Below are 54,621 nucleotides of genomic sequence, written 5' to 3' on the forward strand. Positions count from 1 at the left end.
ACGCCGACCCGCTCGACCTGGACGATCTCGCCCGCGCCGCCGGGGTCTCCAAGTACCACTTCCTGCGCGCGTTCGCCGCCGTGTACGGGCCGACGCCGGGGGCCTATCTGGCCGAGCGGCGGATCGAACGAGCCCAGGATCTGCTGCGGGCCACCAATCTGACCGTCACCGAGGTGTGCATGCTGGTCGGGTACGCGAGTCTGGGCTCGTTCAGCAGCAAGTTCCGTCAGCTCGTCGGGGCGACGCCGAGCGAGTATCAGGCCAGGTTCGCCGACGGCGCACCACACATTCCGGGCTGCTACGTCTTCATGCACGGGCTCTCCGACCGGGTCCGGCCCGACACCGCAATTTCGGAGAAGCCCGGCGGCACCGGTCCGTCCTAGCCTCGAGTCATGCCAACGATCACGAACGTTTCCCTGGTCACCGTGTATGTGACCGATCAGGACGCCGCCAAGCAGTGGTACATCGACAAGCTCGGATTCGTCGAGACCGCGGATGTGAGCATGGGCGACAACGGGTTCCGGTGGGTCACCGTCGCTCACCCGGACCACACCGAGCTCGAGGTCACGCTGATGGTGCCGGGACCGCCGCTGACCGACGACATGGCCGACGCGATCCGGCGATCCCTCGCCGACGGCACCCACGGCGCCCTCGGACTGCGCACCGCCGACTGTCAGAAGACCTTCGAGGAGCTCACCGCCAAGGGCGTCGAGTTCATCCAGCCGCCCGCCGCGCGCCCGTACGGCACCGAGGCCATCATTCGCGACAACTCCGGCAACTGGCTGGTGCTGGTCGAGCCGAGCGCGTGAGCGCGGTGCCGCCCGGCCCGGCGGGCGGCACCTTCCGACGGTCTACTTCGTGGCGAAGCGGTTCTCGATGAACTTGCGTTCGCTGTTGAGAACGCGCTGGTGCAGCTGCTCGGCCAGCGGTTCGATGGCGCCGCCGACCAGCGGCACCTTCACGGTGACGGTGCCGACGACTTCGATCTCACTGCCCTCGGCGGTCGGACGCAGTTCGTAGGTGCCCGACATCTCGGTGTTGATGCCGCCGGTCTGCCCGGTGAAGCTGCCCTTGGCGACCTCGCCCTGCAGCGGCTGCCAGTTGTCGGTCCGCGACAGCACCAGATCGCTCTTGAGCACCTTGCGTACCAGGCCGGGAACCTTGTCCCGACCGGGCTTTTCCGTCATATGAAGGCGAATCGAACCCGGCCCGTCGGGATGGGAGAGTTCGAGCGTCGCGGTCTCGGCGGCGGCGAATCGCTCCTGCCAGACCGCATCGTCGACGAGTGCCCGGTGAAGATCTTCGACCGGGACTGCGTAGGGCACGGTGAAGCTGAATTTTCGGGACATGGCGGCAACGGTACTGTGTGCCGGGTGTCGGAAGTGAGCCTGTCGGAGCGGCGGTCCAAGCGCCTGCGACGGGTACGGTCCTGCGTGCTCGGCGTGGCCACCGTGATCAGCGTGCTGATGGTGCTGCTCGTACTCGCGGCCTGGCGCAACGACTTCGAGATCGAGCAGCATCGCGGAACCACCTCCGGTGAGGTGCTCTCGGCGGGCAGGCTGCGGTCGGCGGTCATGTACGTGACGCCGGACAGCGTCACCCACAATCCGAAGGTCGGCATCCTGTATCCGACCAATCTGACGGCCGGGCAGCGCATCAATGTCGAGTACAGCACCCGCGACCCCGATCTGGTCCGGGTCGCCGGTCGGGACGCGCGGGTGGCGATCATCCCGGCGGCTTCGGTGATCGTGGTGGTCTGGGCGCTGGCGCTGCCCGTGCTGTGGCTGGTGCGGCGCAAGCAGCACGAGGCGTAACTTCGTCTGCTGTTCGTCCCGGCTTCACGTCGGCGTGGGGGTGTCGCGCCGTGTGGCGGTCACTCTGAGGTGGTGCGCGTAGCCATCGTGGCAGAGTCATTCCTGCCGAACATGAACGGCGTCGTCAACTCCGTGTTGCGGGTGTTGGACCACCTGGACCAGCACGGACACGACGCGATGATCGTGGCACCCGACACTCTGCGCGGCGTCGCGCCCGCACCCCGCTTCCACGGCCGCTTCCCGGTGCACCGGGTGCCTGCGATGATGGTGCCCAAGGTCAGCTCGCTGCCGGTGGGCCTGCCGCAGCCGGGGATCACCGCCGCGATCGCCGCCTTCGACCCCGACGTGGTGCATCTGGCCTCGCCGTTCCTGCTCGGCGCCGGCGGGCTGGCCGCGGCGACCCGGCTCGATCTGCCCTCGGTCGCGGTATATCAGACCGATGTCGCCGGTTTCGCCAAGAGTTACGGTCTCGGGCTCGCTGCCCGCGCGGCCTGGGCGTGGACGCGCCGGATCCACGAAGGCGCGACCCGCACGCTGGCGCCGTCCTCGGCGGCCGCCCAGGACCTGGCCGACCACGGCATCCCCCGGGTGCATCGCTGGGGACGCGGCGTCGACATCGACCGGTTCGACCCCGCCGCGCGCAGCGCCGACCTGCGGGCGAGCTGGCTGGGCGGCGAGGACCGGCTGGTGGTCGGCTTCGTGGGCAGGCTCGCCCCGGAAAAGCACGTCGAACGGCTCGCGGCGCTGGCGGGCGATCCGTCGATCCAGCTGGTCGTGGTGGGTGACGGACCGGAACGGGCGCGGCTGAGCCGGCTGCTGCCCGACGCCGTGTTCACCGGCGAGCTCGGCGGCAGCGACCTGGCCACGCACTACGCGAGCCTGGACGTGATGGTGCATCCGGGCGAGCACGAGACGTTCTGCCAGGGCGTGCAGGAGGCGCTGTCGTCCGGTGTGCCGGTGATCGGGCCGGACGCGGGTGGCCCGCGCGACCTGATCGCGCACTGCCGCAACGGCTACCTGCTGCCGGTCGACCGGTTCGCCGAGCTGCTGCCCAGCGCGGTATCGGCCCTGCGTGACCGGGGCCAGCGCGCCCGGTTCGCGGCGGCGGCCCGCAAGTCGGTGCTGCACCGCACCTGGCCCGCGATCTGCACCGAGTTGATGACCCACTACGCCGAGGTGACCGGGATGCGCGACCGATTGCCGCGCTCGGCATAGAGCGTTCGAGCGCGCGCCGGATAAGCTCGAATCGTGGCGACAACAGAGCAGCGGGAACCGATTCGAGCATCGCTGGACAAGCAACCCCACGAGGTCGCGTCGATGTTCGACGGTGTGGCCAAGCGCTACGACCTCACCAACACGGTCATCTCCGCGGGCCAGGATCGATACTGGCGGTGGGCGACGCGGCGCGCGCTCGGGCTGCGTCCGGGCGAGCGAGTGCTCGACCTCGCCGCGGGCACCGGCGTCTCGACCGTCGAGCTGGGCAAGTCCGGTGCCTGGTGCGTGGCCACCGACTTCTCCCAGGGCATGCTCGCCGCCGGCCGGTTCCGCCAGGTGCCGATGGTCGCCGGTGACGCGATGGCCCTGCCGTTCGCCGACAACTCGTTCGACGCGGTGACCATCTCCTTCGGCCTACGCAATGTCGCCGACATCGACCTGGCGCTACGCGAGATGCTGCGGGTGACCAAGCCGGGCGGCCGGGTGGTGGTGTGTGAGTTCTCCACGCCGGTGTTCGGGCCGTTCCGCACCGTCTACATGGAGTACCTGATGAAGGCGCTGCCGCGGGTGGCGCGCGCGGTCAGTTCCAACCCCGACGCCTACGTCTACCTGGCGGAGTCGATCCGGGCCTGGCCGAACCAGCGCAGGCTGGCCCGGCGGATCGCCGACGCCGGCTGGGACTCGGTGCAGTGGCGCGACCTCACCGGCGGTGTGGTGGCGCTGCACCGCGGCTACAAGCTGGGCTGAACCGCCCCGATCCCGGGGTGAGTCCCGTCACCCCGGGGCGGCGCGCGGCACGGGGCGCCGCACCGGAATGCGCCCTGATCAGGGCAGATATTCCTCACCGGACCTCACGGCGGAAATTCTGGCGTGTGAGGTCGATTGTCACCTGGACATAACGTTCGGTAAATCGAGCGCAACGACAGGTGCGGATGATCGAAGCCATGACACGGGAAGCTGACATCCGCGCCACGGACACTGTGCGTACACAGTGCTCGTACTGCGGCGTCGGCTGCGGCATCAGCGTCCAGACCAAGACTGATCAGTCAGGTGCGCGGTTGATCGCGAAGGTCAGCGGCGACAAGCTGCATCCGGCGAACGCGGGCAGGCTGTGCACCAAGGGCGCGACGCACGCGGAGATGATGGCCGCGCCCGGCCGGATGGACACCGCCTACCACCGCCCCGAACGCGGTCAGGTCCCCGTCCCGCTGCCGGTCGACGAGGCCGTCCACCAGACCGCCACCCGGCTGCGCGCCATCCTCGACGAACACGGGCCCGACGCGATCGCCCTCTACGTCTCCGGGCAGATGTCGCTCGAGGCCCAGTACCTGGCGACCAAGCTGGCCAAGGGCTACCTGCGGACCAAGCACATCGAGGCCAACTCCCGGCTGTGCATGGCCAGCGCGGGCACCGGCTACAAGCAGTCGCTCGGCGCCGACGGTCCACCCGGCTCCTACGACGACTTCGAGCACGCCGACCTGTTCTTGGTCTCCGGGGCGAACATGGCCGACTGCCACCCGATCCTCTACCTGCGGATGGCCGACCGGCTCAAGGCGGGCGCCAAGCTGATCGTGGTCGACCCGCGCCGCACCGACACCGCCGCGCGCGCCGACCTCTTCCTACAGATCGCGCCCGGCACCGACCTGGCGTTGCTCAACGGCCTGCTGCACCTGCTGGTCGCCGACGGCGCGATCGACACCGCGTTCATCGCCGAGCACACCGAGGGCTGGGACGCGATGCCCGAGTTCCTCGCCGATTACCCGCCCGCCCGGGTCGCCGAGCTCACCGGCCTGGCCGAGGCGGACATCCGCACCGCGGCGACGATGATCGCCGAGGCCGGCGAATGGATGTCGCTGTGGACGATGGGACTCAACCAGTCCACCCACGGCACCTGGAACACCAACGCGCTGGTGAACCTGCACCTGGCGACCGGCGCCATCTGCCGCCCCGGCAGCGGCCCGTTCTCGCTCACCGGTCAGCCCAACGCCATGGGCGGCCGCGAGATGGGCTACATGGGCCCCGGCCTGCCCGGCCAGCGCAGCCTGCTCTCCCCCGCCGACCGGACCTTCGTCGAGACCGCGTGGGGCCTGCCCGCCGACACCCTGCGCACCGAGGCGGGGCCCGGCACCATCGACATGTTCCGCGGTCTGGCCGACGGCGAGATCAAGGCCGCGTGGATCATCTGCACCAACCCCGTTGCCACCGTGGCCAATCGCAAGACCGTGATCGCGGGCCTGGAAGCGGCCGAGCTGGTCGTGGTGCAGGACGCTTACACCGAGACCGCCACCAACGCCTATGCCGACCTGCTGCTGCCCGCCACGCTGTGGGCCGAAGCCGATGCGGTGATGGTGAACTCGGAGCGCAATGTCACCCTGCTGCAGCAGTCGGTCGATCCGGTCGGCGACGCGCGACCGGACTGGCTGCTGATCGCCCAGGTCGCCACGGCCATGGGCTTCCCCGGCTTCGACTTCGCCTCGAGTGCCGAGGTTTTCGCCGAAATCCAGCAGTTCACCAACCCGGCCACCGGATACGACCTGAGCGGCATGAGCTACGACCGGCTGCGCGAAGGCCCGATGCAGTGGCCCTGCAACGACAGCACCAGCCCGCGCAACCCGATCCGCTACCGCAACGACGGCGTCCACCAGCCGCTGCATGTCGAATCCGACGGCACCACACCGCGACTGGCGTTCGCCACCCCGAGCAGGCGCGCGGTGTTCTTCCCCCGGCCGCACCTGCCCGCCGCCGAACTGCCCGACGACGATTACCCGTTCCTGCTCAACACCGGCCGGTTGCAGCATCAGTGGCACACGATGACCAAGACCGGCAAGGTCGCCAAGCTGACCAAGCTCAACGGCGCTCCCTTCGTCGAGGTGCATCCCGAAGACGCGCGGCGGCTGGACCTGAAGCCCGGCGACCAGCTCGAAATCGCCTCACGCCGTGGCCGTGCCGTGCTGCCGGTACAGATCAGTGATCGGGTTCGGCCCGGCGATTGCTTCGCTCCTTTCCACTGGAACGACGAACAGGGTGAATACCTGACGATCAACGCCGTCACCAACGACGCGGTGGACCCCGCCTCGCTGCAGCCGGAGTTCAAGGCCTGCGCGGTGGCGCTGCGCCGGGTCGGACCCGCCGCCGCGCCCGAGCAGGCGCCGGCCCAGCCCGCCCAGCTGCCCGCCCAGCCGAGCGCGCACCCGCTGGCCGGGATCCTCGGCCTGGACGCGGGCACCTCGCCGACCCTCAGCGAGACCGAACGCATCTATCTCGGCGGCTACCTCGCCGCACTGCAGTCGCTGCCGGTCTCCGGGCAGCCCGTGCTGCCGGCGAGCGCGCCGCTGTCGGCCCAGTCCCGGCTCTGGGTCGACGGCTTGCTGGCCGGGATGTACTCGCGCACCTCCGGCGCCACGGTCGAAGCTGCGGTCGCCGACGCTCCGGCCGCCGCCCCGGTGACGGTCCTGTGGGCCTCCCAGACCGGCAATGCCGAGGAACTCGCGGCCACCGTCGCCGCGCGCCTGTCCACCGCCGGATTCCAGCCGTCGTTGCTCGACATGGATTCCTGCGAGCTGTCGGCGCTCACCGGCGACATCCTCATCGTCACCAGCACCTTCGGCGACGGCGGCCCGCCCGACAACGGCGCCGACTTCTGGACCCGGCTCGAGGACAGCATCGTCCGGCTCAACGACGTCCGCTATGCGGTGTTCGCCCTCGGCGACTCCTCCTACGACGACTTCTGTGGCCACGGCCGCAAACTCGACCGCCTCTTCGCCGCGCGCGGCGCCAAGCCGCTGGTGCCCCGCGTCGACAGCGAACCCGACTTCGCCGACGCCGCCGACCAGTGGCTCGACGATGTCCTCGCCGCGCTCGGCGGGTCGGCCCCGGGCGAGGCCACCCCACCCGACGCACCGGGTATCGGCGACACCGATGCCCCTGTGCCACACCAGATGTCCGGCTCCTCGCTACCGCGGCCGTCCGGTCGCGGCGGCGCGATCGTGCTCGACCGCCCCCTCGCCCCTGCACCCACTCGCGTCCAGCGCACCGCCCCGGCGCCGTTCACCCGCCAGGCTCCGGTCCGCGCGACCCTGATGCGCAACGAAACACTCAGCGCGCCGGGCTCGTCGAAAGAGGTGCGCCGCTTCGGTTTCGACCTGCACGACCTCGACGCCAGCTATGAAGTCGGCGACTCGCTGGGCGTGCTCCCGGCCAACAGCCCCGAACTCGTCGAGGAGTGGCTCACCGCGACCGGCCTGGACGGTCGCCGTGTCATCGAGCTCGACGACCGCGAACTCACCCTCACCGAGGCCCTGCGCACCCACTACGACATCACCAAGGTGAGTCAGGATCTGCTCGGCTTCATCGCCGAACGCAATCCGCACCCCCAGCTGGCCAAGCTGCTGCGGCGCGACAACCGCAACGAACTCGCCAACTACCTCTGGGACCGTCAGGCCGCCGACGTGCTGCGTGATTTCCCGGTGCGCACCGACCTGGTCGACTGGCTCGGCGCCCTGAAAAAGCTGCAGCCGCGCCAGTATTCGATCTCCTCGAGCCCGCTGACCACCCCCGACGAAGTGCAGCTGACCGTCGGCGTCGTCCGCTACGGCGAACCTGCCGGCAACTCCACCCGGCGCGGTGGCGTGTGCTCGACCTTCCTGGCCGACCGGGCGGGTGCCGAGGTGCCGATCTTCCTGCAGCGCGCCCCGCACTTCCGTCCGCCGCTGGACCCCAACGCCCCGATGATCATGGTGGGCCCCGGCACCGGCATCGCTCCTTTCCGCGGTTTCCTGCACGAACGTCGGGCCCTGGGCGCGACCGGACGCAACTGGCTGTTCTTCGGCGATCAACACGCCGCCCAGAACTTCTACTACCGGACCGAGCTGGAGGACATGTTCCGCTCGGGCTTCCTCACCCGCCTGGACCTGGCCTTCTCCCGCGACCAGCGCGAGCGGGTCTACGTGCAGCACCGGATGATCGAGCACGGCGCCGAGCTGTGGTCGTGGCTGCGCGACGGCGGCCACTTCTACGTCTGCGGCGATGCCTCCCGGATGGCCAAGGACGTCGACGACACGCTGCTCCGGATCGCCCAGATCCACGGGAAGCTGGACGAGGCCGGTGCCCTGGCCTTCAAGAAGCAGCTGGTCGCCGAGAAGCGCTACGTCCGCGACGTGTACTGATCACACCGCCCGAATCGCCGGCGGGTTCAGCCGGGTGAAGTCGGGCAGCCGGTGATACGGGTAGTACGGGTACGGCGGTGTCGTGGCGCTCGCGGCGTCGAGAGCCGCCCGGTGCTCGGGCTCCAGCTGCCAGCCGACCGCGCCGAGGTTCTGGCGCAACTGCTCCTCGTTGCGGGCGCCGATCAGAACACTGGCGACGGTGGGCCGGGTGAGCAGCCAGTTGAGAGCGATCTGCGGGACACTGTGCCCGGTCTCGGCGGCGATGCGATCGAGGACATCGACGATGTCGTAGAGGTGTTCGTCGTCCACCGGCGGGCCCGCCTGCGCGGTCTCGTGCAGCCTGCTGCCCGCCGGTAGCGGCTGGCCACGGCGGACCTTGCCAGTAAGCCTGCCCCAGCCCAGCGGACTCCAGACGATCGCGCCGACGCCCTGGTCCGCGGCGAGCGGCAAGAGCTCCCACTCGTAGTCGCGACCGACGAGCGAGTAGTACACCTGGTGCGCGACAGGCTTTTCCAGGCCGAGCGCCTCGGCGGTGGACAGCGTCTTCATCAGCTCCCAGCCGGCGAAGTTGGACACACCGACGTAGCGGATCTTGCCCGCGCGCACGAGATCGTCGAGGGCCGTGAGGGTTTCCGCGAGCGGGGTGCCCGCGTCGAAGGCGTGCAGCTGGAACAGGTCGAGGTAGTCGGTACCGAGGCGGCGCAGCGAGGCGTCGACGGCGCGGATCAGCCGGGCCCGGCCCGCCCCGGCCTCGTGGGCGCCCGGACCGGTCGGCAGGACGGATTTGGTCGACAGCAGCACCTGCTCGCGCCTGCCCTTGATCGCCGCGCCGAGCACCTCTTCCGAGGCCCCGTCGGAATACACATCGGCCGTGTCGAACAGGGTGACACCCGCCTCCAGGCTGATATCGACCAGGCGCCTGGCCTGCGCCGCGTCGGTATCGCCCCAGGCGCTGAACAGCGCGCCCCGTCCGCCGAAGGTGCCCGCGCCGAAACCGAGCGCGGGAACGTGCAGACCCGATGCGCCGAGCCGCCGATACTCCATGAGAACTCCTAAAGGGTCTATAGTTCCGTTAACACTTCGGACAGTACACCCGTTGCGCGCTAAATGAAACTGGAGTTCCGTTATGAATCACGACATCGCCTGGCCGGGGTCCGTTCGCCCAGGTGGACGCACCGCCCGGGTGCGCGAGTCGGTACTGCAGGTCGCCGGCGATCTGATCGCCGACCGGGGATTCGTGAGCCTGGATCTGGCCGAGGTCGCCGCGACGGCGGGCGTCGGTAAGACGACGGTCTACCGGCGCTGGCGCACACCGGCGGGGCTGGTCGCCGACCTGCTCGTGGACATGGCCGAGCAGTCGCTGCCGCGCGCCGACACCGGCTCCCTGCTCGACGACCTGACCGCCAATGCCCGACTGGTCGCGAAGACGCTCGCCGACCCACGCCAGGGCAATCTGTTCCGCGCCGTCATCGCCGCGGCCACCGGTGACGAGGTCACCGCCACGGCGCTGCACACCTTCTACGACACCCGGCTCACCGAATGGGCGCCCTGCGTCGAGGCGGCCGTGGCGCGCGGTGAGGCGCCTGCGGGCACGGACCCGCGGGCGGTGCTGTCGGCGGTGTCCGCGCCGCTGTACTACCGCCTGCTCGCCAGCGGCGACCCCATCGACGAGAGCGCCGCCGACCAGTCGGCGCGGGCGGCCGCCCTCGCCACGATCGGCGGCGCCTACGTCCGCTGACCGCGCTCGCGCCGAGACGAGTTCGCCCAGTGCGCGGTGACATTCGACGACATCGGACGCGTGCGGAACCTGCCGCCCTCGACCTCGTCGAGGCAGGCGATCGACGGTCAGACCTGCCGGTCGGCCGCGATCGCCGCCGGACGCCAGCCCGGATCGCGCCCGGTGAGACCGAGCAGACGATCGAAAGCGGGGGCGGCTTCGGGCACGGTGACGACCGGACCGAACAGACCGGGCGTGCCCTCCGGATCGGTGTCGCGCAGGAATTCGAGCAGGATCGCCAAGTGGTCCGGGTCGACGGTGACCGACTGCCCGGTGGCGGCCGCCAGATCCCAGGCGTGCACGGTCACCTCGTCGAGCGCGACGGTCGCCATGATCGCCGCGGGCAACACCACCCCACCGGCCTCGGCGTCGCCGTCCCAGGCCGCGGGCACCCGCCACGCCTCGGTGAGCGCGATGAGCTGGGCGGGGATCAAGGTGCGCCAATCAGCGGGCAGCGCGCTGTCCAGGCTCGGCGGCACCGAGTGGCCGAGGGATTGCTTGGTGGCGGCCTGCCGGAAGGCCTCGGTCAGCCCGACGACGTGGGCGAGCACCTGGCGCACGGCGGTGTTCTCGCACGGTGTCGGCGCGTCGAGCAGGTCGTCGGGAATCCCGGCGACGACGTCGGCGAGGGTGCGGGCGGCGAGGGCGAAGTCGAACTGCGGTTCCATGGACGCTCCTGGGCGAGGGCGGACTCGTTCACCAGTAGTGACGAGATGAGCCACGCGATCTCATCGCCGCGCGGGTTGCCGAGTTCCGCCGATAGGCGCACGCTGGATGACGCAACGATCAGCGACACCGTGCGAGGCGACAACCGAGGAGCACCGATGATCGACTACGACGCCGCCCGGCCACTCGACGAAGTTCCCGAGGCCGATCGGATCGAACAGGAGCAATCGGCCTTCGCCGCCGACGATCCCGATGACCCGGCGTTCTCCGATGCCGCCGACTACTCCGACGAGATGGCGGCCAACATCGACCGCGACGCCGACACCGCGAACCCCGCCGACGTGATCGAGCAGACCATCCCCGTCCCCTACGAGGACGAGTTCGTCGAGGAGCCCTGACCGCGGCGCTCGGCTAGCCGGCGATCTTCGTGCGCACGGTGGCGTGCAGTTCGCGCAGGCTGGAGCGCTCCGTGGCGACCTCGAGCACGCGCAGGCCGTGCGCGTCATCCGCCAGCTCGACGGCCAGCTCTTCCGGGTCGACCTGGCGGTGCGGAATGCGATAGGCCGCGCACAGGGCGGCCAGGTCCATCCCGTGCGGGGTGCCGAAGACCCGCTCGAACACGCCCGCGTACTGCGGATCGCCCTGTTCGAGCAGCTCGAAGATGCCGCCGCCGTCGTCGTTGGCGACGACGATGGTGAGGTTGTCGGGCCGTGGTTCGCCGCGCCCGATCAGCAGGCCGGACGCGTCGTGCAGGAAGGTCAGATCACCCATCAGCGCGATGGTGCGGCCCGGATGGGCCAGTGCCGCGCCGACCGCACCGGAGACGGTGCCGTCGATCCCGGCGACGCCGCGGTTGGACAGCACCCGCACGCCGGGTCGCGGATGCGAGACCAGCGCCGCGTCGCGGACCGGGTTCGACGCGCCGAGCAGCAGCTGGTCGCCCTCGCGCAGCGCGTCCATGACGACGGCGGCCACGTGCAGGCCGGTGGCCTTGGGGTGGGTGGCCAGTTCGGCGCGCACCACCGATTCGGCCTGCCGGTTCAGGTCGGCGCAGCGCGCCAGCCACTCCGGTCGCGGCGCGCCGGTGGTGACCGCGCGGGTGCCGGTGCCGACGACATTGCCGGAGACATCGGGCCAGCGCGGGCCGGTGGTGAGCGCGAAGACGGTGACATTCGGGTCGGCGAGCACCCGCGAGACCTGCCGATGCAGGGTCGGGCGGCCGGTGATGATCGCCTGCGTCGGCTTCAGCAGCGACAGCGCGAGCGGGTGCAGCGCGGGACCGTGCATCGGCGCCGTCGGCTCGGCGACGGTCGGCAGCTCGGCGAGTTCGGGCAGCAGCCGCGCGCCGTGGCCGGAGATGACGACGGTGTCGGGCGTCAGGTCGATGTCGAGTGGCACGTCGAGGGTGGCGTACTGGGTGGCGGTCCATGGCCGTTCGCCGTCGCGGCCGACGGGCAGCGGATCGTCGGACAGCTCGGGGACCAACGGCTCGCGCAGGGGGATGTCGAACTGCACCGGCCCGGCATTGCCCGACCTGGTGCCACGCGCCGCGGCGAGCACCCGGCAGACCGAGGAGCGCCACACGCTGTTCTGCCGCGGATAGGCCGACTCCCCCGCCTCGGCTTCGGCCAGTCCGAGACTGATGGTGGCCCGCACCTGGCTGCCGAACAGACCGAGCTGCTCGATCGTCTGATTGGCGCCGGTGCCGAGCATCTCGTAGGGCCGGTTCGCGCTGATCACGATCAGCGGCACCCGGGCGTAGTTGGCCTCGAGCACGGCGGGACCGAGGTTGGCGACGGCGGTGCCCGAGGTCATCACGACCGGCACCGGCCGCCCGGACGACACCGCGAGCCCGACCGCGAGGAAACCGGCGGTGCGCTCGTCGATGCGCATGTGCAGCCGCAGCTGCCCGGCGACATCGGCCGCCTGCAGCGCGAAGGCCAGTGGGGCGTTACGCGATCCGGGGCACAGCACGACCTCGCGGACGCCGCCGCGCACGAGCTCGTCGACGACCACTCGTGCCTGCGCAGTTGACGGATTCACAATCCCAGACTGTCAGACCGGACCACGCCCGTCTGCCCCCGGCCCGCGTTGTCTGCGTCACCGGCCGGGTGCACACTCCCCCGGAACCGGGACGGCAGCGGCATGTTCACCTGTTTCGGCCGGTCGATAGGGGCACCCACGGAAGCATTTCCGTCATGACCTGCGCGCTATTCGACAACTCCGCGCCGGGCACGCCGAAAAAGCGGAATTCGGCGGCGGATTCACACCCGCCGCCGAATTCCGGAAAAGCTTGCCCGGGCAAAGATCAGGAAGCCGCGGGCGCCGGGAGCAGACCGTTGATACCGGTGATCAGGTCGATGACATTGACCAGCGCGGAGGTACCGCCGTCTAGTGCCGAGCTGCCCGAGTCGAGCACGCCTGCGCCTGCGGCCGAACCGGTGGTCAGCGCGGCCGAACCCGAGGACAGATCGGCGGAGCCGCTGGCCAGATCGGCCGAGCCGCTGAAGGATCCGGTCGCCGAGCCGGAATCGGCACCCGCGACAGCGACGGGGCCGAGGAACATCACGGTGGCGGCAGCGGCGGCACCGGTGGCGGCGAGGGTCTTGCGAGAGATCATGGGACCGAACTTCCTTCTCGAACCGAATCGCGCGAAAAATACTGTTCCGCGTCGCGGTAATTCTCCTTCCGAATCACCTGAAATCGAACGTAATCGATTCAGGACGGAAGTAGTCAATCGTTCGGTGCCGCCACCGCATGGCCGGAATTATCGGCCACCGTTCATTTTCCCGCTGTTCACCGACGGCGTTACGGGACTCACAATCGCGCGGCCGGAATTTACCCGCGACCGGGAAACGCTGTGGCGCGGCCCGCGCCGTCCCCCGTTACGTGAGTGTGGTCACGCACGGACGCGAAAGGCCGGCGCGGACCGGGTTCACACCCGGGCCACACCGGCCTCACGATCGAGCTGTGCGGGGGCTACCCCGCCACGGGACTCAGCCCGCGTGCTTCTGCACCAGGTCGGCCACGCGCGGCAGAGCCTCGACGACGTGCTTCTTGGCCGAGCCACGCATGGAGGAGTACACCTTCTGCAGGGCGGGACGGCTCGACGCGTCGGCGCGGGCGTCGGTGACGGCCAGCAGCGACTCGGCGACCTCGTCGGACTTCGAGGTCAGCAGGTCGGCGAAGGTGCCCGCACCCGAGGTGGTGAATTCGGCCCAGTACGGCTGGAGCTGGTCGAGCAGCTTCGGCGCCAGCGATGCCAGCGCATCGGGAACGATGGTCGGGCTGATCTTCTTGACCGCCGCGTAGCCACCCTTCACGGCCAGGCCGGACGCACCACCTTTGTCCGAGACCTCGGCGTCGAGAACCTCGACGGCGTCGGCAAGGAAAGCCGGACGCTTGGTGTCGTCGAGCAGGGATTCAGACAGCGCTGCAACCACTTTCAGGTTCCTCCGGATCGGTTCGTTGAACGAGCAGCCGCAACTATACGCACCGGGTCCAGGAAACATGCGGCGACCGCTCGAGCTGCGGTGTTACGACCTCGTACCGGTCCGCCGGACGGTAGGGCAATAATCAGGGTCGTGACTTTCGATCCGAAGCTGTGGCGGCCCGTCCCCGGGTTCGAGGACCTGACCGACATCACCTACCACCGACATATCGAGCAGGGCACGGTGCGGGTGGCGTTCGACCGGCCGGAGGTGCGCAACGCGTTCCGCCCGCACACCGTCGACGAGCTCTACCGCGCGCTCGATCACGCGCGGATGTCACCGGATGTCGGCGCGGTGCTGCTCACGGGTAACGGGCCGAGCCCGAAGGACGGCGGCTGGGCCTTCTGCTCCGGCGGCGACCAGCGCATCCGTGGCCGCAACGGTTACCAGTACGCCGACGGCGAGACCGCCGACACCGTCGACACCGCGCGCGCGGGCAGGCTGCACATCCTCGAGGTCCAGCGGCTGATCCGCTTCATGCCCAAGGTCGTCATCGCGCTGGTGAACGGCTGGGCGGCCGGTGGGGGGCACAGCCTGCACGTCGTCTGCGATCTGACGCTGGCCTCGCGCGAGCACGCGCGGTTCAAGCAGACCGACGCCGATGTCGGCTCGTTCGACGGTGGCTACGGCAGCGCGTACCTGGCGAAGATGGTCGGGCAGAAGTTCGCCCGTGAGATCTTCTTCCTCGGCAGGCCGTACACGGCCGAGGAGATGCACCAGATGGGCGCGGTGAACAAGGTCGTCGACCACGACGAGCTGGAGAATGTCGCGCTCGAGTGGACCGCCGACATCAACGGCAAATCGCCGCAGGCCCAACGCATGCTGAAGTACGCGTTCAACCTGCTCGACGACGGCCTGGTCGGCCAGCAGCTCTTCGCGGGCGAGGCGACCAGAATGGCGTACATGACCGACGAAGCGGTCGAGGGCCGCGACGCGTTCCTGGAGAAGCGCAAGCCCGACTGGGCGCCCTACCCCTGGTACTTCTGAGAACGGACGGCCCCATGGACATTCTCAACAGCCGGATCATCGTGCGGCCCAGCGACTATGCGACCACGCTGGCGTTCTACCGCGACGGCCTCGGCCTGGCGATCGCCCGGGAGTACCCGGGCGGCACCGTGTTCTACGCCGGGCAGGGGTTGATCGAGGTCGCCGCGCACGGCGGCAGCGGCGATCCGGGCCGCTTCGACGGCGCGCTCTGGCTGCAGGTGCGCGATGTGGCCGACGCGGCGGCGGAGTTGGCGCTGAAGGGAATTGCGATCGAGCGCGCGCCCGTGCTCGAACCATGGGGCCTGTGGGAGATGTGGGTGCGTGACCCGGACGGCCTCGCGATCGTTCTGGTACAGGTTCCTGCCGAACATCCGATCCGGCGGGATCCGCGCTGGTCGGCGGAGTGAAGGAGGGGTCGTCGCGGCGGATCCGAGTTGCCGATCCGGGTCCGGCCGCGCACGATAGCTGCGAGCAAGCGCCCGACCGCCGTCGTCCGGACCGCCGTGCGAATCGTTGTCCATCTACTGAATCGCAGTCGCTATGCCTGCCTTTTGGCTCACCAATTCCCGGCAAACCGACCCGTTGGCCGGGTCTCGGCCGCCGCATGACACGATCGAAGCCGTGAGGGAGCGCAGCAAGCTGTATCCGGAGGTGGTGGGCATGAGGGAGCGCGCACCGCGCAGGCCACAGCCGAGCGCCGGTGAGGGTGTGGCGTGAGCAGAACCCTGCGGACGCTGCAGATGCCGACCGGTTCCGGTGTCGGCGAAGTGCTTCCCCACCTGCGCCAGGCCCTCGACGGCAACGGCCCGGCCTGGCTGCCGATCCCGACCACCGACCGCCGCGAGGCGCGCAGGCTCTCCGACGCGCTCAAGCCCGGCGATCCGATCGACGACGATGTCGCCCTGGTGGTGACCACCTCGGGCACCACCGGCATCCCCAAGGGCGCCCTGCTGGGCGCCGAAGCCCTGCGGGCCAGCGGTAACGCCACCCACGAGCGGCTCGGCGGACCGGGCAGCTGGTTGCTGGCCCTGCCGACCCACCACATCGCGGGCATCCAGGTGCTGCTGCGCAGCATCCTGGCGGGCACCGAGCCGACCGTGCTGGACGTGTCGGGCGGTTTCCTGCCCGAGGCGCTCGCCGGCGCGGTGGCCGCGATGCGCGGGCCGCGCCGCTACACCGCGCTGGTGCCGACGCAGCTGATCAAGTCGCTGGATTCGCCGGTGGCCGCCAAGGCGCTGGCCGAACTCGACGGCGTGCTGGTCGGCGGGGCGGCGACACCGCTGCCGGTCTACGAACGCGCGCGCGAGGCGGGCATCACCGTCGTGCGGACCTACGGCATGAGCGAGACCTGCGGCGGCTGCGTCTACGAGGGCGTACCGCTCGACGGCACCGAGGTGCGGATCGAGGACGGCCGGGTGCTGCTCGGCGGCGCGATGATCGCCCGCGGCTACCGCAACCTGCCCGACCACCCCGCCTTCGCCGAACCCGGCTGGTTCCGCACCGAGGACGCGGGCACCTACACCGACGGCGTGCTCTCGATCAGCGGCCGCCTCGACGAGGCGATCATGACCGGCGGGCTGCTGGTGATCCCGCAGGTGGTGGAGGCTGTGCTGGCCAACCATCCCGGGATCAGGGAGTGCATCGTGCTCGGCCTGCCCGACGAGCGGCTGGGTCAGCGGGTCGCGGTGGCGATCGTGCCGGTGCCCGGCGCCGCGCCGACCCTGGACGAGATCCGCGCCCACGTGGTCGCCGAACTCGATTCCATCGCCGCGCCGCGCGAGCTGGCCGTGCTGACCGAGATCCCGCTGCGCGGCCCCGGCAAGCCCGATCGCGCGGCCCTGCGCGAACACCTGCTGGCTCTCTGACCGGCGCGCTGTAGACCCCTCGAGGTTGTGCCAGGAGGTCGACAGCGCCGCGCAAGGGCCGTGCAAGGCGGGCCGGGCACCGTAGGTCCCATGACTTACACACCCACTTCAGCCCTCGCCGTCGAGGCGGACGGTCTGGTCAAGGTGTTCGGCAAGCAGCGTGCCGTGGACGGGGTGAGCCTGGCGGTGCCGCGCGGCTCGGTCTACGGGGTGCTCGGACCGAACGGCGCGGGCAAGACGACGACCATCAAGATGCTCGCCACGCTGCTGCGTCCCGACGGCGGCAGCGCGCGGATCTTCGGCCACGACGTCGTCGAACGGCCCAACGCGGTCCGCTCGCTGATCGGCGTCACCGGCCAGTACGCCTCGGTCGACGAGGAGCTCTCCGCCACCGAGAATCTGATCATCTTCGCCCGCCTGCTCGGCCTGAGCAGGCCCGACGCCCGTCGTCGCGCCGTCGAGCTGCTCGCCGAGTTCGACCTCGCCGAGGCGGCGAACAAGCCGCTCAAGAACTTCTCCGGCGGCATGCGCAGGCGCCTGGATCTCGCGGCCAGCCTGATCTCCACCCCGCCGCTGCTGTTCCTCGACGAACCGACCACCGGCCTCGATCCGCGCACCCGCGCCCAGATGTGGGACACCATCCGCAGGCTGGTCACCGAGGGCGCGACCGTGCTGCTGACCACCCAGTACCTCGACGAGGCCGACCAGCTGGCCGACCGGATCGCCGTGATCGACCACGGCCGGGTGATCGCCGACGGCACCGCCGATGAGCTCAAGGCCTCCATCGGCGGCTCCTCGGTGCATCTGACGCTGCTCGATCGCGGGCAGCTCGAGGAAGCCCGGCGCATCGTCGGCGACTTCCTCGGCGTCGCCGCCCAGATCAGCCCGGAGGCGGGCCGGCTCACCGCGCCGCTGCCCGATCCGAACCTCACCGCCGACCTGCTGATCCGCCTGCGCGACTGGGAGATCGGCGTCGAGGAGATCACCGTCTCCAAGCCGACCCTCGACGAGGTCTTCCTCACCATCACCGGCCACCCGGCCGACGAATCCGACGACACCGAACGGAGCGCGGCATGACCGCAGTTCTCACCGCTCCCCCACCCGCCACCGACGTCACGCAGGTCAGCGACCGGGTGGGCCTGCGCGAGACGATCTCCACCTCGTTCACCATGGCCTATCGCGGCCTGCTCAAGATCAAGCACAATCCCGAGCAGCTCTTCGACGTGACGGTGCAGCCGATCCTGTTCACCGCGCTGTTCACCTACATCTTCGGCGGCGCGATCTCGGGCAGCGTCGACAACTACCTGCCCGTGCTGATCCCCGGCATCCTCGTCCAGACGGTGGTGCTCACCTCGGTGGTCACCGGCACCCAGCTGCGCGAGGACATGGACAAGGGCGTCTTCGACCGCTTCAAATCCCTGCCCATCGCCCGGGTTTCGGCCCTGGCCGGGGCACTGCTGGCCGATATGGTGCGCTACGGCATCGCCTCCACGCTGACGATCATCGTCGGCCTGTGCCTGGGCTACCGGCCCGGCGGCGGCTTCGCCGGTGTCGTCGCGGCCTGCCTGGTGGTCGTGGTCTGCTCGTTCGCGATCAGCTGGGTGTGGGCGCTGGTCGGCGTCACCGGCAAGAGTGCCGCCTCCGTGCAGGGCATCTCGATGATGGTGATGTTCCCGCTGACCTTCATGTCCGGCGCCTTCGCCCCGGTGAGCACCATGCCGGGCTGGATGCAGGCGATCAACCACGCCAACCCGGTGTACTACATGGTCAACACCTGCCGGGACCTGATGAACGCCAACATCTACAGCAGTGACCTGGTCTGGTCGCTGGTCGGTTCGCTCGTGGTCATCGCGGTGTTCGCGCCGCTGACCGTGCGCGCCTACATGCGCCGGGCCTGACTCCCGCACTACCGCAACGGCATCCGATCCGTCAGGGTCGGATGCCGTCGGCGTATCCGTCGAGGTGCGCGACGATCTCGATGATACGGGTGGCCGCGGCGAGGCGACGCACCCCCGCCGCCGCGCGCTCGGCCCCGGCCAGCGCGTCCGCGCCCACCCGCTCCCGGTGCAGGGCGCGATGGCGGGCCAGCTCCATCGACGGATAGTCCTGTCGGGCCGCCGAAGCCGCCGCGAGCGTGAGCAGTTCGAGTCCTTCGGGTCGGGCGGGATCGGTCGCCAGCAGGTAGGAGCCGAGCGCGCAGCCGACCGCGCCGATCTGCGGCAGGTCGAGATACTGCGAGAGTCTGCGCTCGGTGGTCGCGACGATCTGAACCACCAGATCGTCGGCCGCCGCGGCCCGGTCGTGCAGGACGTGGGCGCTGACCGCCGCCGCCGACACCATCATCGCGCCGGGCCCGGGACTGAGCTCGAAATCGGGCCAGCCCAGCAGATCCAGGGCCCGGCGATAGTGCCGGAGTCCGGCATCGATGTCACCGTCGGCCAGTTCCAGTTCGGCGACCGCGGTCGCGACCGTCGAGAGCCGATGGTTGCGGCGGATGGTGGGGTCGTCGACCTGGCCGAGCCCGGAATCCTCGGAGCCGAGCACGAAGTCGATCTCCGCGCGGGCCTGCTCGCGCTGTCCGGCGCCGATCAGGACGGCCGACAGGAAGCACCGGCCCTCCAGGATCTCGTCGTCGACCCGCAGGCGGCTCATCTGCCCCAGCGCCTGCCGGTAGTAGGTGGCCGCCTCGGCGTACCGCGCGGATTGGCCGCACAGCTGGGCCAGATGCTGGCTCATCATCGCCGCGCCCCAGATGTCCTGCGAGGCCAGTTCGTCCAGCGCGCGCAGCGCGTCGCGGGTCGAGCCCGCCACATTGCCCGCGTTCTCCCAGAAGTTGGCGCGGGCGGCCAGCGCGGCCACCCGGGCGCTGCGCTCCGGCGAATGGGCGCCGTCGGCGAGCAATCGCCCCAGACGGAAAGCCTGGGGGCGCACCGTGATCAGCCCCCCGAGCAACCGCAGGCCCGGATCGAGCCCGGGGTGGCGCAGCAGCCTGCGGGCCCGCAGCCGGGCCCGGGCGACCGGACGCGCGTCACCGCCGTTGTGGAACATCAGGTGCAGACAGGTCAGCATGTGCGTGACCATCTGGAGGTCGGCGGCCACCCCGGTGACCGGCTCCGGCGGCGTGACCGCGACCAGCCGCACCGCCCAGCCGATGAACTCCAGATGCGCGCCCCGCATCACCCACAGCGTCGCGACCACCGGGAACACGGTGTAGACCGTGTCGGCGTCGGCGTGCGCGGTGGCCGTGCGCAGGACCGCGACCAGGTTGTCGAGCTCGGCGGTCACCGCGAGCACCACCGGCACCTGATCGACAGCGGTGTAGTCGGCGACGGCGCCGAGCACGAAGTCCCGCGCCCACCGGGCCATCCGATCGCGGACCAGCGCGGTTTCCGCGCCGCCGGTCGCGGCGTCGACGGCGGCCATCTGCTCGGCGCCGAACTCGCGCACGGTCTCGAGCATGCGATACCGGATACCGGTGCCGTCGGGGTCGTCGAGCACGGTGAGCAGCGACTGCCCGACCAGGCCGTCGACCGCGGCGGCGACCTCGGCGACCTCGGGCCCGGCCGCGACGACCTCGGCCGCCGACAGGGTGAACCCGCCCGGGAACCGCGACAGCCTGCGCAGCACGATCTGCTGATCGAGGTCGAGCAGATTCCAGCTCCACGCGATCACAGCGTGCAGCGTGCGATGCCGCAGCGGCGCGGCCCGATCACCGCTGCGCAGCAGGGCGAAACGATGCTCGAGCCTGGATTCGATCTCGGCGACGCTCATCGTGCGCACCCGGGCCGCGGCCAGCTCGATCGCCAGCGGCAGACCGTCCAGGGTGCGGCACAGCCGGGCCACGATCTCCGGGTCGAGCCGGACGTCGGGGCGCACCGCCCGCGCTCGCGCCGTGAACAGATCCGTCGCGGGTGAGCCCGCCGCGTCGATCGCCAACGGTGCCAGCGGATAGACGGATTCGGCGGTGATCGCCAGTGGCGAGCGGCTGGTGGTCAGGACGGTGAGCTGGGCGCAGCTGCCGACCAGGTCGGCGACCACCTCGGCGGCCGCCTCGATCACGTGCTCGCAGTTGTCCAGGATCAGCAGGGTCGGGCGGGCGGCGAGCGCGTCGCGCAGTCGAGCGCGCTGGTCGACCTGCCGTCCCAGGCGCAGACCGCCCGGCTCCCGCATCACCTCACCCAGGCCCATGACGTGCCCGATCGCCGCTTCGATGTCGACCAGGGCCTGCGGGCCCGCCGACTCGGCCTGCACCGGGGCCAGCTCGACCAGCACCACCGGCACGGTGCCGGTGAGTCGTTCGCCGACCGCGTTCGCCACGCGGGTCTTGCCGGTGCCGCCGGGGCCGAGCACGGTCGTCACCCGCGACCGGCGCACCAGATCGGTGATCGCGTCGAGATCGGCCGCGCGACCGAGTAGTTCGTTGGGGGCGGCGCGCAGGCCGAGGGAGGTGGGCGGGAGGGTGCGCGGTTGGCCGTTGGATCGGTCCGGGGCGCCCGCGCCGCCGGGTTGTCCGACCGCGGGTGTGTCCCAGCCGCTGTTCGCCGCCGACCACCCGTCCCGGCTCGGCGGCTCGGTCGCGCCCGGGGTCCTCGTCCGCGCTGCGAGGTCGTCGGTGATCGCGGCGCCGACCGTCGCGCGGTCGTCCCCGTTCGCGCTCCGATTCGCCGGTGGTGAACCGGCGACCGCGCGTTCGGAGGTGTCGGTCGAGGCGTCCGCGTGATCCGGGCCCCGCTCGGTGCGGCGACGGCTGGCGCCCGGAAGCTCGATCGGATCGCCACGCAACACGGCGGTATTGAGCGCGACCAGGGTCGGACCGGGGTCGGCGCCGAGTTCCTCGATCAGCCGCAGGCGGTAGGCGGCGAAGATTTCGAGGGCGTCGCTGGTGCGTCCCGCGGCGGCGAGCAGGCGGATGAGGGTGGTGTGGGCGGGCTCGTCGAGGGGGTGGGCGGCCGCGTCGGCGGCGGCCAGCGGGATGGCGGCGGGAAAGTCACCGCGCTGGGTGTGCGCGGTCAGCTCGGCGCGATCGAGGTCGCGGCGCAGCTGGTCGGCGGCGGTCCGCAGGTCGTCGGCCGGGCCGGATTCGGGCAGGTCGGCGCCCGGTTCGCCGCGCCACAGGGCGCGGGCGGCGGCGATCGTGGCCAGGCCGGCGGTGGTCTCGCCGGTCGCGAGGAGGTCTTCGGCGCGACGGACCAGGACGGCGGCCGCGGTCAGGTCGATACTGTCGGCGGGCAGGGTCAACCGGTAGCCGGCGGGGCCGATCTCCAACGCGCCGTCGGGCAGCAGCGCCCGCAATCGCGAGACCTGTGTGTGCAGGGCGTTCATCGGCGCGCGGGGCGGCTGGTCGCCCCAGACCTCGTCGACCAGCGACTGCGCGCTGCGGGCCCGGCCGGGGCGCACGGCCAGGGCGGCCAGCAGCAGCCGCGCCCGCGCGCCGGGCAGCGCGAGCAAGGTCGCGTCGTCGCGGCGGATCGCGATCACGCCGAGCACCCCCACGACGATGGGGGACGCGGCCACCGCGACGGTGGGAGGCGGCCCGTCGGGGCCGAGATGCTGTGCAGACATGCCGCAAGTCATCGTAGGCGAGCGCGACGACGAGCCGGCGTTCCCTGCGGGACCGCCCCGGGCGCGACACCACGCCCGCACGCCGCGGAATTGTCGGTAGCCCGGCTTAGGCTGACCCGCATGGGCGACTTCGAGGTGACCCGGCGCACGACCATTGCCGCCGAACCCGCACGCATCCACGGTTTCATCGATGATTTCCGCCAGTGGCGACTGTGGTCGCCATGGGAGGACGCCGATCCGCAGCTCGCACGCACCTATACCGGCCCCGAGTCGGGTGTCGGGGCCCGCTACACCTGGCGCGGCAACCGTAAGGCCGGCGCGGGCGCGATGGAGATCAAGGCCGACGCCGCGCACGAGATCGGCATCGAGCTGGCGTTCGAGAAGCCGTTCAAGGCCACCAACTTCGTCACCTTCACCCTCACGCCGCGCGGCGCCGCCACCGAGGTGACCTGGCGGATGACCGGCACCCACTCCGGGCTGATGGGCGTGCTCGGCAAGGTCTTCCCGATCGACAACATGATCGGCAAGGACTTCGACAAGGGACTGGCCCGGCTCAAGACCATCGCCGAATCCGCCTAGTACACCGGCCGGGGCTAGGCTTCGATCCATGGCTACAGCAGCGGAATGGATCGAGGGCGCCCGGCCGCGGACGCTGCCGAACGCGATCGCGCCGGTACTCGCCGGCACCGGCGCGGCCGCGTCGATCGGCGGGGCCGTCTGGTGGAAAGCGATACTGGCGCTGCTGGTTTCGCTGGCGCTGATCGTCGGCGTGAACTACGCCAACGACTACTCCGACGGCATCCGCGGCACCGATGACGTGCGGGTCGGTCCGCTGCGGCTGGTCGGCTCGAAACTGGCCTCCCCCACCGCCGTCCGCAATGCCGCGATCCTCAGCCTGGCGATCGGCGCGGTCGCTGGTCTGGTGCTGGCCGTGACGACCGCCTGGTGGCTGGTCGTACTCGGCGCTGTCTGTCTGGCCGGCGCCTGGTTCTACACCGGCGGCAGCAAGCCCTACGGCTACAGCGGTTTCGGTGAGATCGCCGTGTTCGTGTTCTTCGGCCTGATCGCGGTGCTGGGCACCCAGTACGTGCAGGCGCTGCGCGTGGACTGGGTGGGACTGCTGCTGGCGATCGGCGTCGGCGCGTTCTCCAGCGCGGTGCTGGTCGCCAACAATCTGCGCGACATCCCCACCGACACCGAGGCCGGGAAGGTCACCCTCGCGGTGAAACTCGGCGACGCGCGCACCCGCACGCTGCACCTGATGCTGCTGGTCGCGCCGTTCGTGATCAGCCTGGCCCTGGTGGCCCGCACCCCGTGGGCACTGGCCGGACTGCTGGCGTTGCCGCTGGCGATCCGTGCCAATGCCCCGGTGCGCACCGGCAAGGGTGGGCTGGAACTGATTCCCGCCCTGCGCGATTCCGGGCTGGCGCTGCTGGTCTGGTCGGCACTGAGCGCGCTGGCCGTCGGACTCGGTTAGTCGTCGCCGTCCGGGACGAGGATGCCGAGCGCCCAGTTGACCAGCGAGATGATCACACCGCCCCAGAACGCCGCCCAGAAACCGTCGACCCGCAGACCGTAGTCGGACAGTTCGGTGATCTTCGCGGTGAGCCAGAGCATGCCCGCGTTCACCAGCAGCAGGAACAGGCCGAGCGTGAGGATCACGAACGGCAGGGACAGGAGCTTCACGATCGGCTTGATGACGGCGTTCACCGCGGTGAACACCGCCGCGACGATCAGGATCACCAGGGCTTTGCCCCAGTTCCCCGAATCGGCCGGGACCAGGATGTCGATCTTGTCGATCCACGCCGCCGCGGCCCAGATGGCAATGGCGTTGATGACCAATCGAATGGCTAGCTGCATAGAGCCATGCTAGGCCCGGAAACGGACATTGCGGCGGGTCTGACACACACCCGACGCAGAATTCACGCTGCGCGGTCGAGCATTCCGTAGACGTCGGCACGCAAGTCGGCGGCCCCGTCGCGGCCGCCGAGCAGGTCGGTGGTGGCCGGGTCGGCGCCGCGCAGGATCCCGAGCAGCAGGTAGGCGGTGGAGATCTCGCGCTCCCTGCGGTGGATCGCCTCGCGCAGAGCGAGTTCGAGCGACTTCTTGGCCGGCCCGGCGAACGGGATGTGCCCGGCGCCCAGCAACCGGCCGAAGACGCCGCGACGGACCTCGGGTTCGGCCCGGTCCCAGGCCTCGGGGCCGAAGTTCTCGGTGACGCTGGCCCGCACGGCGTCGAGGTCGATGCCGATCGAGCGCAGGGCTTCGGCGTCGTCGGCGCCCAGCGGCGGCGCGCTCGTCCGGGCGGCGAGAGCGGTGCGCACCCCGTCGGCGGTGATGCCCCGCGCGTCGAGCACCGCCCGCAGGCCTGGCTCGGCGTGGGTGATCACACCGAGCAGCACGTGCTCGGGTCCGATCTGCGTCGCGCCCAGGTCCTTGGCGTCGTCCTGGGCGCTCACTACCGCCACCCTGGCCTGTCGGCTGAACTTCTCGAACATCAGCGGGTACCGCCCTTCCGGTTGTGTTTCTGATGCACCGCCTGCTTGCTGACCTCGAGCGCTTCGGCAATCGCCTGCCACGACCAGCCGTTGGCCCTGGCATTGGCCACCTGGATGGCTTCGAGCCGGTCGGCCAGCCTGCGCAGGGCGAGTACCGCGCGCAGGCCGACCGCCGGATCGGGATTGCCCGCCGCCGAGGCGAGCGTTGTTGCATCGGTCATGTCGTCAATTTTGATTGACGATCCACGCGGTGTCAACAAAAATTGACAACACGGTCAGCTCACCCGGTACACCAGCTTCGCGAACTGGCCCAGCTGGGCGACCTCGACCAGCCGCAGCCGATCGGAGAGCAGGCGGCGCGGCAGCAACGGGGCGCCGCCGCCGAGGGTCACCGGCGCGACGCCGACGACCACCTCGTCGAGCAGTCCGGCATCGGCGAACTGTCCGGCGAGATCGCCGCCGCCGATGATCCAGATGTCGCGGCCGTCAGCGGCGGCGACCATCTCCGCGTGCACCGGCCCGACCTCGCTCGCGACGAAGCGCACATTCGCACCGGGCAGCTCGGGCAGCTCACGATGGGTGAACACCCAGGTCGGGCGGTCACCGTAGTTCTCGTGCCACACTTCGGGCGGCTCGTTGGCCACCATCCACTCATAGGTCGTCGCGCCGAGACACATCGCACCGACGCCGAGCAGGAATTCGCTGACATCGCCGGTCGCGTTGTCGGCATCGGGGACGGCCATCAGCCAATCCAGCGAGTTGTCGGGATCGGCGATGTAACCGTCGAGGCTGGTAGCGGTGTAGTAGCGGGTCGTCATGGACACTGATCCTGACAGTGAAACCTGACACCTCCGGTCAGGTTTCACGGATCAGCCGTGCCAGCGCCCCGTGGCGGCGAATTCGGTGAGGACGGCGGTGGGTCCGGCCAGGTCGAGATTCTGGGCGTCGAGCCAGGCGTCGTCGAAATAGGTACCGGCGTAGCGGTCGCCGCCGTCGCACAGCAGCGTCACCACGCTGCCGGTACGGCCCGCGGCGAGCAGCTCCGATACCAGGTGGAAGGCACCCCACAGGTTCGTCCCGGTCGAACCACCGACCCGCCTGCCCAGCACCGTGCTGGCGTGGCGCGCCGTGGCGACCGAGGCCGCGTCCGGAACCAGGATCATCCGGTCGACGACCTGCCCGATGAAGGACGGCTCGACCCGCGGCCTGCCGATGCCCTCGATCCGCGACGGCATCCCGGTCTCGTAGCCCGCGTCACCGGTCTCGTAGCCACCGAAGAACGCCGAATGCTCGGGGTCGACCACGGCCAGCCTGGTCGCGTGCCTGCGATAACGGATGTAGCGGCCGATCGTGGCGCTGGTGCCGCCGGTGCCCGCGCCGACCACGATCCACTCCGGGATCGGATTGGTCTCCAGCGCCAGCTGCTGGAAGATGGATTCGGCGATGTTGTTGTTGCCGCGCCAGTCGGTCGCGCGCTCGGCATGGGTGAACTGGTCCATGAAATGCCCGCCGGTCTCGGCGGCCAGGCGCTTGGCCTCGGTGTACATCTCCGGCGCCCGCTCGACGAAATGACATCGCCCGCCCTGGGCTTCGATCAGCGCGATCTTCTGCGGCGACGTGCTCGCCGGCATCACCGCGACGAAATCCAGGCCGAGCAGCTTCGCGAAGTAGGCCTCGCTGACCGCCGTCGACCCCGACGACGCCTCCACCACCGTGGTGCCCTCGGTGACCCAGCCGTTGCAGATCGCGTACAGGAACAGCGAGCGCGCCAGCCGGTGCTTGAGGCTGCCGGTGATGTGGGTGGACTCGTCCTTGAGGTACAGCTGCACCGGCCAGGCGGCAGGCAGCGGATACCGCAGCAGGTGGGTGTCGGCCGAGCGCTGGGAGTCGGCGTCGATCAGCCGGACGGCGTTGTCGACCCAGTCACGCGGGGCGCTGCGGTCGAGGTATTTCACGCGGCCGACCCGTCGTCGTCACCTCGCAACCGGGCCCGCAGCTGCGCCTTGTCCTGGCGGCGGCGCGCGTCGACGACGGCGATGTCCTCGTTGACCTTCGTGCGCAGCTTCTTGAAGAGGGTGAGCGAGAGCGGCATCGCGACGATCAGCGCGAACAGCGCGGCCACGATGATCGGCACCTCGACGCCGATGAGCTTGGCGACGCCGATGATCACCGCGGCGATCAGCACGACGAGCCCGAGCCGGGCCAGCGTGTAGAGGGCCAGATTGCGGACCAGCCGCTTCCCCGCGCCAGAACCTTGCTGACCAGTTGCTTCACTCACGCCACCAGCTTATGCGCGCCGCCGGTGAAGCCGTCAACAGACCCGCGCACGGCCGAAGGCGGGCCCGACCCCACGACGGCCAGGCTCGGCGCAGCCCCGTTCGCGGCTTTTGTCTATTACTTCCCCTTTACCAACAGTAGGTGGTTCGACTACGTGGGGGTCGCAGTGCGACGATGACGCCATCTGATGAGGGAACTGTCGAGAACGGAGAGGTTAGCTATGACTGCGATCACCGTCGGCGGCCAGGACACTCTGCTGACACCAGGCCAAGTAGCCGCAATGTTCCACGTAGACCCCAAGACCGTCACCCGGTGGGCCCATGCGGGCAGGCTCGGTTCGCTGCGCACGCCGGGCGGGCATCGCCGATTCCGCGAGTCCGAGGTTCTGCAGTTGCTGAAATCGCTCACCACCGAGGCAGCACCCCGCTGACCCGACCGGCCGACGCGAGTCCACTCGGGCTCGCGTTTGCCGGGAATTTCCCTTCCGTTACGGATGTGCACACGGCGCGGACACGGCTACCCTCGATAGCAGGAGGTGAGCGACGTGACGTACGTGTTGGCACTCATCGCGATCGTGGCCGTCGCGGTGTTGTGCTGGAAGGCGTTCGGCCCCGAGAAGGCAGGACCGAGTTCCGGCCCACCGTCGCGGCGACCGATTCTCGGCCCCGACGACGACCCGGAATTCCTCTGGCGCCTCGGCAAGCAGCACCGCGACGATTCCGGCCAGTCCGACCTGTAGTTCGCGCGCGCGTGAGCTTACCCACATACCCCCCGATGCACCGCGAAAAACCCGGGTAGATAACGTATTCCGGTGATCGATGTGCAGCAGAGTTCCATTCCGACCACTTGGCGCGCGGCCGACGGCAGCGCCGTGACGTTCACCGAGGCACGGTCGGCGTGGACTCGCGCCGCACACGAGGTCCTCGCCGACACCGCGACCAGGTTCAACAACTTCATCGTCAACACCGAGTTGGCGGAGCTGGTCCAGGAGGAATCCGGGATCCGCACGCAGGTGAAGTGGCAGCACTGGCTGCCCGTCGTGCTGGACAAGGTCGCCGAGCACTGTCACAAGAACAACGAGCCGCCGCTGAGCGCGCTGTGCGTGCGCAAGAACCAGACCGTGGGCACCGGCTACCGCTACATCCTCGAACTCGCGGGCCTGCCCATCCCCGACGACCTCGAGATGCACGCCGCCGCGGCCCGCTGGCAGTGCTACCAGCACTACGCCACCGACCTCCCCGCCGACGGCGGCCTCCCCACCCTCCCCCCGAAGGTCGCGGCCCTGCGCCAGCAGACCTCCCAGGACCTCGCCGCCGCCGAAGCGGCCGAAGCCGCCGCCAAGCCCAAGCGCACCTCGACGTCCTCGCGCCGCAGCGTCACCGTCCCCAAGCCGGAACCGGTCCGCAAGCCCGTCTGCCTCAACTGCCACGTCGAACTCCCGGCCAACAAGATCTGCTACTACTGCTGATCGGCGATCACCCGAACGATGCCCGGACGCTCATCTGAGCGTCCGGGCATCGTCGTCTCCGATCACCGCTACACGGCTTGGACGGTCACCCGGTAGCCGATGGTGATCTCTTTGCCGATATGCGCGGCACCGCCGAGGTAGAGCCATCTGGCGGTACCACCGGCGCGTGGATCAGGGAGGTATGTCGCACGGACGTATTCGACTCCCGACGGGAACCCACTCGCGGGAGCAGACGCCGTGCTCATCCACCACCCTTCAGCCCACACTCGCGGTTCGGGCGCGCCCGCGGGCAACGGTGGGACGTCCGGGAGGAAACCACCGAACTCGTCAGCCGCAGCCCGGGCAGACTGAAAGAACCTCCCCGTCATGACGAGTCGCACAATACCGCTGTAGATCGTGCAGGTCGCCGTGAGCTGCAACGGCGGAGCAGGTTGCGCGGAGAACTCCAGGGCCATGCGCCGACTGTACGGACGAGCCGACCAGACGGCGTCAGTTCCCCATCGGCGACCTCGGGGTACTCGATTCAGCCGACCGCGAGTGACGGCGTGATGTCAAAGACCGTGGCTACGCACTGCCAGAACAGCGGCGCCACTTCCGCCACCGGTGCCACCGTGCTGCTGGGGTGGGTGTCCGAGAAGCACTCGATCACCACGGTTCCGTCGGCCACCGGAACCAGCGATCCGGGGGCGAAGAGTCAGTTCAACCCGGCGTAGCTGTGCAATCCCGAGATCACCATGTTGATGATGAAGAGGTTGAACAGCATCGCGACGAAGCCGGCGATGTTGATCCAGGCGGCCTTGGTGTCGCGCCAGCCGGAGGTGGCTCGGGCGTGGAGGTAGGCGGCGTAGAGGACCCAGGCGATGAAGGAGCAGGTTTCCTTGGGGTCCCAGCCCCAGAAGCGGCCCCAGGCGGCTTCGGCCCAGATGGCGCCGAGGATGACGCCGGCGCCGAAGAGGGGGAAGCCGATGATGGTGGTCTTGTAGGCGAGCTGGTCGAGGGTGCGGGCGTCGGGGAGGCGGCGGGCGATGGTGCCGAAGATCGAGTTCGACTCCGCGCCCGCGGGCTGGCGCATGCGGTAGAGGTAGAGCAGGCTGGCGACGCCGGAGACCAGGAAGACGCCGCTGCCGATGCTGACGATGGTGACGTGGATCGGCAGCCAGAACGAACGCAGCGCGGGGACGACGGGCGCGGCGTCGGCGTAGAGGACGGTGCCGGCCAGGAACATCAGGATCAGCACGGGGACCAGCAGGAAGACCCACATGGACCGGTAACGCTGGTCACGCAGGAAGTACAGGCCGATCACCACGGCGGCCGCGGTGGCCATGGTGGTGAACTCGTACATGTTGCCGAGCGGGAAGCGGTGGGTGGCGAAGCCGCGCAGCACGATCGAGCCGACGTGCAGCAGCGCGCCGACGAGCAGTACCGCGAACGCCATGTTGCCGAGGCGCTCGGAGGTCGGCTTGGCGGCCGGGGTCTCGATCCGGCCGGGCAGCGACGGGTCGACGGGCGCGCCCGCGGTGACCAGCTCGCGCTCCGCGACCTTGTTGGCGCGCGCCGAGGCGTACTGCACCAGCAACAGCACCAGCGCCAGGGCGTAGATCGCCATGGCCGACATGAAGGCGAAGTCGCTGTAGCGCGCCACCGTTTCGTCGATCGGCATCAGTTCTCCGTTTCCGCGTCCAGTACCCGCGCGCGCAGCCGGTCGAATTCGCCGCCCCAGCCCGCCTGATCGCTTCTGGCCAGACCGCCCATTTCTACTACGGTCCGTCGTTGATCCACGGTACCTGCCCCGCTCTCGGCGGGGTACGCCCGGATCCAGATTCGGCGCCGCTTGACCAGCAGCGACACCAGCAGGCCCGCCATCATCGTCAGCGCGCTCACCAGCACCCATTGCTGGGCCGGATCGTGCGAGACCTGGAGGTTCACGAATTCCTTCGCGCCGTCGAAGGTCACCTTCGCGCCGCTGGGCAGCGTGGTCGACTCGCCCGGTCGCAGGTTGACCCGCGCCTCTTTGGTGAGCCGACCCTGCTTGATCATCTCCGGATCCAGCGAGAACAGCGACTGCGAGCGGCCGGTGTCCAGGCCGGTGTTGCCGCGGTAGATGTCGACGGCGACGGCCGGATCGTCCATCGTCGGGAACGACGAGGTGAGCAGGCTGCCGTGGAACAGCGCCGTCGGGGCGAACAGTCCCTCGATGGCGATCTGGTTCTGCCTGCGCTCCTCGTCGGTGGCGTACATGCCGCCGGGCGGGTCGATCCGCAGGACGCCGCTGGACAGGAAGGTCCTGGCGTCGTCGGGGCGCCACTGGATGGTCTCGGTGCGGGTCTGCCCGTTCGGGAAGGTGACGGTGAACGTCGGCGCGAAACCGTGACCCTGCAGGTAGACGCGGTCACCGGCGACGCGCAGCGGATGGTTCACCCGCAGCTCGGTGGAGCGCCAGGTATCGGTGCTCAGGTCTTCGCCCGCCTGGTACTCGACGTTCGAGGTGAACATCTCGGCCTGGCCGGTGGGCAGGTAGTCGGCCTTGAAGTCCTTGACCCGCACGCACAGCGGGGTCATCCCGGTGCCGTCGTTGACATTGCCCGCGCGGAAGGAGTCGAATACCGCGGGCGAGGTGGTGCAGAAGCCGGCGCCGTTGTCGGCGATCACGATGACGTTGCCCTCGTAACCGAACAGCTTGCCCAGCGCGATCGAGGCGAGCAGCCCCACCAGCGACAGGTGGAAGACCAGGTTGCCGAACTCGCGCAGGTAGCCCTTCTCGGCCGACAGCGTGACCTCGCCGTCGCGCTTGCCCGGCCGCACCTCGGTGCGCCAGCCGCGCAGCTGCCCACGCGCCTGCTCGACGACGGCGTCGGCGTCGCGGTCGACGGTCTCGCTGAAGTGGTGCGGCAGCCGGCCCAGATTGCGCGGCGTCGGCACCGGCGGGGTGCGCAAGGCCCGGTAGTGGTCCCAGCAGCGCGGCAGGATGCAGCCGACCAGCGAGATGAACAGCAGCACGTAGATGGCGGTGAACCAGAAGCTGCCGAACACGTCGAACAGCTCGAACCGGTCCATCCACGGACCCAGCGTCGGCCGGTCGGCGATGTACTGCTCGACCTTCTGCGTGTTCAGGCTGCGCTGGGGCAGCAAGGCGCCGGGAATGGCGGCCAGGGCCAGCAGGAACAGCAGCACCAGGGCGGTGCGCATGCTGGTGAGGCCGCGCCAGGTATTGCGGACCAGGGCCCAGGCACGGCCGGGCAGGGACTGCCGGACGGGCGGGTTGGGGGTGGTCGGCGGAGTCAGTGTGTCAGTCATCAGATCGGGAGAGTCACCTCGGAGACGAACCCGTCACGCACCCAGCCGACGAACTGATCCCATGCCCCCGTGACCAGCGCGACGCCGACGGCGACGAGCAGAACACCCCCGATTACCTGAATGGTGCGCGAGTTGCGCCGCAACCATCCCACCCCACGCAGCGCGCCGGCCGACCCGAACGCCAGCACGACGAACGGCAGCCCGAGCCCGAGGCAGTACGCCACGATCAGCGCGACACCGCGCGCCGCGGTCGTGCCCTCGGTGCCCGCGGACACCGCCATCACGCCCGACAGTGTCGGCCCGAGGCACGGCGTCCAGCCCAGCGCGAACACCCCGCCCAGCAGGGGCGCGCCGACGATGCTGGTGAACCTGCGCGGTTCCATCCTGGTGTCGCGCTGGAGCGCGGGCACCAGGCCGATGAAGACCAGACCCATCAGAATGGTCACCACACCGCCGATGCGCTGCAGCAACTCCCGGTTGACGTTGAGGGTCTGGATCACGCCGAACACGGTGGCCGTGGCCAGCACGAATACCACCGTGAACCCGGCGACGAACAGTCCGGCGGCACCGGCCACCCGCAGCTTGGCGCTACGGCGCTGCGCGGTGAGCGTGCCCACCTGCGCGGCACTGGCCGGTGGCGCCTCGGCGCCGACCAGCCCGGCCAGATAGGACAGGTACCCCGGCACCAACGGCACGACACACGGTGAAGCGAACGACACCAGGCCCGCGAGCAGGCAGGCACCCAACGCCAACAGCAACGGACCCGATGCCGCCGTCTGCTGGAAGGAATCCCCGACTGCGGCGAGCACCATCACTCGCTGGTGTCCTCGTCACGCTGCTCGTCGCGGGGCAACGACAGGGTGCGCTCGGTCTCGGCCGGCTCGACCGGGCCGAAATCGAACAGGCCCGCGCCGGCGACGCTGCGCGGGACGGTCGCGATGCCCGCCCAACGATCGTCGACGGTCCACCCCGCTCCCATGCGGCGCGCGCCCTGACGGGGGCGACACGCGGTCAGATTTCCGGGACGACGACGGCTCACTGCTTCTCCTCGGCGGCGATGCGCTCGACCACGGGCTGCAGATCTTCTGCCAATAGCGAGCGAAGGAAGACCGCGGCGACCCGGTGCTGACGATCCAGGATCAACGTGGTCGGAATGACACTGGTGGGAAAGTTTCCGCCGAGCGCGAGCAAGGTTCGCATCGACGGGTCGTAGATGGACGGGTATTCGATCTTGTTGTCCACTACGAAGTCCTGGGCTTTGTCCCGCTGGTGATCGCGGACATTGATGCCCAGGAACGCGACGCCCTTGTCCTTGGTCGCCGCGAAGACCTTTTCGAGCGCGGGCGACTCGGCGCGGCACGGGCCACACCACTGTCCCCACAGATTCACGACCACGATCTGGTTCGGGAAATCGTCGACCGAGACGGTCTTTCCCTCGTTCATCAGATCGGGCCCCGAGAGCTTGCCGATCGTTCCGCGCGTCGCGGGCGGATCGTAGTAGATATCGGTTCTACCACCGGGCGAGACGAATTCGAAGGTGCCGCCCCCGGTGGCCACCGCATCGGTACCTGTCGAACAGCCGGCGGCCGCGACGATCACGAACAGCGCGGACAGGACGGCAGTGATCGCCCGCAGCCGGTGGCTGCGGGCGGGGACCGACGCGGTGGAGCGTGTCATGCGCCGTGAACCGAAGGGTCGGAGGCGCCCGCTGGTTCGGAGTACACGATGTCCACCAGGGTATCCCCGTGGTAGACCAGCGAGGTCAGCGAGGCGAGCGAGCACTGCCGGTTGCGCGGGTCGTGCCACAGACGCTGGCCCTGCAGGAACCGGCGCAGCGTCCACACGGGCAGCTGATGCGAGACCAGCACCACCTCGTGACCGGCGCCCTCGACGCGGGCCTTGTTGACCGCGGCCAGCATGCGATGCGCGATCTGCAGATACGGCTCGCCCCAGGACGGGGTGAACGGGTCGCGCAGCTTCCACCAGTGCCGGGGCTTGCGCAGCGCGCCGTCGCCGACGGACACCCGCAGGCCCTCGAAGGTGTTGCCCGCCTCGATCAGGTTCTCGTCGGTGCGCACGATGACGTCGTGGGCGGCCGCGATCGGGGCCGCCGTCTCCTGGGCGCGTTGCAGCGGGGAGGCGATCACCAGGGAGACGTCGTGGTCGGCCAGCGAGCGCGCGACGGCCCCGGCCTGCGATCGGCCGGTCACCGAGAGGCTGAAGCCGGGCAGGCGACCGTAGAGGATGCCGTTCGGATTGTGCACCTCGCCGTGGCGCAGCACGTGGACGATGGTTTCCACCGTCGCGGGGTCGTCGTCGAGGCCGGGCGGCGCGGCGGCGGGCGCGGGATGCGGCGCCTCGTCACCGTCGACCGGAGTGGTGAATTCTGCGTCGGGCTGGTCGGAGCTCACGCTGGGGATCCTTCGGGGGTTGCGGCCGCGGCCGCGAGGGCGGCGGCGGGCAGAGCGGCGGCGATACGGTCGAACGCGTCCTCGTCGAGCGCCGCGGAGACGAACCATGCCTCGAACGCGCTCGGCGGCGCGTACACGCCCGCGTCGAGCAGAGCGTGGAAGAAGGCTGGGTAACGCCAGGTCTGGCTCGCCTTGGCGGCGGCGTAGTCGGTCACCGGGCGGTCGGCGAAGAACACGCTCACCATATTGCCTGCGAACTGCACTTGATGCTCGACCCCGGCCTCGGTCAGGGCTTTCGCGAACAGACCGCCGAGCCGATCGGCGTTGCGATCCAGGGCCGCGTACACCTCGGCGTCGGCGGCGCGCAGCGTCGCCAGGCCGGCCGCGACGGCGACGGGGTTACCGGAGAGCGTGCCCGCCTGATAGACCGGGCCGAGCGGAGCGAGGTTGTTCATGATCTCGGCGCGACCGCCGAACGCGGCGGCGGGCAGGCCGCCGCTCATCACCTTGCCGAAGGTGTAGAGGTCACCGGCGACGCCCTCGCGGCCGTACCAGCCCGCGGCACTGACCCGGAAGCCGGTCATGACCTCGTCCATGATCAGCAGCGCGCCGTTGTCGTGCGCCAGGGTGCGCAGGCCCTCGTTGAAGCCGGGCAGCGGCGCGACCGCGCCCATGTTGCCCGCGGCGGCCTCGGTGATGACGCACGCGATCCGGCCCGGGTTGGCCTCGAACGCGGCAGCGACGGCGGTCAGGTCGTTATAGGGCAGCACGATGGTGTCGGCGGCCTGGGCGCCGGTGACGCCGGGCGAGGTCGGCAGCCCGAGCGTGGCGACGCCGGAGCCCGCGTCGGCCAGCAGCGCGTCGACGTGGCCGTGGTAGCAGCCGGCGAACTTGATGATCTTGGACCGGCCGGTGAAGCCGCGGGCCAGCCGCACCGCGCTCATGGTGGCCTCGGTGCCGGAGTTGACCAACCGGACCCGCTCGACCGGCTCGACCCGCGCGGCGATGGCCTCGGCCAGTTCGATCTCGGCCTCGGTGGGCGCGCCGAACGACAGTCCGCCGGTGGCGGCCCGCTGCACCGCTTCGACGACGGCGGGGTGCGCGTGGCCCAGGATCATCGGACCCCAGGAGCAGACCAGATCGACGTATTCGTTGCCGTCGGCGTCGACGAGGGTGTAGCCGTTCGCCGAGGCGATGAACCGCGGAGTTCCGCCGACCGAATTGAACGCACGGACCGGGGAATTGACCCCACCCGGGATCACCGAAGCGGCCCGCTCGAAGAGCTGAGCGGACATCGGTACCTGCGACGGACTGGCCTCGGCCGCGCGCGGAGAAGAACTCACGGATTCCAGTCTCTCAGCTCGCCTCGGCGCGCCGGACGACAGGGTGGAGCACAGTGACCCAGACCGCAGCGACCCACCGGCGACACGCCCGACACGCCGCCCCTGCGCGGAGATCATTTGGATCCGGGTGCGCTGGCCTGCGGCTACGCTGCGGGCTGCTCGAGCACCGAGCGGTAGACATCAGCTATCAGCGGAAGGGTGTTTCATGCGTTTCGGCGTCACCAGCACTGCACTGTGTTTCCCGCGGGCTGCCCTGTGTACGGGGTTCGTCGCGGCCGGAGTGGTCCTCGGCGCGGGCACGGCCACCGCCTTCGCACCGCAGGTCCACCCGGATCGGATCGGCGCCCAGCTCGACCACGAGGAGACCGTCGCGCTCGGCGCGGGTCCGGTCCCGGCGCTCACCGCGATGCTCGTCCCGGCCAACCGGATCGGCGCGGGCCTGCACGGGGACACCACGCTCTACCGCGACGCCGACGGCGGCATCCGCGCCACCCTGCGCCAGGTGGTGACGGAGGCGGCGAGTCATCCCGACGGCACCGTCACCGTGTTCCTGAACGCGCCGGGCACGCGCGGGGGCCGCGTCGTCGACGTCTACCAGCAGTGGGCCGGTTAGGTGTACATGCAGGGGACGTCGGCCGAGATCGTGTGCAGCTGGCACATGATGCCGTTGTAGATGCCGCTCGAGCCGGTCTCCGGGGCGAAGCCACCGGCGGCCGGCTCGGCGACCATGGGGGTCAGGGGCAGGCCTGCGGCCTGGGCGGGTGCCGCTGCCAGGGCGATCGCCGCCACGGCCGCGGCGGCCGTACAGAATCCCGCGGTGAGCTTGGTCATCGGTGGTCCTCCATGTTGCCCGCCGAGGCGAGCGGTCGAGATATGTCCCGAACCCCAACGCGCGCATCGGGATTCGGCTTCACTCAAGACATCGGTTCGACGGACCGCAGTGCTACAGATCGGGTCGCGATCCGGGCGACGGCGTCGATCACCAGCAGCCCCGCGACGATGACCAGCGCGCTGGCGAGCAGCAGCAGCGGCGGCACATAGCGGACGGCCTCGAACCCCGGATGCTCGTCGGAGGTGACGAAGCCGGTCACCCGTCGTGCGTGGCGCCAGCTGTAGACCGCTCCGGCCAGGCAGATCACGGCGAGGCCGAGCTCGAACAGCGCCGTGGCGATCCAGCGTTTCATCCTTGCGATCCTGCCAGGGCCGAGCCCAGCGCGGCGCGCAGCCCGGCGTGGTCGATCGCCCACGCCTGCACGATCCGGCCGTCCACCAGGCGCAACCCGATGCCGCGACGGCGCCGGGGCACGCCGCTGAGCGCGCCGAGCGCCCGGCCTTCGGCGGCGTCGTCGTCATCGGTGGGCAGCACGGCGGCGATCTCGGTCAGCGGCACGGACTCGACGCCCTGATGCAGGGTGGTGCCGGTCAGTTCGACACGGGCGTGGGTGCGGCCGGCGATCACCTGGAGCACCGTGAAACCACCGATGGCGACGGCGCAGAAACCGAGGGCGAACCCGTGCAGCGTGCTGCCCGCGAGCCACTCCACCAGCAGGATCACCGCGCACAACAGCGGGCCGTAGGCGATCGCGCGCCAGCGCGCGCCGGGCTCGGAGAACAACACCATGGGAGGACCGCGGCGCCGAGGGCGCCGGTGGATCAGCCGACCAGACTCGGCAACAGAATCAGTGCGATGGTGACGACGGCCAGCAGGACCATCAAGCCGATGACCAACAGGTCGCGTCGCAGGCGGTGCTGCTGCTCGATCACCACGCGCATCATTGCCTCCGAATCCCCCGGACTTCTACCGGTCACATCACTGGGATTACCCCAAATCCCTGTGATCATGCTCACCATACACTGTGGCGTGTCAGTGACCAAAGACGTCGGGGTTCAACCTGGCGTTCACCGGCGGTTCAGCTGGAAGTACCTGGTCGATTCCGGACGGTAACTCAGGTACGCCGCGCCGACCGCCAGCACGCCCTGCACGATCGCGGTGCCGCCGGCGACCATCGTGGCCACCGAGGTGTCCCCGGAGAAGGCGAACATGGTGGCGATCGCACCCATCCCCAGCCAGACCGCGACGACGGTGAGTACCGTGCGCGCCCAGGACTTGCCCCGGCCGAGCTGCTGCGCGATCAGTACGGTCACCCCGGCGAGCACCAGCCCGACGATCGCGGTCAGTACGAAGGCTGCCAGCACCATCACATCGACCGTGGACGCGGGGAAATTCGGGTCGCTCTTGTGCATCTCGTCGAGGAACTGCTTGCTCAGCTCGTCGCGCTGCCCGGTCATGGTGACGATTCCGGCGCCGGTGTAGACGACCCCGAGCCCGGACACGGCCCACCACAGCTGGCGTGCGGTGCCGACATCCTCGGGCATCGGGAGGGACTCGGGTTTGTGCGGTGGAACGATCACGACAGCCAGTGTGCAGCCTCGGTCGCCCAATAGGTGAGCACGATGTCGGCGCCCGCCCGCCGGATACCGATCAACGACTCCAGGACCGAGGCCCTGCGGTCGATCCAGCCGCGCTCGGCGGCGGCGGTGATCATCGCGTACTCGCCCGAGATCTGGTAAGCGGCGACCGGGACGGTGGAGCGGTCGGCCACATCGCGCAGGATGTCGAGGTAGGACATCGCCGGCTTCACCATCACGATGTCGGCGCCCTCGGCGAGGTCGAGCTCGAGTTCGCGCAGCGACTCGCGGCGGTTGGCCGGGTCCTGCTGGTAGGTGCGGCGATCGCCTTCCAGCGACGAACCGACGGCCTCGCGGAACGGGCCGTAGAAAGCGGAGGCGTACTTCGCCGCGTAGGCCAGGATGGCGGTGTCGGTGCGCCCGACCGCATCCAGACCGCGCCGGATCGCGCCCACCTGGCCGTCCATCATCCCGCTGGTGCCGAGCAGATCGGCGCCCGCCTCGGCCTGCGCGAGCGCCATCTCGACGTAGCGGTGCAGGGTGGCGTCGTTGTCGACCGCGCCGTCGGAACCGATGACGCCACAGTGGCCGTGATCGGTGAACTCGTCCAGACAGGTGTCGGCCATGACGACGGTCGCGTCGCCGACCTCCTCGGCCAGTGCGCGCAGACCGCGGTTGAGGATGCCGTTCGGATCGCTGGCCTGACTGCCGGTGGCGTCCTTGTCCTCGGGCAGCGGCACGCCGAACAGCATCAGGCCACCGACCCCCGCGGTCACCGCTTCGACCGACGCCTTGCGCAGCGAGTCCAGCGAGTGCTGATACACGCCGGGCATCGAACTGATCTCGCGCGGTTCGTCGATGCCGTCGGCGACGAACATCGGCAGCACCAGCTGACGCGGCTCGAGCGTGGTCTCGGCGACGAGCCGACGCAATGCGGGTGTCCTGCGCAACCGCCGCGGGCGGTCGAAAGCGGTCATAGACCGCAGAATACGCCTGGGCGAGCAGGCCCGCGACGGCGCCTACGCGGCGTCGCCTGCGCGGGCCACCTCGCCCAAGATCGACTCGAACGTGGCAAACACCGGGAGCGGTCCGGCCGAGTTCCACGTCTGGTTGGTGAGCAGGATTCCGGTCACCGCGCCGTCGGTGGACCAGGTGGAGCCGAGGCCGCCGGACCATCCGTAGGAGCCCGCGCGCGGGCCGTCGGGCAGGTCGCTGAGCTGCACACCGACGCCGTAGCCCCAGCCCGCGCTGCCGTCCGGGTTCGGACCGCCGCGCGCGAGCTGCGCGGCGGTCAAGTGGTCGCGCGTCATCGTCGCCACCGCCGCCTCGGACAGGATCCGGGTGCCGTCGAGGACGCCGCCGTCGCGCAACATGCGGGCGAACCGGTGATAGTCGGCGAGGGTGGAGACGAGTCCGTCGCCACCCCCCTCGAACACGGGCGGCGTGCTCCACTGACCGTCGACCGGATCGAAGACCACGCGCGCGCCGTCGCGGTCGGCGTAGTGCGGGCCGAAGCGGTCGAGCTTGTCGGCGGGGACGGAGAAGCCCGTGTCCACCATGCCGAGCGGACGCAGGACCCGCTCGGCCAGGAAATCCGAGAACGGCCTGCCGGCGGCCCTGCCGACCAGGAAACCGAGGATCGGCGCGCCGACGTGATAGAGCCAGCGCTCCCCCTGCTGATATTGCAGCGGCAGCGTGCCGAGCCGGGCGAGCCAGGTGTCCGGTCCCGGCAACCGCGCGGGCGTCGGCGGACCCCAGCCGAGGCCGAGCTCACTCCAGGCCGCGTCGAACGGCTTGGGCGAGAAGTCGGCGAAGTCCATGCCCCAGCCGAGCCGGAAGGTGAGCAGGTCGTCGACGGTGATCGGGCGCCGGGCCGCGACGGTGTCGGTGATCTCGGCGGCGGGATGCGCCAGCACGCGGCGGTCGGCGAGTTCGGGCAGCAGTCGATCGACGGGCTCGGCCGGGTCGAGCAGGCCGTCGTCGATCAGGATCGAGGCCGCGACCGCGGTGAGCGGTTTGGTCATCGAGGAGATGCGGAAGATCGTGTCGGCGCGCACCGGCGCCGCGCGCGACTCGTCGACGTGCCCCGCCGTCCCGGTCGACACCGCGTCACCGACCGCGACCAGCCAGGCGAGGCCGAGCAGTTCACCCTGCTCGACATGCACGCCGAGACGTTCGCCGATCCCGTCCACCGTCATCGCGTCTCCTCCCGTGACATCGGAGCCCACTAGACCACACGGGTCCGACAGCCGCCCGGCGGCAGGCCGCCACGAACGTGTGGATAACATCGAATCGCACTGGAGCTCAATGGCTTCCGCGAGAGATCGACGAAACTTGTCGGACCCTCTCGCTACAATCGAAAGCGTGTTCGAGGGTTCCCGACGATCGGGGGCGGGACCCATTCGCGACGGGAGGACGCCATGAACGCCATTGCCGCAGCACCGAAGTCCACGTTCATCACCGCGCCGTACGTACCGCTGGAGAAGAAGCGCCTGCCCGCGGGCAGGCCGCGCCGCTGGTACGTGGCGCACAACCGCAGGCTCAAGGCCATGCGGCTGACGATCGCGCTGCTGGATTCCGGTGTGTACCTGCCGAATCAGGCGACCAACGACACGATCCGGCGCACCGCCGAGCAGATCGAGCTGCGCCCGCCGTCGGATGCCACCTGCCGGCTGGTGCGCACCCTGCTGCGCTACAGCCGATGATTCCGATACGCCGAAGGCCCGCCACGGTGGGCGGGCCTTCGGGCGGTCTCGGCAGGCTAGCGGCTGCTGCTGCGGCGGCTCTTCTTCCGCGGCGGCGGCAGCAAGCCCTCCGCGCGCAGGCGCGAGGCGTGCTCGGCCAGCGCCTCCACCAGCGGACCCACCTGCGCGGTCTCGGGCTGCACGTCCACCCGCAGGCCGAACTCGATCGCGGTCTCGGCCGTCTTCGGGCCGATGCAGGCGACGATGGTGCGCGCGTGCGGCTTGCCCGCGATGCCGACCAGGTTGCGGACCGTGGAGGACGAGGTGAACAGGACCGCGTCGAAGCCGCCGGTCTTGATCATCTCGCGGGTCTCCGCCGGCGGCGGCGAGGCGCGCACGGTGCGGTAGGCGGTGACGTCGTCGATCTCCCAGCCGCGCTCCCGCAGGCCCTCGGCGAGGGTCTCGGTGGCGATGTCGGCGCGGGGCAGCAGCACCCGGTTGACCGGGTCGAACACGTCGTCGTAGGGCGGGAAGTCGGCGAGCAGGCCCTCGGAGGACTGCTCACCGCTGGGCACCAGCTCGGGGTTGATGCCGAAGGAGCGCACCTTCTCCGCGGTGGCCTCGCCGACGCAGGCGATCTTCACACCGGAGAACGCCCGCGCGTCCAGGCCGAACTCGGCGAACTTCTCCCACACCGCGCGCACCGCGTTGGTGGAGGTGAACACCACCCACTGGTAGCGGCCGTCGACCAGGCCCTTCACCGCGCGCTCCATCTGCGCGGGGCTGCGCGGCGGCTCGACCGCGATGGTCGGCACCTCCATCGGGATGGCGCCGTGGGTCACCAGCCGCTCGCTCATCTCGCCGGCCTGGTCCTTGGTGCGCGGCACCAGCACGGTCCAGCCGTAGAGGGCACGCGACTCCCACCACGACATCTTCGAACGCTTGTCGACTTCCTTGCCGACCGTCACGACCAGTGGTCCGACCAGCTCGGAGGCGGCGTTGTTCAGCGTGGCCAGCGTGGCCTCGATGGTGCGCTGCTGCCGGGTGGTGCCGCGCACGGTCACCGCGACCGGGGTCTGCGGGGCCAGCCCGTGCTCGACCAGCGCGCTCGCGGTCTCGGCCAGGTGGCCGGAGGTGGCGCTGAGCACCAGCGGACCGGGCGCGGCGGCCAGCGCCGCCCAGTCGACCTCGCCGCGCACATCGGCCTCGGTGTGCCCGGAACCGAGGGCGATGCCGGCGTAGCTGGGCACCGCGGAGCCGTTGGGCAGACCCGGCAGCACCTCGAACACCATGTGCGAGCGGGTGACGGCGTTGACCTCGTTGATCACCGAATCGGTGGTCAACGGATCACCGGCGACGACGCGCACCACATCGTGGCCGTTGCGGGCCTCGGCGATCAGCGTCTTGGCCACCTCGGCGGGCTCGCCGAGCGCGGGCCGCACGTCGACCGGACGCTCGCCGTCCTCGGCCGCCTCCACGCCGAGGCCGATCAGGGCGAGCACGCCCTTGTCGACGTCGGGGTCGGTGAACGCCAGTGTCGCCCGCTCGAGCACCTCACGGGCGCGCACGGTCAGCAGGGCCGGGTCGCCGGGGCCGGATCCGACGAAAAGGATCCGCCCTGGTTGCTTCTTGGTGCCTCGGCTGCTCATCGGTTGTTCTCCATCGGGCTGGAATTGGTGAAGTCTGGGGCGGGAGTGTTCACCGCCTGTGTGGGGGAACCGACCTCCGGTTCCGGCTCGTCCGCGACGCTCAGCAGTGCGCGAGCGCCCAGATCCAGCAGTTCGCGCGCGAGCGTGCGGCCGAGCTCCTCGGCGTCGGCGGGCGCCCCGACGATCGAGGCTCGCAGCACATCGGAGCCGTCGATCGCGGCGGCACAAGCCCGCAACGACAGCTCCTCGAAGATGCGGCCGTCCTCGTCGATCGACTCGACGACCTCGGCGATCGCGCCGATCGGTGCGGTACAGCCCGCCTCGAGCTCACCGAGCAACGAACGCTCGGCCAGGACGGCAGCCCTGGTCGACGCGTCGTCGAGGCCGGTGAGGATCTCGATGAGTTCCTGGTCGTCGCTGCGGCACTCGACCGCGAGGGCACCCTGCGACGGCGCGGGCAGCATCTGCACCGGCTCGAGCGACTCGGTGATCGCGTCGGTCCGCTCGATCCGGGACAGGCCGGCGCGGGCGATGACGATCGCGTCGAGCTCGCCCTCGCTCACCTTGCGCAGCCGGGAGTCGATGTTGCCGCGCAGGGGGACGATGTCGAGACCGAGGCCGAGCGCGCGCAGCTGGGCGGCGCGGCGCGGCGCGGAGGTGCCGACTTTGGCGCCCGCGGGCAGCTCGCCGAGAACCAGGCCGTCGCGGGCCACCAGCGCGTCACGCGGGTCCTCGCGGGGCGGGATGGCGGCGATGGTGAAGCGCGGGTCCTGCGCGGTGGGCAGATCCTTATAGGAGTGCACCGCGATGTCGATGCCGCCGGCGGCGAGCTCGTCGCGTAGCGCCGAAGTGAACACGCCGACGCCGATCTTCTGCACCGGATCCGACGACAGGTCGCCGGGGGTCTTGATGACGACCAGCTCGGCGGGCTGACCCGCGGCGATCAGCGCATCGCGGATGGTGCCCGCCTGTGTCAGGGCGAGCAGGCTGCCGCGCGTGCCGATCCGCCACGGCGCACGAATGCTGCCTGCGGTCACGGTGTCCTCTTCCTGCACTGTCGTGGTCATGATGCGGTGTCCTCCTGCGCATGCCCGAGAGGCCCTGCGTGGTTACGCGGGCTGCCTCCTCCGGGCCTCGACTCGGTCATGCGGGACTGCCCGTCGCCGAGGTGTCCTGCGGTGAAGTCATCGGCCAGCGCGGACTCCGCCGCGGCGACCTCCATGGGAGCGGCAACCGCTTGCACCGCACCGGGTTTCAGCTCGAACAGCTCACGCAGCGCCTCGGCGTAGCTGTCGCCGCCCGGCGTGGAAGCCAGCTGCTTGACGCGCACCGTCGGCGCGTGCAACAGCTTGTCGACGACACGGCGCACGGTGCGCGCCACCTCGTCGCGGGCCGGATCGGCCAGGTCGGGCAGCCGCGAATCCAGCCGCAGCAGTTCGGCTTCCACCACTTCGGCGGCCCGCTGCCGCAGCGCGGCCACCGTGGGGGTGACCTCCGCCATGCGTTGCCCGGCAAGGTATTTGGCGAGTTCGTCGGCGACGATCTGACGCGCGGCGGCGGTGTCGTCGGCCGCGGCGCCCGCGGCCGGATCGCGCTGCAGCGATTCGATGTCGATGACGGCGACGCCGGGCAGCCCGGCCACGGCGTGCTCCACGTCGCGCGGCAGGCCGAGGTCGCAGAAGACCAGCGGCCGCTCGGCGGCTTCGGTGGTGGCCCGGCCCGCGAGCGCGCGGTGGGTGTCGGCCAGGGTGACGACCGCACCGACCGCGCCGGTACAGGTGATGACGACATCGGCGCCTGCCATCGCCTCGGTCAGCCGCGACATCTCCATGGCCTCGGCGTCGACCCCGTGCATGCTGCGTCCGGTCTCGGCGAGGCGCTGGGCACGGTCGAGCGTACGGTTGACGACCACGATCCGGCCGATCCCGGCCCGCGACAGATGCGCGACAGCCAGCCCGCCCATGGCACCGGCGCCGACCACCACCGCGGTACGGCCCGCGAGATCGCCGACGACGCCGCGCGCCCGGTCCAGCGCCACCGACACCACCGACGCGCCCGCCCGGTCGATCCCGGTCTCCGAGTGCACCCGCTTGCCGACCCGCAGCCCGTGCTGGGCCAGCTCGTGCAGGGTGCGCCCGACCGCCTGCTGCCCGTCGGCACTGGCGTAGGCGCTGCGGATCTGGCTGAGCACCTGCTGCTCACCGACGACCATCGAATCCAGGCCGCTGGCGACCGCGAACAGGTGCTCGGCGGCGGCTTCGCTGTAGCGCACGTAGGCGTGCCTGGTGAGGTCGCCGAGCGGCAGCCCGGAATGCTTGGTGAGCAGTTCGCTGACCTCGCCGAGCCCGCCGTGGAAGGCGTCGACCACGGCGTAGATCTCGACGCGGTTGCAAGTGGAGACGATCATCGCCTCGGACACGTGGCTGGAGGCGAGCAGCCGGTCGACCAGCTTCGGGCGGTCGGCCTCGCTGATCGCGACCTTCTCGAGCACCGAGACCGGCGCACTCCGGTGAGAAATTCCGACGAGCAGGACACTCATGACAGCACCTCGCTCGCGCTCGGCGCCGTCCTGCGCGTCCGCGCACTGGCCTGCTGATTCGCTCGCTGGCGCTCGCTCATGGCGTGATCACCGATCCCTTGGTGCTTGGCTCCGTTGCCGAATGCGGGGTGGCTGTGTGTGGAGTGGCTGAGCGCGGCGCGGTGCGGCGCGTAGGCCTGCCGCGCACCGGTTCGACCGGCGCGGGGTGCGTGAGGGCGGGATGGTTCTGCGCGGGAACCCGGCGCGCGATCCGGCCGGATCCGGCCTGCGCCACCTCGGGCAGGGCGGGCGCGTCGTTGCGAGCGGCGTCGAAGGAGAGCATCTGCAGCTCCATCGCCAGGTCGACGCGGCGGACCTCCACGTGGGCGGGTGCGCGCAGTTCACACGGGGCGAAGCTCAGGATGGACGGGAGCCCGGCGGCGACGAGCCGGTCACACACGTCCTGCGCGGCCTCGTCCGGCACGGCGAGCACCGCGATGGTCGGCGCGAGCGCCGGGATCTGCTCGGTCAACCGGTCGACATCGCGCACGACCAAACCGGCGTACGACTGGCCGATCACCGCGGAGTCGTTGTCGAAGATCCCGACCACGGTGAAGCCACGTACCCCGAAACCGCCGTAGCCGACCAGGGCGCGGCCCAGATTGCCCGCACCGATCAGCACCACCCGATGTCCTTGCGACAGACCGAGCACATCTTCGATCCTGGTGCGCAACTTGGCTACGTCATAGCCGACACCCCGCACACCGTTGGGTCCGAGGAAGGAAAGATCCTTGCGCAGCTTGGCCGAATTGACACCCGCCGCGACAGCCAGTTCCTCACTCGATACGATGGCTACACCCTCGTCGGCCAACCCGGCGAGAACCCGGAGATAGGTAGCAAGACGAGTCACCGTGGCCTGGGGGATATCCCTCTGAAGAGCCTTGCCGGAGACGCCACCGGGCGTCTCATGCTGCTCTGTCACGTCGTCGGCTCCTCGTGCCGGGCCTGATCACGGTCCGGTTCCTGTCGTTCGTTCACCGGTGTGGGTCACTGCGTCGCGAGAGCGCGACCGGTGCCATGGGGGGCTGTGCAAACCCGGTCACCGCCGCTGCTGAGCGCGGCGGTGCGGATTGCGTGCCACCACCGTAACCGCTTGTGCAGGCGTTCACAAAGTCGGTGAAATTGGCCTCATTTTCCGCCGCGACCAGCGAAACGGCTCAGGTCGGCCCGCAAACGCGGCTCGTCGACGTCGAAATAGCTGTGTTCACGGCCGTCCAACAGGACCACGGGCAGCCGATCGCCGTATTCTGCGCGGAGTCCGGGGTCACTGGCCGCCGCCTCGTCGACGTCGACGGTGTGCACCGGGAGACCGAAATCACCACAGATGGTCTCCAATTGCGCCAGTGCCGTGGTGCACAGGTAGCAGCCGGCGCGCGTCAACAGGGTCACGGTGGGTGTGGGATTAGTCATGAGCCCTATTTAATCCCCGAGCCCGCCGCGGCTTGTCGGTGAATCCGGTTACTGTGGACATGGTTCGCGCGACTAGCGGAGGGTACTGGTGCCGGAACGTTCGAAGGTGGCTAGGGCCGGATTCGTCGCAGGGCGATTCGGGGAGTTCCCTGCGCGGTGGCAGCCCAGCCGCCTCGGCCAGGAACTGCAGGAACAGTTCGCACGGCTGCCTCGCAGCCCGTTCGGGCCGAGCGAGGAGGAGCTGCGCGCCAATCTGGCCGGCGAGGCCAGTGCCGACGCCGCGCTCACCCTGCACGAGTCCGAACTCGCCGAACAGGGCGAGCCGACGGGCCCCGAAGTACCCCGCGATCTGACGGCGGCGGCGTTCTTCGACGTCGACAACACCCTGGTCCAGGGTGCCTCGATCGTGCACTTCGCCCGCGGGCTGGCCGCCCGCAAGTACTTCAAGACCTCCGACCTGGTCGACGTCGCCTGGAAGCAGGTGAAGTTCCGGGTCACCGGCAAGGAGAACTCCTCCGACATGGCCTCGGGCCGGGAGAAGGCGCTCAGCTTCATCGCGGGCCGTCCGACCGCGGAACTGGCCGCGCTCGGCGAGGAGATCTACGACGAGATCATCGCCGACAAGATCTGGCCCGGTACCCGCGCGCTCGCCCAGATGCACCTGGACGCGGGCCAGCAGGTGTGGCTGGTCACCGCGACGCCCGTGGAGCTGGCCAATGTCATCGCCAAGCGGCTCGGGCTCACCGGCGCGCTGGGCACGGTGGCCGAGAGCGTCGACGGCAAGTTCACCGGCCGCCTCGTCGGCGACATCCTGCACGGCCTCGGCAAGGCGCACGCGGTGCGCACGCTGGCCATCCGCGAGGGCCTCAACCTCAAGCGCTGCACGGCCTACTCCGACAGCCACAACGACGTGCCGATGCTCTCGCTCGTCGGCACCGCGGTGGCGATCAATCCCGATTCCGACCTGCGTGAGGTCGCCAAGAACCGGGGCTGGGAGATCCGCGACTTCCGCACCGGCCGCAAGGCCGCCAAGATCGGCGTGCCCACCGCGCTCGCGCTGGGCGCGGCGGGCGGTGCGGTCGCGGCGGCGGTCGCCCGCCACCGCGAGCACTGAGCCACCGCGGCGCCGCTACCCCAGAACGGGGTTGCGGCGCTTGGCCAGCAGTTTGTAGAGGGTCTGCTGGATGGTCTCGCGAACCTGGTCGGTGACCTCGAACATCGTCATCGGGTCCTCGGCCTCTTCCGGCTCGTAGGCCGTGGTGGCGATCGGCTCGCCGAATTCGATGTACCACTTCGAGGGCAGCGGGATCGCGCCCAGCGGGCCCAGGTGCGGGAACAGCGGGGTCACCGGGAAGTACGGCAGGCCGAGCAGACGAGCCAGGGGCTTGATGTCGGCCAGCTTCGGGTAGATCTCCTCCGAGCCGACGATCGAGCACGGGATGATCGGCACGCCGGTGCGCACAGCGGCCGAGACGAACCCGCCGCGCCCGAAGCGCTGCAGCTTGTAGCGGTCGGCGTAGTTCTTGCCGACGCCCTTGAAGCCCTCGGGGAACACGCCCGCGATCTGGCCGGAGCGCAGCAGGCGCTCGGCGTCGGGGTGGCAGGCCAGGGTATGGCCCGCCTTGCGGGCCAGCGCGCCGAGCAGGGGCAGCTCGAAGATCAGGTCGGCGGCCAGCAGCCGCAGCGCCCGGTGGCTCGGATGCTTGTCGTGGATGGCCAGCTGCAGCATCAGCCCGTCGAGTGGAACGGTGCCCGCGTGGTTGGCGACGATCAGCGCCCCGCCGGTGGCCGGGATGTTCTCGATGCCGGCGACCTCGACCCGGAACCAGTAGTCCGACAGCGGCCGCAGCGCGGGCAGGATGACCGACTCGAGCAGGTGCTCGTCGTAGCCGAACTCGTCGACCGAGTAGTCGCCGGTGAGCCTGCGCCGGGCGAACTCCGCGGCGTTCTCGATCTGGCCCGCGACGGTGTCGCGGACGATGTCGGACAGGGTCTTGGGCGGCCGGGTCGGCATGCCCGGCCTGCGTTCACTCAGCGAGGTGACCGGAGTGGCCTGCGTCGGCTGGTCCGGCCAGCGACGCGCCTGCGGTCGTTGTCGGGTCTCGACATTCACGTCGAGACGAATGACTTTCGCTCCCTCGTTCATGTGTGCGCTCCCGAATCGGCCCCGATGAGGCCGAGCAGTTTGGTTTCCGCGGCGTCGATCCAAGCCGGATCGAAGACGGGCCGCAACGCTGCGCCCGCGATGAAGTCGTCGAATGCCTGGACGGTGGTCCAGCGTGGGGTGAAACCGAGTTCGGTCCGCATGCGGGTGGTATCCAGCCCGCAACCGAAGTAGAAGTAGTCGGGTTGTTCACCGCTGAATCCGCGCATGACCGGGCCCATCAGCGTGCGCCCGACAGTGCGGAAAACGAAGAACGGCACCGGCGCGACAATACGGCCTGCCCTGCGGATCGCCTGGGACATGGCCAGCGCGCCGTCGCCCGCGATATTCACCGTACCGCCGTGTGCCCGAAATGCCGCGTGCACCAGGACGGCGACAGCGTCTTCTTCGTGCAGTAATTGCAGTCTGGCTTCGCGCCCGAGCACGGTCGGGGTGATCGGCGAACGCAGATATTGCACGCCGCGATCGGCCAGCCGGGGACCCACGATCGGCGCGAAACGCAGAATCGAGGCGGAAATATCGGGCCTGCGTCGCGCCATTCCGCGCACCAGTGCCTCGATATCGATCATGTCGCGCGCAAACCAACCGGCCGGTGGGGTACGCGCGCCCATTTCCTCGGTGAATTTCGCCGGATCCTTGGCGCTGCAGCCGTACACCGCCGAGGACGACCGGACGACAACGCGCCGCACCGACGGCGCCTTCTGACACACGGCGAGCAACTGCATCGTGCCGAGCACGTTGAGATCCTTCATCACCGCGCGACCGCCACCGGCGGGCGGACGGGTGAGCACGGCCGCGTGCACGACGGTGTCGACGTCGTTGCCCTCGACGACCTTGCGGATCAGCGGATTCCTGATGTCGGCGCGCACGAACTCGGCGCTGCCCATCCGACGGCGGAGCTCCCGGCTGGGGGTCATCGTGTCGACCGCGATCACGCGTTCGACACCCGGTTCCGCGGCGAGCCTGGACGCGACGTTGCCACCGAAGAAGCGGCTGGCTCCGGTCACCAGCACTACCTTCGGTACGTGTCGTTCCCGTGTATCGGAACTCGGACCTGGCCCCACTCAAAGCCCCCTGCTTCTCATGTATTCCCGCGTACCAGAGTAGCCGCATTCGTGCCACCCACCGACACGATCAACAAGCTTTTAACGAGGTCGACTCGTCAGCGCATGACGAGATTCACAAACCTGATCTTTTCAAAACGAGAGCCCGCCACCGCGATGGTGACGGGCTCTCGTAGGCACGCAGGCTTACTTGCCGAGTTTGCGCCGCTGCACACGCGTGCGGCGAAGCAGCTTGCGGTGCTTCTTCTTCGACATACGCTTGCGGCGCTTCTTGATCACAGAACCCATAGGGTTTCCTCGCGTTTCTCTACTCGGCATACACACGCGGTGTCGCGTGCGTCGTCTGGTGTCCGCGCCGCCGGGGCGCACCGGACACCACGAAGCGGTGCCACCGGCAGGCGGACACGAACCGAGGGTTCATGCTACCGGGACACCCGAGCAGCGACGAAACCGCCCTTGTGGCCGACCTAGGTCAGCCGGCGTCGAAGTACGACGTCTCCAGGTAGTCGTGCACCGCCTTCGCGTGCACCCGGAACGAGCGGCCGACCCGCACCGCGGGCAGTTCACCCGAGTGGACGAGTCGATACACCGTCATCTTCGACACCCGCATGAGATCGGCGACTTCGGCGACGGTGAGAAACTGTGTGCCACCGCCGATCACCGGTTGTCCCTGCGTGGAGCCGACCCGCGGAGTCGGGGAACCCGATCCGCCGCCCGACGCCGGTGAATTGCTTGCAGACATTCTGTTCGCAGACATCATGGCACCATTGACCTCCGGCACGTCCGCGCCGCCGGCTTCCCCACCGGCGGAACAGACACGCACGTGCTTCTACGAGCTTAGCGGGACCAGTGGGATTACTGCGACGGGTGTGAGAAATCGGTTTTCATCCCGGGTACCCGATCGTCATTCGTTCGACGCGCCCTGTTCCGCCGAGCGTTGCTTGGAGGCGTGCAGCGCCTCGATGAACGTCGACCGCACCGCACCACGTTCGAGCACCCGCAGCGCCGCCGCCGTCGTGCCGGCGGGTGAGGTGACCGCGGCCCGTAGATCGACCGCGTTCTGCCCGGTCTCGTCCAGCAGCGCCGCCGAGCCGATCATGGTCTGCACGACCAGCTGGCTGGCCACATCGCGCGTCAGCCCCAGGCTCACGCCGGCGTCGATCATCGCCTCGACGACGAGGAAGAAATACGCCGGCCCGGAACCCGACACCGCGGTGACCGCGTCCATCTGCGATTCGGCCACCGTCACCACCTTACCCACGGCCTCGAGCATCTCGCCGACGAGCTCGAGCTGCTCGGGGTCGGTGTAGCGGCCCGGCGCGAGCACGCTCATCCCCTGCCCGACCAGCATCGGCGTGTTCGACATGACGCGGACGACCGGGAAGCCCGCGGGCAGCTTGGACTCGAGCCGCGCGGTGGTGACACCGGCGGCCAGCGAGACCAGCACCTGCTCGCTGCCCGAGTCGAGGTCGGCCTTGGACAGGTCGGTGAGCACCGAGTCGACATCGCCGGGCTTGACCGCGACGACGACGATGTCGGCCCCGACGATCGCCTCGACGACCGAGCCGCTCACCCGCACCTTGAAGCGCTCGGCGAGCTGCGCGGCCCGCGCGGCGACCGGCTCGACGACGACCAGATCCTTGGTCGCCCGGCCGGACTCCAGCAATCCGGCGACCAGCGCCTCACCGATCCGACCGCCACCGACCACCGCAATTCTCGTCATGCAGTCAAGGTTAGTGGTGCGCCACCCCTCAGCGCGCCGCCGGGATCAAGGCCAGCTGGCGACTCTGCGCGACGACGGCGCCGGTGGAGTCGATCACCAGCTGGTCCTCGTCGAACATGCGCTCACCGACCTCACGGGCGGTCGCGATGACCCGCAGCCAGCCGGGGGCGGGGACGCGGCGCAGGTAGGTGGTCATCTGGACGGTCGGCGACCAGCCGAAATGCCCGAGGTTGATCGGCACCGGCGGGCTCATGTCGGCGGCCATCATGGCGAAGGCGGCGCGCACGCGCGGGTCGGTCTCGTCGCCGTCGAGCGGGCGGATCCACAGCCGGGCGCGGGGCGCGCCGGTCTCGCCGCGGGCGAAGTCGGCCCATGTCGCGTCCAGGTAGACCCGGGCCACCTCGCCGACGTGCACGATCTTGCCCATCGGCGAATCGGGGGTGTACTCGAGCGCGGTGGCGTCGGGCTCGGCGGGCATGTCGGTGCCGGTGTCGCTCCAGCGGGTGCCGTCGACGTCGAGGTGGCCGAAGGTGAAGGCGGTACGCACGAGGGTGCGGCCGTTCTGGATCAGCTCGGCGTCGACCAGGCAGATCTGGCGGCCCTTCTTACGCAGGTGGACCGCGTACTCGACCTCGCCGGGCTCGGGAGCGCCGAGGAAGTCGGAGCTGGCCGCGATCGGCGCCATCCGCGCGAGCGAGGCGTCGGACTCGGTGAGCCGACGGGTGGCCGCGGCCGCGCTGGCGGCGACCATGGTGCCGCCGTGCACCTTGGGACCGATGGTCCAGGCGGGCGCGATGATGCCGACGTAGCGCCCGGTCTCGGCATCGGTGGTGGGGAGCTCGGTCAGGTCGACGACCTGACTGAACGGCGCGTCGGTCGCGAGTTCTCGCGTCATCGTCACTCCTGGTCGCGGTTCACTGTAGTTCGTACAGCGTACAAGCATGCTATGCAAGGCACCATACTGCGGCGGTGTGACCGAGTCGATGGCTCAGGTGAGGTCGGCGTGGGTGGCACCGGTGAGGTGCCTGCGCGCGAAGTCGAGCGTGCGGCCGAGCAGGGCCGAGCGTTCGGCGGTGGTCCGCGCGGTCTGGGTGTTGATCTCGGCGACCGCGTGCCCGGTGAAGCCGGTGTGCACCAGGTGCTCGCACAGCTGCGCGCACGGCTGGGTGCCGTCGCCGGGGACCAGGTGTTCGTCGTGGGCGGCGCCGCGGCCGTCGGCCAGATGCAGGTGCACCAGGCCCTCGCCCATCCGCCGGGCCAGCTCGAGCGCGTCGGCGCCCGCGGTCGCGGTGTGCGAGAGATCGAGGGTGTAGTGCTCGAAGCCGATGTCGGTCGGATCGAAGGACGGACTGAACGCGCTCACCGCGGGACCGGGCCCGGAGCGGCGTTCGAGCCTGCGCACCGCGCCCTCGCGGAACAGGGTGTCGGCCCGCATCGGGAACATGTTCTCCACCGCGACCTTGACCGGGTAGCTCGCCTCCAGCTCACCGACCTGGTCGGCGAAACCCTTGGCGTAACGGCGCTGCCAGCGAAACGGCGGATGCACCACCACGGTGTCGGCGTCGAGCGCCTGCGCGGTGCGCACGCTGCGCTCCAGTTTGGCCACCGGGTCGGCGCCCCAGACCCGTTGGGAGATCAGCAGACACGGCGCGTGCACCGCGAGCACCGGCACCCCGTAGCGCTTGACGTAGGACTGCACGGTCGCGATGTCCTGGCTGGCCGGTTCGGCCCACACCATCAATTCCACACCGTCGTAACCCAATTCGGCCGCATAGCGGAACGCCGCCTGGGTGTTCTCCGGATACACCGACGCCGTCGAGAGCCCGATTCCGATATCCGCCCGCGCGTTCCCCACAGCCCACTCCCTGCTTCAGCTGGTACTGAGGAGAAAGGCTAGCGGTCCGAGCGTCACGAAGACGCCTACGACGACGGCGATCACAGTGCTGTAGATGTCGTCGGTGCGGCGCAGTATCCGCACGAGGGCCACCAGTCCGAGGATGACCACCATGGCCAGGGCGAGCGCGACCCACGGCAGCGTCTCCCACATCGTCTCGAAACCCTTGAACAGCAACATTCCGGCGACCGCCGCGCCGGCGCTCTGGCCCGCCAGGATCAGCCACTGCCTGCGGTGGTCGTCCGCGGCGGCGCCGCGGGCCAGCCGGGAGACGCGACCGGCCGAGACCCGGCTCGCCGCGCGCGACTTGGCCCGGCTCGCCACCTTGGACGCGGCGGCCCTGGTCGCGGCCCGCCTGCTCGCCCTGGTCGGTTTCGGGTCGGGTTCGTAGCCGTCGTCGTAGTCGTCATCGTCGTAGGCGGCGTCGTACTCGCCGTCGGCGTAGTCCGCCTCGGAGTAGTCGTTGTCGACGTAGTCGCGGTCGACATAGTCGGACTCGGCGTAGTCGTCGGTGTCCGGCTCGGCGGCGCGATTGCCGCCGACGCGGTAGACCTCGGTACGGGCGTCGGCGTCTTCGGCGCGCTGGCGCAGCAGGTCACCGGCGACCGACTGACCCGAGACCAGCGGCTGCTCCTGGCTGACCGGCGACCAGGCGGCCGTCGGGAACCCACCGGTCTCGGGCGCGGGCGGCGCCGGGTCGGGCCGGTGCCTGCGCGCCGACCAGGACGGCAACCCACCGGACTTGCCCGTCTCCGGCCCGCCGCGCCTGCGGTCCAGCGTGGGACGCTGATCGACCTCGGGCGCGGGCCAGCCGGTCCCCCTGGCCTGCGCGGCGTCCGCGGCGGGCGCGACGTTGTAGGCCTGGGTGGCGTCCACGTCGGCACGCGGGCCGAACTCGGGGAACGCGTTGAACCCGGGCGTGGCACCGGTACCGGGAAAGCCGCCGAATGCGGGGGCGGGGTCTTGGCGGCCGTTGAAGCCACGGGCAGGCTCGGGGCCGGGCGTGGGCGGTTCGAACGCGGGCTGGGCGTACCCGGGCGCCTCCGGCGACCACGCCGCGGGCGCGGCGGCGGCTTCCTCGGCGGCCTCGGCGGCCCGTCTGCGGGCGGCCCGGCCGCCGGTGGCGGGCGGTGCCTGCGGCGGTTCGGGCTCGGGCGCGTCGTCCGGGTCGGCCCGGCGACGACGGCCGCCGCCGACCGCGGGCAGGGCGCCG

General features: G+C 70.1%; 62 protein-coding genes (2 of these 62 cut by a window edge). 21 read left to right on the plus strand and 41 right to left on the minus strand.

Features of this window, described 5'->3' with window-relative positions; all coding sequences use genetic code 11:
• Together Q7X29_RS31300 and Q7X29_RS31305 are read left to right on the plus strand one after the other, a co-directional pair.
• Positions 1–383, plus strand: the 3' portion of a protein-coding gene (locus Q7X29_RS31300) for a helix-turn-helix transcriptional regulator (protein ID WP_218719605.1). It extends 79 nt beyond the left edge of the window; 383 of the gene's 462 nt are visible here — the last part of the coding sequence; its start codon lies beyond the left edge, outside the window; the stop codon is at positions 381–383.
• Positions 384–392: 9 nt separating this feature from the next.
• Positions 393–809, plus strand: a complete 417-nt coding sequence (locus tag Q7X29_RS31305) for a VOC family protein (protein WP_316576180.1) — start codon at positions 393–395, stop codon at positions 807–809.
• Positions 810–851: 42 nt separating this feature from the next.
• On the opposite strand, the gene Q7X29_RS31310 is transcribed toward Q7X29_RS31305, so the two are convergent.
• Positions 852–1,349 carry a DUF2505 domain-containing protein gene (locus Q7X29_RS31310; protein ID WP_316576181.1) on the minus strand — a complete coding sequence of 166 codons (498 nt, stop codon included), beginning with the start codon at positions 1,347–1,349 and terminating at the stop codon, positions 852–854.
• Between the two features lie 24 nt (positions 1,350–1,373).
• Here Q7X29_RS31310 and Q7X29_RS31315 point away from each other — a divergent pair, with 24 nt between their 5' ends.
• The 4 genes from Q7X29_RS31315 to Q7X29_RS31330 all read left to right on the plus strand — a co-directional run bounded on the left by Q7X29_RS31315 (position 1,374) and on the right by Q7X29_RS31330 (position 8,194).
• A complete protein-coding gene (locus Q7X29_RS31315) occupies positions 1,374–1,814 on the plus strand; it encodes a DUF3592 domain-containing protein (RefSeq protein ID WP_316576182.1) in 441 nt (146 codons plus the stop codon).
• A 72-nt stretch (positions 1,815–1,886) separates the two neighbouring features.
• A complete protein-coding gene (locus tag Q7X29_RS31320) occupies positions 1,887–3,029 on the plus strand; it encodes a glycosyltransferase family 4 protein (protein ID WP_218719601.1) in 1,143 nt (380 codons plus the stop codon).
• Positions 3,030–3,062: 33 nt separating this feature from the next.
• Positions 3,063–3,776, plus strand: a complete 714-nt coding sequence (locus Q7X29_RS31325; RefSeq protein WP_218719600.1) for a demethylmenaquinone methyltransferase — start codon at positions 3,063–3,065, stop codon at positions 3,774–3,776.
• Positions 3,777–3,973: 197 nt separating this feature from the next.
• Positions 3,974–8,194 carry a bifunctional nitrate reductase/sulfite reductase flavoprotein subunit alpha gene (locus Q7X29_RS31330; protein ID WP_316576183.1) on the plus strand — a complete coding sequence of 1,407 codons (4,221 nt, stop codon included), beginning with the start codon at positions 3,974–3,976 and terminating at the stop codon, positions 8,192–8,194.
• On the opposite strand, the gene Q7X29_RS31335 is transcribed toward Q7X29_RS31330, so the two are convergent.
• Positions 8,195–9,238 carry an aldo/keto reductase gene (locus Q7X29_RS31335; RefSeq protein ID WP_316576184.1) on the minus strand — a complete coding sequence of 348 codons (1,044 nt, stop codon included), beginning with the start codon at positions 9,236–9,238 and terminating at the stop codon, positions 8,195–8,197.
• Between the two features lie 82 nt (positions 9,239–9,320).
• On the opposite strand from Q7X29_RS31335, the gene Q7X29_RS31340 reads away from it, so the two are divergent.
• Positions 9,321–9,932, plus strand: coding sequence for a TetR/AcrR family transcriptional regulator (locus tag Q7X29_RS31340; RefSeq protein WP_316576185.1), 612 nt, complete (start codon positions 9,321–9,323; stop codon positions 9,930–9,932).
• Between the two features lie 107 nt (positions 9,933–10,039).
• Here the strand turns inward: Q7X29_RS31340 and Q7X29_RS31345 are convergent, their stop codons facing one another.
• Positions 10,040–10,639 (minus strand): TIGR03086 family metal-binding protein, encoded by a 600-nt coding sequence (locus tag Q7X29_RS31345; protein WP_316576186.1) that lies wholly within the window; start codon positions 10,637–10,639, stop codon positions 10,040–10,042.
• Positions 10,640–10,795: 156 nt separating this feature from the next.
• Here Q7X29_RS31345 and Q7X29_RS31350 point away from each other — a divergent pair, with 156 nt between their 5' ends.
• Positions 10,796–11,035, plus strand: coding sequence for a hypothetical protein (locus tag Q7X29_RS31350; protein WP_218719595.1), 240 nt, complete (start codon positions 10,796–10,798; stop codon positions 11,033–11,035).
• A 13-nt stretch (positions 11,036–11,048) separates the two neighbouring features.
• On the opposite strand, the gene menD is transcribed toward Q7X29_RS31350, so the two are convergent.
• From menD to Q7X29_RS31365, 3 genes are all read right to left on the minus strand, one after another.
• Positions 11,049–12,680: a 2-succinyl-5-enolpyruvyl-6-hydroxy-3-cyclohexene-1-carboxylic-acid synthase gene (gene menD, locus Q7X29_RS31355; protein WP_218719594.1), complete on the minus strand. Its 1,632-nt coding sequence runs from the start codon at positions 12,678–12,680 to the stop codon at positions 11,049–11,051.
• 265 nt (positions 12,681–12,945) lie between these two features.
• Entirely contained in the window at positions 12,946–13,257 is a 312-nt protein-coding gene (locus tag Q7X29_RS31360) for a hypothetical protein (RefSeq protein ID WP_316576187.1), read from the minus strand.
• A gap of 376 nt (positions 13,258–13,633) precedes the next feature.
• Positions 13,634–14,080 (minus strand): DUF6918 family protein, encoded by a 447-nt coding sequence (locus Q7X29_RS31365; RefSeq protein WP_218719592.1) that lies wholly within the window; start codon positions 14,078–14,080, stop codon positions 13,634–13,636.
• Positions 14,081–14,221: 141 nt separating this feature from the next.
• Here Q7X29_RS31365 and Q7X29_RS31370 point away from each other — a divergent pair, with 141 nt between their 5' ends.
• The 5 genes from Q7X29_RS31370 (at position 14,222) to Q7X29_RS31390 (ending at position 18,878) form a co-directional block, all read left to right on the plus strand.
• Positions 14,222–15,115 (plus strand): 1,4-dihydroxy-2-naphthoyl-CoA synthase, encoded by an 894-nt coding sequence (locus Q7X29_RS31370; protein ID WP_316576188.1) that lies wholly within the window; start codon positions 14,222–14,224, stop codon positions 15,113–15,115.
• Positions 15,116–15,129: 14 nt separating this feature from the next.
• Positions 15,130–15,522 (plus strand): VOC family protein, encoded by a 393-nt coding sequence (locus Q7X29_RS31375; protein WP_218719590.1) that lies wholly within the window; start codon positions 15,130–15,132, stop codon positions 15,520–15,522.
• Positions 15,523–15,855: 333 nt separating this feature from the next.
• Entirely contained in the window at positions 15,856–16,980 is a 1,125-nt protein-coding gene (menE, locus tag Q7X29_RS31380) for an o-succinylbenzoate--CoA ligase (protein ID WP_218719683.1), read from the plus strand.
• A gap of 90 nt (positions 16,981–17,070) precedes the next feature.
• Positions 17,071–18,057, plus strand: coding sequence for an ATP-binding cassette domain-containing protein (locus Q7X29_RS31385; protein WP_218719589.1), 987 nt, complete (start codon positions 17,071–17,073; stop codon positions 18,055–18,057).
• A complete protein-coding gene (locus Q7X29_RS31390; protein WP_316576189.1) occupies positions 18,054–18,878 on the plus strand; it encodes an ABC transporter permease in 825 nt (274 codons plus the stop codon). The genes Q7X29_RS31385 and Q7X29_RS31390 overlap by 4 nt, the downstream gene beginning before the upstream one ends.
• A gap of 31 nt (positions 18,879–18,909) precedes the next feature.
• Here the strand turns inward: Q7X29_RS31390 and Q7X29_RS31395 are convergent, their stop codons facing one another.
• Complete coding sequence (locus tag Q7X29_RS31395; protein WP_316576190.1) at positions 18,910–22,542, minus strand: AfsR/SARP family transcriptional regulator; 3,633 nt, start codon at positions 22,540–22,542, stop codon at positions 18,910–18,912.
• Between the two features lie 120 nt (positions 22,543–22,662).
• On the opposite strand from Q7X29_RS31395, the gene Q7X29_RS31400 reads away from it, so the two are divergent.
• Both Q7X29_RS31400 and Q7X29_RS31405 read left to right on the plus strand, forming a co-directional pair.
• Positions 22,663–23,121 carry an SRPBCC family protein gene (locus tag Q7X29_RS31400; protein ID WP_218716648.1) on the plus strand — a complete coding sequence of 153 codons (459 nt, stop codon included), beginning with the start codon at positions 22,663–22,665 and terminating at the stop codon, positions 23,119–23,121.
• A 28-nt stretch (positions 23,122–23,149) separates the two neighbouring features.
• Complete coding sequence (locus Q7X29_RS31405; protein ID WP_218716647.1) at positions 23,150–24,019, plus strand: 1,4-dihydroxy-2-naphthoate polyprenyltransferase; 870 nt, start codon at positions 23,150–23,152, stop codon at positions 24,017–24,019.
• Here Q7X29_RS31405 and Q7X29_RS31410 read toward each other — a convergent pair.
• From Q7X29_RS31410 to Q7X29_RS31435, 6 genes are all read right to left on the minus strand, one after another.
• Positions 24,016–24,402, minus strand: coding sequence for a phage holin family protein (locus Q7X29_RS31410; protein WP_218716646.1), 387 nt, complete (start codon positions 24,400–24,402; stop codon positions 24,016–24,018). The genes Q7X29_RS31405 and Q7X29_RS31410 overlap by 4 nt on opposite strands.
• Positions 24,403–24,464: 62 nt before the next feature.
• Complete coding sequence (locus Q7X29_RS31415; RefSeq protein WP_316576191.1) at positions 24,465–25,040, minus strand: Clp protease N-terminal domain-containing protein; 576 nt, start codon at positions 25,038–25,040, stop codon at positions 24,465–24,467.
• The gene (locus Q7X29_RS31420; protein ID WP_110039216.1) at positions 25,040–25,261 is read right to left on the minus strand and encodes a helix-turn-helix domain-containing protein; all 222 of its coding nucleotides are present in this window, start codon (positions 25,259–25,261) and stop codon (positions 25,040–25,042) included. The genes Q7X29_RS31415 and Q7X29_RS31420 overlap by 1 nt, the downstream gene beginning before the upstream one ends.
• Before the next feature lie 54 nt (positions 25,262–25,315).
• Positions 25,316–25,858, minus strand: coding sequence for a dihydrofolate reductase family protein (locus Q7X29_RS31425; RefSeq protein ID WP_316576192.1), 543 nt, complete (start codon positions 25,856–25,858; stop codon positions 25,316–25,318).
• Positions 25,859–25,909: 51 nt separating this feature from the next.
• Positions 25,910–26,995, minus strand: a complete 1,086-nt coding sequence (locus Q7X29_RS31430; protein WP_316576193.1) for an L-cysteine desulfhydrase Cds1 — start codon at positions 26,993–26,995, stop codon at positions 25,910–25,912.
• Positions 26,992–27,318 carry a DUF4229 domain-containing protein gene (locus Q7X29_RS31435; RefSeq protein WP_218716642.1) on the minus strand — a complete coding sequence of 109 codons (327 nt, stop codon included), beginning with the start codon at positions 27,316–27,318 and terminating at the stop codon, positions 26,992–26,994. Before Q7X29_RS31435 ends, Q7X29_RS31430 begins: the two co-directional genes overlap by 4 nt.
• A 219-nt stretch (positions 27,319–27,537) precedes the next feature.
• Here Q7X29_RS31435 and Q7X29_RS31440 point away from each other — a divergent pair, with 219 nt between their 5' ends.
• The 3 genes from Q7X29_RS31440 to Q7X29_RS31450 all read left to right on the plus strand — a co-directional run bounded on the left by Q7X29_RS31440 (position 27,538) and on the right by Q7X29_RS31450 (position 28,785).
• Complete coding sequence (locus Q7X29_RS31440; protein WP_019049435.1) at positions 27,538–27,747, plus strand: BldC family transcriptional regulator; 210 nt, start codon at positions 27,538–27,540, stop codon at positions 27,745–27,747.
• Positions 27,748–27,861: 114 nt separating this feature from the next.
• The gene (locus Q7X29_RS31445) at positions 27,862–28,056 is read left to right on the plus strand and encodes a hypothetical protein (RefSeq protein ID WP_218716641.1); all 195 of its coding nucleotides are present in this window, start codon (positions 27,862–27,864) and stop codon (positions 28,054–28,056) included.
• A gap of 72 nt (positions 28,057–28,128) precedes the next feature.
• Positions 28,129–28,785, plus strand: a complete 657-nt coding sequence (locus Q7X29_RS31450) for a hypothetical protein (protein ID WP_255586998.1) — start codon at positions 28,129–28,131, stop codon at positions 28,783–28,785.
• A gap of 68 nt (positions 28,786–28,853) precedes the next feature.
• On the opposite strand, the gene Q7X29_RS31455 is transcribed toward Q7X29_RS31450, so the two are convergent.
• The 9 genes from Q7X29_RS31455 to hemL form a co-directional block, all read right to left on the minus strand.
• Positions 28,854–29,030, minus strand: a complete 177-nt coding sequence (locus tag Q7X29_RS31455; RefSeq protein WP_316576194.1) for a hypothetical protein — start codon at positions 29,028–29,030, stop codon at positions 28,854–28,856.
• 278 nt (positions 29,031–29,308) lie between these two features.
• Complete coding sequence (locus Q7X29_RS31460) at positions 29,309–29,452, minus strand: hypothetical protein (protein ID WP_316576195.1); 144 nt, start codon at positions 29,450–29,452, stop codon at positions 29,309–29,311.
• A gap of 27 nt (positions 29,453–29,479) precedes the next feature.
• Positions 29,480–30,445 carry a c-type cytochrome biogenesis protein CcsB gene (ccsB, locus tag Q7X29_RS31465; RefSeq protein ID WP_316576196.1) on the minus strand — a complete coding sequence of 322 codons (966 nt, stop codon included), beginning with the start codon at positions 30,443–30,445 and terminating at the stop codon, positions 29,480–29,482.
• Positions 30,445–32,079, minus strand: coding sequence for a cytochrome c biogenesis protein ResB (gene resB / locus Q7X29_RS31470; RefSeq protein ID WP_218716637.1), 1,635 nt, complete (start codon positions 32,077–32,079; stop codon positions 30,445–30,447). The genes ccsB and resB overlap by 1 nt, the downstream gene beginning before the upstream one ends.
• Positions 32,079–32,891, minus strand: coding sequence for a cytochrome c biogenesis CcdA family protein (locus Q7X29_RS31475; protein WP_316576197.1), 813 nt, complete (start codon positions 32,889–32,891; stop codon positions 32,079–32,081). Before Q7X29_RS31475 ends, resB begins: the two co-directional genes overlap by 1 nt.
• Positions 32,891–33,058: a hypothetical protein gene (locus Q7X29_RS31480; RefSeq protein ID WP_218716635.1), complete on the minus strand. Its 168-nt coding sequence runs from the start codon at positions 33,056–33,058 to the stop codon at positions 32,891–32,893. Before Q7X29_RS31480 ends, Q7X29_RS31475 begins: the two co-directional genes overlap by 1 nt.
• A 56-nt stretch (positions 33,059–33,114) precedes the next feature.
• The gene (locus Q7X29_RS31485; RefSeq protein WP_218716634.1) at positions 33,115–33,756 is read right to left on the minus strand and encodes a TlpA disulfide reductase family protein; all 642 of its coding nucleotides are present in this window, start codon (positions 33,754–33,756) and stop codon (positions 33,115–33,117) included.
• Positions 33,753–34,490, minus strand: a complete 738-nt coding sequence (locus Q7X29_RS31490; RefSeq protein WP_374104826.1) for a histidine phosphatase family protein — start codon at positions 34,488–34,490, stop codon at positions 33,753–33,755. The genes Q7X29_RS31485 and Q7X29_RS31490 overlap by 4 nt, the downstream gene beginning before the upstream one ends.
• Positions 34,487–35,785 (minus strand): glutamate-1-semialdehyde 2,1-aminomutase, encoded by a 1,299-nt coding sequence (hemL, locus tag Q7X29_RS31495; RefSeq protein WP_218716652.1) that lies wholly within the window; start codon positions 35,783–35,785, stop codon positions 34,487–34,489. The genes Q7X29_RS31490 and hemL overlap by 4 nt, the downstream gene beginning before the upstream one ends.
• A gap of 253 nt (positions 35,786–36,038) precedes the next feature.
• On the opposite strand from hemL, the gene Q7X29_RS31500 reads away from it, so the two are divergent.
• Positions 36,039–36,446, plus strand: coding sequence for a hypothetical protein (locus tag Q7X29_RS31500; RefSeq protein WP_316576198.1), 408 nt, complete (start codon positions 36,039–36,041; stop codon positions 36,444–36,446).
• On the opposite strand, the gene Q7X29_RS31505 is transcribed toward Q7X29_RS31500, so the two are convergent.
• The 6 genes from Q7X29_RS31505 to Q7X29_RS31530 all read right to left on the minus strand — a co-directional run bounded on the left by Q7X29_RS31505 (position 36,443) and on the right by Q7X29_RS31530 (position 40,440).
• On the minus strand, positions 36,443–36,664 hold the full coding sequence (locus tag Q7X29_RS31505) for a hypothetical protein (protein ID WP_316576199.1): 222 nt from the start codon (positions 36,662–36,664) through the stop codon (positions 36,443–36,445). The two genes, Q7X29_RS31500 and Q7X29_RS31505, sit on opposite strands and share 4 nt — an antisense overlap.
• An 83-nt stretch (positions 36,665–36,747) precedes the next feature.
• Positions 36,748–37,017, minus strand: a complete 270-nt coding sequence (locus Q7X29_RS31510; RefSeq protein WP_218716631.1) for a hypothetical protein — start codon at positions 37,015–37,017, stop codon at positions 36,748–36,750.
• Positions 37,014–37,454 carry a hypothetical protein gene (locus Q7X29_RS31515; RefSeq protein WP_218716630.1) on the minus strand — a complete coding sequence of 147 codons (441 nt, stop codon included), beginning with the start codon at positions 37,452–37,454 and terminating at the stop codon, positions 37,014–37,016. The genes Q7X29_RS31510 and Q7X29_RS31515 overlap by 4 nt, the downstream gene beginning before the upstream one ends.
• A 278-nt stretch (positions 37,455–37,732) precedes the next feature.
• Positions 37,733–38,245, minus strand: coding sequence for a hypothetical protein (locus Q7X29_RS31520; RefSeq protein ID WP_308248371.1), 513 nt, complete (start codon positions 38,243–38,245; stop codon positions 37,733–37,735).
• Complete coding sequence (gene hemB / locus Q7X29_RS31525) at positions 38,242–39,219, minus strand: porphobilinogen synthase (protein WP_218716629.1); 978 nt, start codon at positions 39,217–39,219, stop codon at positions 38,242–38,244. The genes Q7X29_RS31520 and hemB overlap by 4 nt, the downstream gene beginning before the upstream one ends.
• 42 nt (positions 39,220–39,261) lie before the next feature.
• Complete coding sequence (locus tag Q7X29_RS31530; RefSeq protein WP_316576200.1) at positions 39,262–40,440, minus strand: serine hydrolase domain-containing protein; 1,179 nt, start codon at positions 40,438–40,440, stop codon at positions 39,262–39,264.
• 222 nt (positions 40,441–40,662) lie between these two features.
• Between Q7X29_RS31530 and Q7X29_RS31535 the strand changes: the two genes are divergently transcribed.
• Complete coding sequence (locus Q7X29_RS31535) at positions 40,663–40,947, plus strand: hypothetical protein (protein ID WP_218716627.1); 285 nt, start codon at positions 40,663–40,665, stop codon at positions 40,945–40,947.
• A 56-nt stretch (positions 40,948–41,003) separates the two neighbouring features.
• Here Q7X29_RS31535 and Q7X29_RS31540 read toward each other — a convergent pair whose 3' ends face one another.
• The 5 genes from Q7X29_RS31540 to Q7X29_RS31560 form a co-directional block, all read right to left on the minus strand.
• Entirely contained in the window at positions 41,004–42,575 is a 1,572-nt protein-coding gene (locus Q7X29_RS31540; RefSeq protein WP_218716626.1) for a bifunctional uroporphyrinogen-III C-methyltransferase/uroporphyrinogen-III synthase, read from the minus strand.
• Positions 42,572–43,642 (minus strand): hydroxymethylbilane synthase, encoded by a 1,071-nt coding sequence (gene hemC / locus Q7X29_RS31545; protein WP_218716625.1) that lies wholly within the window; start codon positions 43,640–43,642, stop codon positions 42,572–42,574. The genes Q7X29_RS31540 and hemC overlap by 4 nt, the downstream gene beginning before the upstream one ends.
• The gene (locus tag Q7X29_RS31550) at positions 43,639–45,114 is read right to left on the minus strand and encodes a glutamyl-tRNA reductase (protein WP_218716624.1); all 1,476 of its coding nucleotides are present in this window, start codon (positions 45,112–45,114) and stop codon (positions 43,639–43,641) included. The genes hemC and Q7X29_RS31550 overlap by 4 nt, the downstream gene beginning before the upstream one ends.
• A gap of 76 nt (positions 45,115–45,190) precedes the next feature.
• Positions 45,191–46,075 (minus strand): redox-sensing transcriptional repressor Rex, encoded by an 885-nt coding sequence (locus tag Q7X29_RS31555; protein ID WP_316576201.1) that lies wholly within the window; start codon positions 46,073–46,075, stop codon positions 45,191–45,193.
• Between the two features lie 206 nt (positions 46,076–46,281).
• On the minus strand, positions 46,282–46,563 hold the full coding sequence (locus tag Q7X29_RS31560; protein ID WP_218716622.1) for a glutaredoxin family protein: 282 nt from the start codon (positions 46,561–46,563) through the stop codon (positions 46,282–46,284).
• Positions 46,564–46,747: 184 nt separating this feature from the next.
• On the opposite strand from Q7X29_RS31560, the gene Q7X29_RS31565 reads away from it, so the two are divergent.
• On the plus strand, positions 46,748–47,677 hold the full coding sequence (locus tag Q7X29_RS31565; protein WP_255587002.1) for an HAD family hydrolase: 930 nt from the start codon (positions 46,748–46,750) through the stop codon (positions 47,675–47,677).
• 15 nt (positions 47,678–47,692) lie between these two features.
• Here the strand turns inward: Q7X29_RS31565 and Q7X29_RS31570 are convergent, their stop codons facing one another.
• The 8 genes from Q7X29_RS31570 to Q7X29_RS31605 form a co-directional block, all read right to left on the minus strand.
• A complete protein-coding gene (locus Q7X29_RS31570; protein ID WP_316576202.1) occupies positions 47,693–48,709 on the minus strand; it encodes a lysophospholipid acyltransferase family protein in 1,017 nt (338 codons plus the stop codon).
• A complete protein-coding gene (locus Q7X29_RS31575; protein ID WP_218716619.1) occupies positions 48,706–49,740 on the minus strand; it encodes an NAD-dependent epimerase/dehydratase family protein in 1,035 nt (344 codons plus the stop codon). Before Q7X29_RS31575 ends, Q7X29_RS31570 begins: the two co-directional genes overlap by 4 nt.
• 237 nt (positions 49,741–49,977) lie before the next feature.
• Complete coding sequence (locus Q7X29_RS31580; RefSeq protein WP_003402602.1) at positions 49,978–50,079, minus strand: 30S ribosomal protein bS22; 102 nt, start codon at positions 50,077–50,079, stop codon at positions 49,978–49,980.
• A 184-nt stretch (positions 50,080–50,263) separates the two neighbouring features.
• Positions 50,264–50,533, minus strand: a complete 270-nt coding sequence (locus Q7X29_RS31585) for a helix-turn-helix domain-containing protein (protein ID WP_255586995.1) — start codon at positions 50,531–50,533, stop codon at positions 50,264–50,266.
• Positions 50,534–50,695: 162 nt separating this feature from the next.
• Positions 50,696–51,514: a pyrroline-5-carboxylate reductase gene (gene proC / locus Q7X29_RS31590; RefSeq protein WP_316576203.1), complete on the minus strand. Its 819-nt coding sequence runs from the start codon at positions 51,512–51,514 to the stop codon at positions 50,696–50,698.
• A 28-nt stretch (positions 51,515–51,542) separates the two neighbouring features.
• Positions 51,543–52,409: a thioesterase family protein gene (locus Q7X29_RS31595; protein ID WP_218716617.1), complete on the minus strand. Its 867-nt coding sequence runs from the start codon at positions 52,407–52,409 to the stop codon at positions 51,543–51,545.
• A gap of 93 nt (positions 52,410–52,502) precedes the next feature.
• Entirely contained in the window at positions 52,503–53,369 is an 867-nt protein-coding gene (locus tag Q7X29_RS31600; RefSeq protein ID WP_374104825.1) for a sugar phosphate isomerase/epimerase family protein, read from the minus strand.
• Positions 53,370–53,384: 15 nt separating this feature from the next.
• Positions 53,385–54,621: the 3' portion of a hypothetical protein gene (locus tag Q7X29_RS31605; protein ID WP_316576204.1), read on the minus strand. It continues 542 nt past the right edge of the window; the window shows 1,237 of its 1,779 coding nt (coding positions 543–1,779); its start codon lies beyond the right edge, outside the window; its stop codon occupies positions 53,385–53,387.

Origin of the sequence: Nocardia canadensis (assembly GCF_032656385.1) — a bacterium.
Lineage (GTDB): Bacteria > Actinomycetota > Actinomycetes > Mycobacteriales > Mycobacteriaceae > Nocardia > Nocardia canadensis.

Bases quoted from the DNA above. Each gene is read 5' to 3' on its own strand.
- Q7X29_RS31345 (WP_316576186.1), bottom strand. From the start codon at position 10,639: ATGGAACCGCAGTTCGACTTCGCCCTCGCCGCCCGCACCCTCGCCGAC.
- Q7X29_RS31375 (WP_218719590.1), top strand. From the start codon at position 15,130: ATGGACATTCTCAACAGCCGGATCATCGTGCGGCCCAGCGACTATGCG.
- Q7X29_RS31455 (WP_316576194.1), bottom strand. From the start codon at position 29,030: ATGAGCACGGCGTCTGCTCCCGCGAGTGGGTTCCCGTCGGGAGTCGAA.
- Q7X29_RS31340 (WP_316576185.1), top strand. From the start codon at position 9,321: ATGAATCACGACATCGCCTGGCCGGGGTCCGTTCGCCCAGGTGGACGC.
- Q7X29_RS31585 (WP_255586995.1), bottom strand. From the start codon at position 50,533: ATGTCTGCAAGCAATTCACCGGCGTCGGGCGGCGGATCGGGTTCCCCG.
- Q7X29_RS31535 (WP_218716627.1), top strand. From the start codon at position 40,663: ATGAACGCCATTGCCGCAGCACCGAAGTCCACGTTCATCACCGCGCCG.
- hemB (WP_218716629.1), bottom strand. From the start codon at position 39,219: ATGACCGCTTTCGACCGCCCGCGGCGGTTGCGCAGGACACCCGCATTG.
- Q7X29_RS31405 (WP_218716647.1), top strand. From the start codon at position 23,150: ATGGCTACAGCAGCGGAATGGATCGAGGGCGCCCGGCCGCGGACGCTG.
- Q7X29_RS31305 (WP_316576180.1), top strand. From the start codon at position 393: ATGCCAACGATCACGAACGTTTCCCTGGTCACCGTGTATGTGACCGAT.
- hemC (WP_218716625.1), bottom strand. From the start codon at position 43,642: ATGACCACGACAGTGCAGGAAGAGGACACCGTGACCGCAGGCAGCATT.
- Q7X29_RS31390 (WP_316576189.1), top strand. From the start codon at position 18,054: ATGACCGCAGTTCTCACCGCTCCCCCACCCGCCACCGACGTCACGCAG.
- Q7X29_RS31420 (WP_110039216.1), bottom strand. From the start codon at position 25,261: ATGACCGATGCAACAACGCTCGCCTCGGCGGCGGGCAATCCCGATCCG.
- Q7X29_RS31480 (WP_218716635.1), bottom strand. From the start codon at position 33,058: ATGGGAGCGGGGTGGACCGTCGACGATCGTTGGGCGGGCATCGCGACC.
- Q7X29_RS31560 (WP_218716622.1), bottom strand. From the start codon at position 46,563: ATGACTAATCCCACACCCACCGTGACCCTGTTGACGCGCGCCGGCTGC.
- Q7X29_RS31540 (WP_218716626.1), bottom strand. From the start codon at position 42,575: ATGAGCAGCCGAGGCACCAAGAAGCAACCAGGGCGGATCCTTTTCGTC.
- Q7X29_RS31395 (WP_316576190.1), bottom strand. From the start codon at position 22,542: ATGTCTGCACAGCATCTCGGCCCCGACGGGCCGCCTCCCACCGTCGCG.
- Q7X29_RS31515 (WP_218716630.1), bottom strand. From the start codon at position 37,454: ATGGTGTTGTTCTCCGAGCCCGGCGCGCGCTGGCGCGCGATCGCCTAC.
- Q7X29_RS31485 (WP_218716634.1), bottom strand. From the start codon at position 33,756: ATGACACGCTCCACCGCGTCGGTCCCCGCCCGCAGCCACCGGCTGCGG.
- Q7X29_RS31415 (WP_316576191.1), bottom strand. From the start codon at position 25,040: ATGTTCGAGAAGTTCAGCCGACAGGCCAGGGTGGCGGTAGTGAGCGCC.
- Q7X29_RS31440 (WP_019049435.1), top strand. From the start codon at position 27,538: ATGACTGCGATCACCGTCGGCGGCCAGGACACTCTGCTGACACCAGGC.
- Q7X29_RS31335 (WP_316576184.1), bottom strand. From the start codon at position 9,238: ATGGAGTATCGGCGGCTCGGCGCATCGGGTCTGCACGTTCCCGCGCTC.
- menE (WP_218719683.1), top strand. From the start codon at position 15,856: ATGCCGACCGGTTCCGGTGTCGGCGAAGTGCTTCCCCACCTGCGCCAG.
- Q7X29_RS31580 (WP_003402602.1), bottom strand. From the start codon at position 50,079: ATGGGTTCTGTGATCAAGAAGCGCCGCAAGCGTATGTCGAAGAAGAAG.
- resB (WP_218716637.1), bottom strand. From the start codon at position 32,079: ATGACTGACACACTGACTCCGCCGACCACCCCCAACCCGCCCGTCCGG.
- proC (WP_316576203.1), bottom strand. From the start codon at position 51,514: ATGACGAGAATTGCGGTGGTCGGTGGCGGTCGGATCGGTGAGGCGCTG.
- ccsB (WP_316576196.1), bottom strand. From the start codon at position 30,445: ATGCCGATCGACGAAACGGTGGCGCGCTACAGCGACTTCGCCTTCATG.
- Q7X29_RS31530 (WP_316576200.1), bottom strand. From the start codon at position 40,440: ATGACGGTGGACGGGATCGGCGAACGTCTCGGCGTGCATGTCGAGCAG.
- Q7X29_RS31385 (WP_218719589.1), top strand. From the start codon at position 17,071: ATGACTTACACACCCACTTCAGCCCTCGCCGTCGAGGCGGACGGTCTG.
- Q7X29_RS31550 (WP_218716624.1), bottom strand. From the start codon at position 45,114: ATGAGTGTCCTGCTCGTCGGAATTTCTCACCGGAGTGCGCCGGTCTCG.
- Q7X29_RS31510 (WP_218716631.1), bottom strand. From the start codon at position 37,017: ATGAAACGCTGGATCGCCACGGCGCTGTTCGAGCTCGGCCTCGCCGTG.
- hemL (WP_218716652.1), bottom strand. From the start codon at position 35,785: ATGTCCGCTCAGCTCTTCGAGCGGGCCGCTTCGGTGATCCCGGGTGGG.
- Q7X29_RS31360 (WP_316576187.1), bottom strand. From the start codon at position 13,257: ATGATCTCTCGCAAGACCCTCGCCGCCACCGGTGCCGCCGCTGCCGCC.
- Q7X29_RS31570 (WP_316576202.1), bottom strand. From the start codon at position 48,709: ATGAACGAGGGAGCGAAAGTCATTCGTCTCGACGTGAATGTCGAGACC.
- Q7X29_RS31310 (WP_316576181.1), bottom strand. From the start codon at position 1,349: ATGTCCCGAAAATTCAGCTTCACCGTGCCCTACGCAGTCCCGGTCGAA.
- Q7X29_RS31475 (WP_316576197.1), bottom strand. From the start codon at position 32,891: ATGGTGCTCGCCGCAGTCGGGGATTCCTTCCAGCAGACGGCGGCATCG.
- Q7X29_RS31500 (WP_316576198.1), top strand. From the start codon at position 36,039: ATGCGTTTCGGCGTCACCAGCACTGCACTGTGTTTCCCGCGGGCTGCC.
- Q7X29_RS31330 (WP_316576183.1), top strand. From the start codon at position 3,974: ATGACACGGGAAGCTGACATCCGCGCCACGGACACTGTGCGTACACAG.
- Q7X29_RS31505 (WP_316576199.1), bottom strand. From the start codon at position 36,664: ATGACCAAGCTCACCGCGGGATTCTGTACGGCCGCCGCGGCCGTGGCG.
- Q7X29_RS31400 (WP_218716648.1), top strand. From the start codon at position 22,663: ATGGGCGACTTCGAGGTGACCCGGCGCACGACCATTGCCGCCGAACCC.
- Q7X29_RS31410 (WP_218716646.1), bottom strand. From the start codon at position 24,402: ATGCAGCTAGCCATTCGATTGGTCATCAACGCCATTGCCATCTGGGCC.
- Q7X29_RS31350 (WP_218719595.1), top strand. From the start codon at position 10,796: ATGATCGACTACGACGCCGCCCGGCCACTCGACGAAGTTCCCGAGGCC.
- Q7X29_RS31425 (WP_316576192.1), bottom strand. From the start codon at position 25,858: ATGACGACCCGCTACTACACCGCTACCAGCCTCGACGGTTACATCGCC.
- Q7X29_RS31595 (WP_218716617.1), bottom strand. From the start codon at position 52,409: ATGACGCGAGAACTCGCGACCGACGCGCCGTTCAGTCAGGTCGTCGAC.